The sequence below is a fragment of the Streptomyces sp. NPDC005302 genome (genome assembly GCF_040607345.1).
Taxonomy (GTDB): Bacteria; Actinomycetota; Actinomycetes; order Streptomycetales; family Streptomycetaceae; genus Streptomyces.
This window is the reverse complement of record NZ_JBEXGN010000004.1, coordinates 345,450-402,100: the sequence shown is the minus strand read 5'-3', so window position 1 is coordinate 402,100 and position 56,651 is coordinate 345,450. Positions and strand designations below refer to the sequence as shown.

Sequence of the window (56,651 nt, the reverse complement as noted above, 5' to 3'; positions counted from 1 at the left end):
CGGCCATGCGGGCGCGGTGCACCGCATCCCCGTCGTGGTGCACACCTCGGACCCCATCTCCCGGGCCGGAGCGCTGAGTCAGCTGCGCGGCAACCCGGTGATCGACCTGCGGGACGAGACGGAGGCCGGCCCCGACACCGTGGCCGTGCTGATCAGCGAGACGCCCGACGCCACCACCCTCGCGCGGCTGCGCCGGCTGGTCCGCGCCGAGGGCGCCCGGGCCGTGCTGGTGGTGAACTCCGTCCGGGAGGCCGAACTCCTCGACGTCATCGCCTGCGGCGCCGGCGCGGTCGTCTGGCGCCACGAGGCCACCGCGCAGCGGCTGTCGCAGGCCGTGCTCGCCGCCGCGCGCGGTGACGGGGATCTGCCGGCCGACCTGCTCGGGCGGCTGCTGAGTCAGGTGGGCACGATGCAGCGCTCGGCGGCCGGCGACTCCGGTGCGTCCGTGTCGGGGCTGACACCGCGGGAGATCGACGTGCTGCGCCTGGTGGCGGAGGGGCTCGACACCGCGGAGATCGCGAGCAAGCTCTCCTACTCGGAACGCACCGTCAAGAACGTCATGCACGGGCTGACCACCCGGCTGCGGCTGCGCAACCGGGCGCACGCCGTGGCCCACGCCCTGCGCGAGGGCTACATCTGACCGGTGGGGCAGTCGCGGCTGCCCGATCGGGCAGCCGCCCCTCTCCCGGGCGGCCGATCGGGCACCGGGACGCGTCCGCCGGTCCGCCCGGACACCCGGGTCCGACGCGAGCGCCCCCTCGGCGCCCGCCGACCGGTACGGCGGGACCCGTTGCCCGTCCCACCTCGGAGAACGGCTGATTTCCGTCCCCCGGGGCGAGCAGGTGAAACGACCAGGACCCGTGCCCCGGGTTGCGGGTCACGGGTCCGTGCGGGCCGTGCTCGGGTCCATGCCGGACGCGGGAGCGCGGGCCCCGAGGACCACGCCGTTGCCCGCGCGGTCCTCGGCCCCGGAGCGTGAACCGGCTCCCGTGCGACGTCAGTTGGTGACCGTGAACCAGGTCGCCCGGGACTTCTGCCACTCCGGGTGGTCGAGGTCCTTGGCCTCGGTGCCGTCGCCGTACAGGTCGGCCGAGCCGTCGTCGGTGATCAGCTGGGCGCGGGCGCCGGGCACGGAGAGGTCGGGGACGTCCACGATCGCCTCCCAGCCGCCGGGGTCCGAGGTCGGCAGGTCGAGGCGCTTCACCGGCGCGTGCGCCGCGTCGCCGTCCCAGGAGTAGAGCGCGTACGGGTCGGAGTTGTCGTCCGCGGCCCAGGAACCGGCGACGATCAGGTACTGGTTCGACGCGTTCTTCCGGATGTCACGGATCGCCAGACCGCCGAGGTCGAGTTCGATCGGCGTGCCGAAGACGGCCTTCGAACCGCTGCTGAGCACCTTGTCGAAGTTGGTGACCGGCACGATGAGCGCCTTGCCGCCGGGCACCGCGGGAGCGAGCGGCGCACGGAAGCCGAGGTAGGCGGTGGTCGTCGAGCCCGGCGCGAACTCCAGGCCCTCCACGTTGAACCCGTCGATCTGCTTGGGTGTCTGGCCGTCCTCGGTGCCGTCAGCGAAGCCGTAGCGGTCGCCGTTCGCCTTGTCCCAGGCGACGAGGTCGTCCCTCAGCTTCTTGTACGAACGGCCGTACGTGAGGGCGGTGGAGGCGCCGGAGCCGGTCACCGTCGTGGTGAAGACGGTGTTGCGGTCGGACTTGTACTCGCCGTCCTTGTTGTTGCCGAGCGAGCCCGTCCAGTAGATCGTGTCGCCGACGCGCGTGGCGCCCTCGATGTCGATCTCCTTGGACACGCCCGCCTTGGAGCCGAAGTCCCAGGTCTTGACCGGCGCGCCCGACGCCGAACGGTCGTACAGGCGGAGCGTGTTGGACTCGTCGTCCGCGACGATTGCGTAGCCGCCACCGACGTCGACGGCCGCCGAGGCGTCGCTGGAGCCGGTGAAGTACCGGGTGTCCGTGGGGTGTTGCACGGCGGCCGAGGCGGCGTAGTGCAGTGTCTTGGTGACCTTCTTGCCGTCGACCCCGGTGACCTGCACGGTGAGGTCCGTGTAGCCCCGGCCGCGCGCGGCGACCGCGACCTTGCGGGTGGCGCCCGTCCCCGTGACCGTGGCGTCGGTGGTCGTCGCCACGGCGGTCTTGCTGCTCTTGATGACGGTGACGGCGAGCGCGCCGGCGTCGGCCCCGCTCTGCGCGACGGTCACGTTCACGGTCGGATCGCCGGTCGCGCCCACCGCGCCCGACAGATACGCGGCCGACAGGGAGAGGCTCGGCGTGCCGTAACTCGCCGCGTGCGCCTGGCTTCCCAGCCCCATGGCCGTGAGGGTCAGCACGCCGCCGATCACGGCGGTCGTCCGGCGGCCTCTGGGGAAAACGTTGTCCTGCACGGGGGCCCTTTCGTCGACGCGATGTCGACGAGAAGGCTGTGCCGCGCCCGCCAACTCCCGGCGGCAAGGCGCTGTCCGACAGGTGAACAGCTGCGGTCGCCGCGGGCGCGGTCGAAGACGGACTCCGGAGCGGGCCGCCAACTCCCGTGCCTCGTCGGTGGGGTGGAGGCGTGGCGGGCGGGTCGGCGGATCACGCACTCCGGCGGGGAGGGGCGAGGGGGAGAGCGATGAGTGCCGGTTCGCGGAGCGGTTCAGGGGCCCGCGTCGGACGGGGGCGGCCCGGCGGCCGGGGCGGCGCGCGGGGGCCCGTCCGGGCGCAGTGAGCGGTCCGTGACGGACGTGAGGCGGGCCGCGAAGACCTCGCGCGCGTCGGGCGAGAGCTCCCGCAGCGCCACCATCGCCGTGATCACGACGTCGCACAGCTCCGACCGGACGTCGTCCCAGGTGTGGCTCACGCCCTTGCGCGGGTTCTGGCCCGTCGCTCCGATGACCGCCTGGGCGACCTCGCCGACCTCCTCCGACAGCTTCAGCACCCGCAGCAGCAGGCCCTCCCGGCCGCCGTGCGCCCGGTTGGCGTCGAGCCAGCCGTGCAGCCGGTCGATCGCCTCCCAGGGGTCCGCCCCGGCGGGAGCGGCCGCCGGGTGGGCCGCGTCCGGTGGGCCGGCGGTGGTGCCGGCGGTGCCCGCCGGGCCGTTCGCGTCGGTCGGGTCGTCCAGCTCCTGGTCAGCCATGGGAGCAGCCTCCCCCGGGTGGGGCGGGCCGACTCCTACTCCTCGAACAGGGCTTCCTGCTCCCCCTGCTGCGCCTTGCGGAGCCGGCTGTTGCGGGTGCCGATGACGACCGCGGTGACCGCGGCCGTGACGCCGAGCGCGGTCGGCACCATCCAGCCGCGGTTCACGGCGTGGCCCAGCGCGTGGTCGAGGGACAGCCGCCCGGGGCCCGTCACCGCGAGGCCCGCCGCGGCCAGTCCGAGCGTCGCCGCGTACTCGTAGCCGCCGCCCTGCGCGAAGAAGCCGTTCGGCGCGTGGACCGCCGCCGCGCCGGCCATCGCCCCGGCCGCCGCGGCACCGGCCGCCGGGGTGGCGAGACCGAGGGCGAGCAGGGTGCCGCCGCCCGCCTCGGCGAGGCCGGCCGCCGTCGCGCTGGCCTTTCCGGGGGAGTAGCCCATGGCCTCCATGGCCGCCCCCGTCCCCTCGATGCCGCCGCCGCCGAACCAGCCGAAGAGCTTCTGCGCTCCGTGCGCGGCCAGTGCGCCGCCCGTGCTCAGACGGAGCAGCAGCAGTCCCAGATCACGCCGGTCGAAACAGGTCACGGTGACTCCCAGTGCAGACAGCGGCAACGGTTCCCTCCCGGGTCTCCACCGTCGCACCGATCACCCGCGTCCGGTGTTCCCGCGCGGCCGTTCGGGTGGCGGGCTCCGGGGGCGGGTGTGAGTCTGCTTGCCATGACGATTCAGGTAGCGAAACTCAGCGACCCGGCTGTCCGGGCCTTCGTCTCCGCCGTGAACGCGCACGACCGTGACGCGTTCCAGTCGGTCCTCGCGCCCGGCGCCACCATGTCGGACGACGGCTCCGACCGGGACGTCGCCGACTGGACCGACCGGGAGATCTTCTCCTCGCGCGGTCACATGGACGTCGACAACGAGTCCGCCGGCGGCCGTTCCCTCGTCGTGCGGTACCGCAACGACGCCTGGGGCGAGATGAAGACCAAGTGGACCTTCACCGTGGACGACGGCGGCCGGATCAGCCGCTTCGAGACCGGCCAGGCCTGAGCGCGGGGGACACCGGCCGGGTCCGGGGAAACCCGCCCCGAGGGCTTGTGTTCGCGTGCGCTCCAACTCCTAGCGTCCCCGGGCATGGAGAACTCCGGGAACAGGACACTGGGAAGCAGCGGCATCGAGGTGAGCGCCCTCGGCTTCGGCTGCTGGGCCATCGGCGGTGAGTGGGCGACCCCGGACGGGCAGCCGCTCGGCTGGGGCGCGGTCGACGACGAGGAGTCCGTACGGGCCGTCCGTCGCGCCCTCGACCTCGGCGTGACCTTCTTCGACACGGCGGACGCTTACGGCGCGGGGCACAGCGAACGGGTACTGGCCCGGGCCCTCGGCAAGCGGCGGGCCGACGTGGTCCTCGCCACCAAGTGGGGCAACGTCATCGACGAGGACCACCGGCTCCTCACCGGCGCCGACGACTCCCCGGCGTACGCCCGGCGCGCCCTCACCGCCTCGCTCCGCCGCCTGGACACCGACTGGATCGACCTCTACCAGCTGCACCTCTCCGACGCCGACCCCGAGCGGGCCGCCGAACTCCGGGACACCTGCGAGGAGTTCGTGAGGGAGGGGCTGATCCGCTGCTACGCGTGGAGCACCGACGATCCCGGGCGTGCGGCCGTCTTCGCCGAGGGCGAGCACTGCGCGGCCGTGCAGCACCGGCTGAACGTCCTGCAGGACGCACCCGAACTCGTCGCGCTCTGCGAGGAGTCGGGGCTCGCGAGCATCAACCGGAGTCCCCTGGCGATGGGCTTGCTTACCGGGCGGCACACGCCCGGCCGGACCCTCGCGGCGGGCGACATCCGCAGCGCCCCGCCCGCCTGGCTGCCGGGATTCACCGGCGGGGGCACCGCCGACCCGCGGTGGCTCGACCGCGTGGACGCCCTCAGGGAGATCCTGACCGGTGGCGGGCGCACCCTCACCCAGGGCGCGCTCGGCTGGCTGTGGGCCCGCAGTCCCCGGACCGTGCCGATCCCGGGTTTCCGCTCGGTCGCCCAGGCCGAGGAGAACGCGGGCGCGATCGCCGAAGGGCCGCTCACCGCCGCGCAGATGGCCGAGGTCGACCAGGTACTGGGGCGGTGAACGGCCGCTCGGACGCCCACGGGAGAGTGCGGGCGCCCGAGCGCTCGATTGCCCTGCGCGAACTCGAACTATCGCGCCGTGTAGGGCTCCTGGGGGGTGCCCTGATGCGCGGACGGCACCGGGGCGGCGTCCTGGGCCGCGTACGCCCGTGAGGCGGAGGGCTGGGAGTCGTACGGCTGCCGCGCCGACTGCGGTGTGACGTCGGCCTGTCGGGCGGACTGCCGCTGGTCGGCGCGGTGCGCTCCGCCCTGCTCGGTCAGGGTGATCCGGCCGGCCCGGATGGTGGCGAGGCGCGGGGCGCGGCGGGCGATGGACGAGTCGTGGGTGACGATGACGAACGTCAGCCCGTACTCGTGCCACAGCCCGTCCAGCAGACCCATGATGTCGTCGCGGGTGCCCTCGTCGAGGTTGCCGGTGGGCTCGTCGGCGAGGAGCACCTTCGGCTTCTTGACCAGCGCGCGGGCGATGGCGACGCGCTGCTGCTGGCCGCCGGACAGCTCGGACGGGACGTGCGCCAGCCGCTCGCCGAGCCCGACCGAGCGGAGCGCCTCCGCTGCCCGCTCGCGCCGTTCGGCGGGCTTCACGCCGAGCGGGACGAGGGCGGTCTCGACGTTCTCCTGCGCGGTCAGTGTCGGGATGAGGTTGAAGGACTGGAAGATGATGCCGATCTTCTCGGCGCGCAGCCGGGTCAGCCTGGCCTCGCTGATGGAGGCGAGGTCCACGCCGTCCAGCTCGACACTGCCGGAGCTCGGACGGTCGAGGCCGCCGATCATCTGGAGCAGCGTCGACTTGCCGCCGCCGGTCGGGCCCTGGATGACGAGCTGGTCGCCGTCCTCGATGGCCAGGTCGACGCCGCGCAGCGCCTCGACGGTCTCCTTGCCCCGCGTGTAGCGCTTGGTGACGCCGGTGAGCTTGTACATGAGGTTCTCCGAGGGTGAAGGGTGGGGCGCCGCGGCCCGGGGGAGTGGACACGGCGCCCCGGCTCTGAGGGGTGTGGATCGGGGCAGGTCAGGCGACGCTGCGCAGCGCGTCGGCCGGACGCATCCGGGAGGCACGCCAGCCGCCCATGGCTCCGGCGATCAGACCGCCCGCTATGGCGAGGCCCGCGGCGAGCGCGATCGTGGTGACCGAGACCGGCGCCGAGAGCGCGATGTCGACGGTGTTCTTGGCCGCGGAGGCGGCCTGCCGGCCGGGACCGCCGCCACCGGGGCCGCCCCCCATGCCGCTCCCGCCGGTGGAGCCGAGTTCCGCCGTCAGCTTGGGGCTGATCGCGGTGACGACGGCGGCCGCGCCGAGGCCGAGGGCGATACCGAGGGCGCCGCCTAGCAGTCCGTTCACCATGGACTCGCCGACGACCTGCCGGGTCACCCTGCGGGAGGGCCAGCCGAGTGCCTTCAGGGTGCCGAACTCGCGCACCCTGCGGGAGACGGCGGACGAGGTGAGCAGCGCCGCCACCAGGAACGCGGCGACGAGGACGGCGATCGACAGCCACTTGCCGACGCTGGTCGCGAGGTTCGAGGCCGTCGACAGCGAACCGGAGACGGTGTCGGCGAGGTCCGCGGAGGTGGTGACCGTCGTGCCCGAGATGTTCTTCTGGATGGCCGTCTTGACCGTGTCGATCTGCTTCGAGTCGGTGGCCTTGACGTAGATCGTGGTGACCTTGTTCTTCGCGTCCCCGAGCGTCTGAGCCTGCTTCAGCGGCAGGTAGACATCGGTGGTCGACTCACTGCTGTCGGGCGTCGCGATCCCGATGACCGTGTACTTCTTGCCGGAGATCGTGACGGTCTTGCCGACCGTCTTCTTGTTCTCCTTGGCGTAGGACTTGCTGAGCACCGCGACCTTCGCGTCGCTCTGCGCGGCCGTGAAGGTCTTGCCGGTGGTGATCTTCGAGGTGGCGAGCGGGCCGAGGTCCTGGTCGGTCACGTCGACGCCCGCGACGGAGTACGAGTTCACGTCGAAGGAGGCTCCGCCGCCCTGTACCTGCGGGGCGGCCGTGCCGCCGCTCTGGCCGCCGCCGGGTCCGCCCTGCTGCCCCGAGCCCGAGGTGGAGGACTTCGCCTTGCCCTGGGTGAAGGAGCCGTCGACCTTGGTGACGTTCAGGCTGAGCGCGCCCACCGCGCTCGCGACGCCCTTCTGCGCGGCGACCCGGGTGACGAGAGAGGACTTCAGGGACTGTCCGCCCTGCGTCATCACCCGGTCCGAACTCTGGCTCTTGCTGCTGTCCGACTTGGCGTCGAAATCGAATTTCGGCCGGCCCGAGGAATTCCCCGTCGGTGCCGCCTGGGCCTTGGTGACGGTCATGTCGGTGCCGAGTCCGTACAGCGACTTCAGGACCTTGTCCTGTGCCTGCTGCATACCGGCCGACACCGAGTTGACGGTGATGACCAGCGCGATACCGAGCGCCAGACCCAGGGCGATCACCAGCGCCGCCTTCTTGCGCCGGCTCAGCTCACGCTTGAGATAGATGCCAAACATCCCGTTCCTCAAAGGTTCTTGGCGCCCGCTGTGGGCGCGGCCACACGCTATGGAGGAACCTTTGAGCCGGGCTGAGTGCCAGATGTGCGCGAACTGAGAAATTCGGGCCCCGCATCATTTTTGGGTCAGACAGCCCATTCCTGAGAAGGAAAGGGGTTATTGACAGGAAAGACCTGTTGGATGGCGGACGGTCACGGTCGGCGGGCCCGCCCTCCGCGCTTCTCCCGGTGGGACGGCGGACGGTGCGCGGGCGGGCCCGCGCTTTCCGAGCCGACCCGATCCGGCCGGATCCGGGCCGCCCGCCGCACCTTTCCACGGTGCCTTTGCCGCCCCTTGGCAATCGGCTTCCCTTCCCTTTGTCACCCCGCTGTCGGGGCCCGCGGAGCGGCTTTGTACGGTCCCGGGATGCGTGATTCTTCCGGGCTCTCCCGCCGTGCCGCTCTGGGCCTCGCCGCCGCCGTGCCGCTCGCCGCCGCGACGGCGACCACCGCGTCCGCCGCCACCACGATCGGCGGGGCCCGGCTGGGCCGCACCGGGGTCCAGTCGAGCGGCGGTGCGGCGCTGCCCAAGCACCTCACGGCCCGCGCCTGGCTGATCGCGGACCACACGAGCGGCCGGGTGCTCGCCTCGTACCGTGCGCACCAGCGCCTCGCGCCCGCCTCCACTCTGAAGATGCTGTTCGCGGACACCGTGCTGGCGAAGTTCGACCGGACCGCGACGCACCGGGTGACCGACGTCGAGATCGCCGACGTCCCCGCGGGCTCCAGCCTGGTCGGGATCAAGCCCGGCATCACCTACACCGTCGAGCAGTTGTGGCAGGGCGTCTTCCTGCGCTCCGGCAACGACGCGGTGCACGTGCTCAGCCACATGAACGGCGGTGTCCCGGCGACGGTCGCCGAGATGCAGGCCAAGGCGAAGGACCTGCAGGCCCTGGACACGCACGTGGTCAGCCCGGACGGCTTCGACCACGCGGGCCAGCTGTCGTCCGCCTACGACCTGACGCTGTTCGCCCGGCACGGCCTCGCGAGCGCCGACTTCCGCGGCTACTGCCGAACGAAGACGGCCGACTTCCCGGCAGGCGGCAAGAAGACCTTCCAGATCCAGAACACCGACCGCCTGCTGACGGGTGCGTGGGGCGTGAAGACGTACGACGGCCTGATCGGGGTGAAGAACGGGTACACCAGCCACGCCGGCAACACCTTCACCGGTGCCGCCACGCGCGACGGCCGGACCCTCCTCGTCACGGTGATGCACCCCAAGAGCGGCGGCAGCGGCGTCTATGAGGAGGCGGCCCAATTGCTGGACTGGGGCTTCCGGAACGGCGCGGACGCCGAACCGGTGGGCACGCTCGTCGCTCCGCTCAGCGAGGGCGGCGCGAGCGCGGCCCCCACGCACAAGGCGACGGCGAAGCCGGCGGCGGGCGCTCCGGCCGCGGCCGCCAAGAGCGACGGCCCGCCCTGGGGGCTGGTCGGCGGGGCCGGGGGAGCGGTCGTGCTGCTCGCGGGTGGCGCGCTGGCGCTGCGCAACCGCCGTCGCCGCCCTGCGGAGGGCCCGGCCGAGACGTCCACCGAGGGACGCGGACGTCGGCGTAAGCGCTGACCGCGGGATGGGGATGGCGCCGCAAGCGCTGACCGCGGGATGGGGATGGGCGTTGCGTGACGCGGGTCCGGGCCACCCCGTACGCGGGCACACAGCACGGCACCGCACAGCCCTGACAGCTGTGCGGTGCCGGCTCTGACGGGGACAGCCGCTCCGCGATCCGGTGCTTTCCTCGCGCTTTCGCACGAGGCCCGCCCCCACCCGGACCGCGGAGCGACTGCCACCTCCCCCCTCGGTGCGGACCGATGGCCCTACCGAAGTCTCTTCCTCCGAGTGTGAAGCTCTCGTGGAGGAGGTGTTGAGCATAAGCCCTTCACCGGCCTCTATGGTCCGGAGAGTCAGCTTCCGTTTGTGCAAGTTGAGAACTTGACCAGATGCGGTGAACGCCCGCCCCGTTTCCCGCGTACGCAGAGGGCGGGCCGCCCCGTACCGGACGGCGCGCCCGGCCGCGGGTCAGCCGCGACCGACGTAGGGCATCGCGGACGCCAGCACGGTCGCGAACTGCACGTTCGCCTCCAGCGGCAGCTCGGCCATGTGCCGCACCGTGCGGGCCACGTCGGCCACGTCCATCACCGGCTCGACCGCGAGCTCCCCGTTCGCCTGGAGCGTCCCGGTCCGCATCCGCTCCGTCATGTCGGTGGCGGCGTTGCCGATGTCGATCTGGCCGCAGGCGATCCGGTACGGACGGCCGTCCAGGGACAGCGACTTGGTCAGGCCCGTCAGCGCGTGTTTGGTCGCGGTGTACGCGACCGACTGCGGCCGGGGCGTGTGTGCCGAGATCGAACCGTTGTTGATGATCCGGCCGCCCTGCGGGTCCTGCTCCTTCATCTGCCGGTACGCCGCCTGCGCGCACAGGAACGCGCCGTTCAGGTTGGTGTCCACGACGTGCCGCCAGGCGTCGTAGGGCAGTTCCTCGACCGGCACCCCGCCGGGGCCGAACGTCCCGGCGTTGTTGAACAGCAGGTCCAGCCGCCCGAACCGGTCGCGTACGGCGGTGAACAGGGCGGCCACCTCGTCGGGGCGCGAGACGTCCGTGCGGACGGCGAGCGAGGGTGCCCCGGGCACGAGGGCCGCGGTCTCCTCCAGGGTCTCGGTCCTGCGCCCGGCCAGCGCCACCGACCAGCCGGCGCGCAGCAGTTCGGCGGCCACCGCGCGGCCGATGCCGGAGCCCGCTCCGGTCACCACCGCGGTCTTCGTCGCCGGGGGATTCAGGGGATTCATGGCGTTCATGGGCCCGCAGCGTACGGGAGGGGCTGGTGACGGGGCCGACATCCGGAACTCATCCCCCCGCCATGTCCCTGTTGTGTACGCGCCAAGCCACCGTCGATCCTGACCACTCCAATGCCGTGTACCACCACCGTCAGGGGAGGGCCAGATGACACCCGCAGCCCAGCAGCATCCGTCGCAGCACGCCCCCGAACTCCGCGCCGTGGCGCGTCACATCGGGCGCCGCCGCTTCCTCACCGTCACCGGCGCGGCCGCCGCGCTCGCCTTCGCCGTCGACCTGCCGGCCGCCGGCACGGCGAGCGCCACCGAACTCGACGCGGCGAGAATCACCCAGAACCCGTTCACCCTGGGTGTCGCCTCCGGCGACCCGCTGCCCGGCTCGGTGCTCCTGTGGACCCGGCTCGCGCCCGCCCCGTACCAGCCCGACAGCGGCCTGCCCGCCGAACGCGTCACCGTGCACTGGGAACTGGCGCACGACGACCGCTTCCGCCGGATCGTCCGGCGCGGCACCGCCACCGCACACCCCGAGTACCACCACGCCGTGCACGTCGAGGTCGGCGGCCTCGCCCCCGACCGGGTGTTCCACTACCGCTTCAAGGTCGGCGGCTGGATCAGCGAGACGGGCCGCACCCGCACCGCGCCCGCCCCCGGCGCCCGTGTCTCCGCGCTCACCCTGGCCGCCGTCTCCTGCCAGGCCTACCACGACGGCTACTTCACCGCGTACCGCCACCTCGCCGAGGAGGACGTCGACGTCGTCTTCCACCTCGGCGACTACCTCTACGAGTACGCCGTCAGCTCCGTCGGCGGCGCCCGGAACTACACCGACCGGACGCTCCCGGACCTGTTCAACCACGAGACCACGACGCTGGAGGACTACCGCCTGCGGTACGCCCTCTACAAGTCCGACCCCGACCTGCGGGCCGCGCACGCCGCGCACCCCTTCGCCGTCACCTGGGACGACCACGAGACGGAGAACAACTACGCGGACGACATCGACGAGAACGACGACCCGCCGGAGGAGTTCCTGCTGCGCCGCGCCGCCGCCTACCGCGCGTACTGGGAGAACCAGCCGCTGCGCCGCGCGCAGCTCCCGGTCGGCCCGGACGCCCAGCTCTACCGCAGGCTGGGCTGGGGCAGGCTCGCGCAGTTCGACATCCTCGACACCCGCCAGTACCGCTCCGACCAGGCCTACGGCGACGGTTCGCACGTCCCCGGGCCCGAGTCGGACGACCCGGCGCGCACCATCACCGGCGCGACGCAGGAACGCTGGCTGATCGACGGCTGGCGGGACTCGCGGGCGCTGTGGAACGTCGTACCGCAACAGGTCACCTTCGCCCAGCGCAAGCTGGACCTGAACCCGGTCGCCAAGGTGTCCATGGACGCCTGGGACGGCTACCGGGCCTCGCGGCAGCGGATCCTCGCGGGCGCCCGGGCCACCGGGACCGAGAACCTGATGGTGCTCACCGGGGACGTGCACGTGGGGTACGCCTTCGACATCCTCGACGACTTCGACGACCCCGCGTCGGCGGTCCTCGGCACGGAGATCGTCGCCACCTCGATCACGAGCGGCAAGGACGGCGCCGACCGGCCCGCCAACTGGGCCACCTACACACAGGCCAACCCGCACCTGAAGTTCTACAACGGGCGGCGCGGCTACGTGACCGTCGAGCTGGGCCGCGAAGAGGCGCGGGCCGACTTCAGGACCGTGTCGGCGGTGACGACCCCGGGGGCGCCGGTCACCACGGCCGCGTCCTTCGTGACGGAGGTCGGCGACCAGGGGCTCAAGCCGGCCTGACGTCCGGTCCGCCGGCCTCGCCGGGATAGCGGACGCCGACGCGGTCCCGGATCGTGTCGAGCGTCCGCATCACGGCGAGCGTGCCGTCCAGCGGGACGAGCGGGGACTCCCGCTCGCCGGCCCGCAGCGCGCGCATCACCTCGGCGGCCTCGTGCCGCAGGCTGTTGCGGGGGCCCGCCGCCGGCTCCGCACGGAACGTCTGGGGCTCGCGGCCGTCGCGGTGCACCACGAAGTGGTCCGGGAAGAAGAAACCGTCGGGGACGTCGATGCGGCCCTCGGAACCGGTCACGGACGCGGCCACCGGGGTACCGCCGTTGATGGAGCAGTGCACCGAGGCGAGAGCGCCGCTCTCCCAGGAGAGCAGTGCACCCGTCTGGAGATCGACGCCCTCCTCGGAGAGCACCGCTCGCGCGACGACGTCCGAGGGCTCCCCGAGCAGCAGTTGTGCGAACGACACCGGATAGACGCCGAGATCGAGGAGCGCGCCGCCGCCCTGCGCGGGGTCCCGCAGCCGGTGCGAGGGCGGGAACGGTCCCGCGAGTCCGAAGTCGGCCTGCACGGTGCGCACCTCACCGATCACACCGTCGTCGACGAGCGCCTTCAGCTGCCGGACCAGTGGATTGCAGTACATCCACATGGCCTCCATCAGGAAGCGGTCGTGCCGCCGGGCCAGGGCGACGAGTTCGTCCGCCTCCCGCGCGTTCAGCGTGAACGCCTTCTCGCACAGCACATGGCGCCCCGCCTCCAGACACATCCCGGCGGCCTGCCGGTGTGCCGCGTGCGGGGTGGCGACGTACACGACGTCGACGTCCTCGTCCGCCGCGAGCGACGCCCAGTCCCCGTACGCCCGCGGAATCCCGAACCGCTCCGCGAACGCCTTCGCCGAGGCGTCCGTCCGCGAGGCGACCGCCACGACCTCGGCGTCCGGCATGTCCACCAGGTCCGCCGTGAACGCCGCGGCGATCCCGCCGGTCGCCAGAATCCCCCACCGCACGCGTTCGCGCTCGCCCGTCATGCCCGCACCTCGATCTGTGACCCCGAACACTCTGTTCGAACTGAGAGCATAGGGGGCGCACCACTGGCAGAGGGAGGGGCACATGCCCGAGCGTGGCCGCACCACGCGGGAACAGGGGAGCCCGCACGGGCACATACCGGACGCGACCGCAGCGACCGCAGCGACCGCCCCGGACACCGCGGACACCGTGACGGTGCCCGCCCGCGAACCCCGGCCCGGCCGCGGTCGGAGGGAGCGGATGGCGCGACCGGCCGCGGGCCCGGGCACGACGGGCCGCACCGGACTCCTCGTCACCCTCGTCCTCGGCGGACTCACCGCCACACCCCCGCTCGCGATGGACATGTACCTCCCGTCGCTGCCGGAGGTCACCGGATCCCTGCACGCGCCCGCGGCGACGGTGCAGCTCACGCTCACCGCCTGCCTCGCGGGCATGGCCCTCGGCCAGCTCGTCGTCGGGCCGATGAGCGACCGCTGGGGCCGCCGGCGCCCGCTGCTCTCCGGACTCGCCGTGTACGTCCTCGCCACCGTGCTGTGCGCGTTCGCCCCCACGATCGAACTCCTCGTCGCGTTCCGCCTGGCCCAGGGGCTCGCGGGCGCGGCCGGCATCGTCATCGCCCGGGCCGTCGTCCGCGACCTGTACGACGGCGACGCCATGGCCCGCTTCTTCTCCACCCTCATGCTGATCTCCGGGGTCGCCCCGGTCGTCGCGCCGCTCATCGGCGGACAGATCCTGCGCGTCACCGACTGGCGGGGCGTCTTCGTCGTCCTCACCGCCGTCGGCATCGCGCTCACCGCGGTCGTCTGGGCGAAGCTCCCCGAGACGCTGCGGCCCGAGGACCGGCACGTGGGCGGCGTCGGCGAGGCGCTGCACGCCATGCGCGGACTGCTCGCCGACCGGGTCTTCGCCGGCTACATGCTCGCCGGCGGCTTCACCTTCGCGGCCCTGTTCGCCTACATCTCCGCCTCCCCGTTCGTCATCCAGGAGATCTACGGCGCCTCCCCGCAGACCTTCAGCCTGCTCTTCGGCGTGAACTCCGTCGGCCTCGTGATAGCCGGCCAGATCAACGGCAAGGTGCTGGTCGGCCGGGTCCCGCTGGAGAAGGTCCTCGCCACCGGCCTCGCCCTCGTCGTCCTCGCCGCGACCGCCCTGCTCCTCATGTCCACCGGCGTCCTCGGCGACGTCGGACTCGTACCGGTGTCCGCCGCGCTGTTCGTGCTGATGTCGGCGATGGGCCTCGCCCTGCCCAACACCCAGACACTCGCCCTCATGCGGGTACGGCACGCGGCCGGTTCCGCCTCCGCGCTGCTCGGCACGACCTCCTTCCTCATCGGCGCGGTCGCCTCACCGCTCGTCGGCATCGCGGGCGAGCACACCGCCGTCCCGATGGCCGTGGTCCAACTGGCGGCCGTACTGGTGGCCGTCGCCTGCTTCGTGGGACTGTGCCGTCCCCGGCGCACGGGGCACACACCGGACGGAAAGGCGGCGGACAGCTGAGCGCACCGAGACTGCGGATCGACACACCGGAACGCGCCGGACTCGACGCAGGAGAGCTGCGACAACTCGCCGGCGAGGTCCGCGCCCTCACCACCGGGCCCGACCCGTGGGCGGCGGGCGTCGTGCTGGTCGCCGGGCGCGGCCCGGTCATCGCCGTCGAGGAGGCGGCGGGGTGGGCGGTCCGCTACGCGGCCTACGACGAGAAGACCGACGCCGGGACCGAGCTGACGGCCGGGGCACGTGTGCCGGCGACCGTCTTCACGCCCTTCGACCTGGCCTCGATCACCAAGCTGTTCACGGCGGTCGCCGCGGTGCAGCAGCTGGAGCGCGGCACCCTCGGCATCGACGCGCGGGTCGGCGCCTACCTGCCCGAGTTCCGCGGTGCCCGCGAGCACGGCGTGACCGTACGGCAGCTGCTCACCCACACCTCCGGGCTGCGCCCCGAACTCCCGCTGTACGACTGCCCGGACGACGCGACCCGGCTGGCGATGCTGCGGGCCGAGGGCCCCTCGTCCGAGCCCGGCCTGTACCGGTACTCCGACCTCAACCTGCTGCTGCTGCAGTTCGTGCTGGAGCGGGTCAGCGGGCGGTCCCTCGACGTCCTCGTCCGGGACGGCATCACCCGCCCGCTCGGGATGAACGCGACCGCCTTCGGCCCCTGCCCGGGCGCCGCCGCCACCGAGGACCAGCGCCGCCCCTGGGGCAAGGCGGACCGGGGCATGCTGCGCGGCGTCGTGCACGACGAGAACGCCTGGGCGCTCGGTGGCGTGGCCGGCCACGCGGGCCTCTTCTCCACCGCCCGCGACCTCGCCGTCTTCTGCCGCACCCTGCTCGCGGGCGGCAGTTACGGTCCCGCGCGCATCCTCGGCCCCGACTTCGTCGAACTCCTCCTGACCCCGCCCGGCCTCGGGTTCGCCCTCGACCAGCCCTCGTTCATGGGTGCCCTCGCGGGCGGCGGCGCGGCCGGCCACACCGGCTTCACCGGCACGTCCCTGGTCCTCGACCCGGTGACCGGCACCTTCCTGGTCCTGCTCGCCAACACCGTCCACCCGCGCCGCCGCCCGGCGGACAACGCGCCGCGCGCGGCGGCGGCCACCCGGCTGCGCCGAGCGGTACGCGGCACGTGAGCCCGGCGGGGGCATGACCGGACGCCGAGCCGCTTCCACGCGACGCGGACGGGGGAAGGGCCCATGGGGCCCATGACCGCTTCGCTTCCGCACGCCGCGAACGGCGCGGAGGCCCCACGGGCGAGCCGGACTTGTCGGGTGACAGTCACGGGTGGTGCGTGGGCGGGAGAGGTCCGGGCCGGAGGCCCAAGGACCGCACCCCCCGGGGAAGGAAGACCGCCCGTGCCACGGGCGACACGCCGCACCTGAGAGAATCGGGCCCGTGAACGCCCCCGTACCCACCGCCGACACCCTGCGCAGCGCCCTCGCGGGGCTGCTCGACGGTCTGCCGCCGAAGGCCGCCGCGCAGGCGGTCGAGCGGCTGATCGTGAACTACCGGGGGACCACCCCGACCCACGCGCCGATCCTGCGGGACCGCTCGGACGTGGCGGCGTACGCCGCGTACCGGATGCCCGCGACCTTCGAGGCGGTCTGCGCGGCGCTGGACGCGTTCGCGGACGCGGTGCCCGGCTGGGCACCGGGAAGCCATGTGGACGTCGGCGGCGGAACGGGCGCGGCGACCTGGGCGGTGAACGCCACCTGGGAGGGCTCTCGCCCGGTGACCGTGCTGGACTGGGCCGAGCCCGCGCTCGCCCTCGGCAGGGAGATCGCCGCGGCCAATCCCGAGCTGAGCGGCGCCGCGTGGCAGCGCTCCCGGATCGGAGCAGCGCTCACCATCGAGAGCACCGATCTCGTCACGGTCTCCTACGTGCTCGGCGAACTGACCGAGGGCGACCGCGCCTCGGTCGTGGACGCCGCCGCGAGCGCCGCGCAGGCCGTCGTGATCATCGAGCCCGGCACACCCGACGGCTACACCCGTGTCCTCGCCGCCCGCGACCGGCTGATCGGCGCCGGCTTCCACGTCGCCGCGCCCTGCCCGCACAGCGCCGCCTGCCCGATCGTCCCCGGCGAGGACTGGTGCCACTTCTCCGCCCGGGTCGCCCGCTCCTCCCTGCACCGCCAGGTGAAGGGCGGCTCCCTGCCCTACGAGGACGAGAAGTTCAGCTACGTCGCCGCGACCCGCTTCCCGCCCGAGCCGGCGCCCGCCCGCATCGTGCGCAGGCCGCAGATCCGCAAGGGCCAGGTCCTGCTCGACCTGTGCGAGCCCGACGAGTCCCTGCGCCGCGAGACGGTGACCAAACGCCACGGCCCGCTCTACAAGGCGGCCCGGGACACGGACTGGGGCGCCGCCTGGCCGCCGCCCGAGGGGGTCTAGGACAGCCCGGACCGCTCAGGTCGCGGACCGGGTGACCGGGTGACGGCGTGACCGAGTGACGGGGTGACCGGGTGACGGGGGCGCGGGCGGGTCGCGGGGATCCCGGCTCACCGGGGATCCCGGCTCACCCACGGAGTTCCTGGGTGCAGCACTTCACGCTGCCGCCACCCTTCAGGAGTTCGCCGAGGTCGATGCCGATCGGGGTGAAGCCGCGGTCGCGGAGCGGGCCGAAGAGGCCCGCCGCCTCCTGGGGGAGCAGGACGTTCAGGCCGTCGGAGACCGCGTTCAGGCCCATCGCGGCGGCGTCCTCGTCCGTGGCGGTCAGCGCGTCCGGAAACAGCCGGCGCAGCACCTCGCGGCTGCCGGGGGAGAACGCCCGCGGGTAGTACATGACCTCGTCCGTCGTGTCGTCGAGGACGGCCAGAGCCGTGTCCAGGTGGTAGAAGAGCGGGTCGACGAGGTCCAGGCCGATCACCGGCCGGCCGAAGAACTCCTGCGCCTCGCCGTGCGAGAGCGGGCTCGCCCGGAAGCCGCGGCCCGCGAGGACGTACGAGGCCGTGACCGCGAAGTCGCCCTCGCCCTCGTTCACGTGCACGGGCTCCAGGACCTCCGCGAACTCCCTGGCGCGGAACCACTCCAGATGCGCCGCCGCCTCCGGCTCACGCTCCCGGAAGGCGAACCGGGCGCCGAGCACCCGGCCGTCCACGACCGTCGCGCCGTTCGCCGCGAAGACCATGTCCGGCAGGCCGGGGCGGGGGGCGAGTTCCTCGACGGTGTGGCCGAGGGAGCGGTAGCGGTCGCGGAGGTCCTCCCACTGGGCGAGGGCGAGCGGTACGTCGACCGGCTTGGCGGGATTCATCCACGGGTTGATCGCGTACGTGACGTCGAAGTGCACCGGGGGGCACATGAGGTAGCGCCGGGGCGTGGCACGACGGAGAGGGTGCAAGGAAGGCTCCTTACGCAACCGCAGGGGCAGTTGATGCTCATGGTGCGCCGTGCGCGCCTCCGCCGCCCGCAGACGGACGGGTGGGGTACGCCGTCCGCGTCACAGGGCCCTCGCCCGGCCCACGGAACGCCCGCGAGAACCTCCGCGGGAACCCGGCCGGGACGCCCGCCGCAGCCCCACCGGCACGTGCGCCCACGGGACGCGAGACGTGCCGTATCGCGGTCCTGGTAGGTTCGCCCCATGGCCGAGAAGCCCAGCTCCAGCCCCGATTCCGCCCCGGACCCCGGCCCCGCCGGGCGGCCCGCCCCCGACGCCACCCGGCGCAGTGAGAAGTCCCGCCGCGCGATCTTCGCCGCCGCCCTGGCCCTGGTCGGCGAGAGCGGCTATCCGAAGACCACGATCGAGGGCATCGCGGCTAGGGCCGGGGTCGGCAAGCAGACGATCTACCGGTGGTGGTCGTCCAAGGCGGAGGTGCTGCTGGACGCCTTCATGGACCTCGGCGAACAGGCCGCACGGGCCGCGGGGCAGGAGCCGTACACCCTCCCCGACACCGGGGACCTGGCCGCCGATCTCAAGCTGGTGCTGCGCGCCACCGTCGACGAGCTGCTCGACCCCGCCTTCGAGGTGCCCTCCCGCGCCCTGGCCGCCGAGGGCCTGGTGAACGACCGGCTCGGCGCCGAGTTCGTCGCCAAGCTGCTCGAACCCCAGCTCCAGCTGTACGTCCGGCGACTGCGCTCCGCACAGGACCAGGGCGACGTCCGCCCGGACGTCGACCCCCGGATCGCCCTGGAACTGTTCGTCTCCCCGCTCGCCCAGCGCTGGCTCCAGCGCACGGCCCCGATCACGTACGACTACACGGACACCCTCGTCGACTACGCGCTGCACGGTCTCGCCCCGCGCTGACGGTCCCGTCACTCCCCGAGTGGCCCTTAAATCGCCACACATCATGCAATAACACCTGATCAGGGCCTGGCGAACGCATCGCCCCACCTACCCCGGTTGTCGGCTCCGGCCACCCGGGGCGCAGGATGGTGGGACCATGGGCAAGGACGACGAGTGCACTACGGCTTGGCGAGGGGATAGATGAGCGCAGAGTTCGGAAGCCGCTCCGGCGCGCAGGGCAGGATCTCCCAGTGGCTGCGCGGACGCCGGCCCAAGCCCCCTGCGGAGACGTCCGAAGACCGGCGCGAGGCTCTGCTGCTCGCCGCCGCGGACGCCGGACTGCCGCTCGCGCAGGCCGCGTACCCCGCGGGCTACCGCTGCTCCTGCGACCGCGTCGGCTGTCCCACACCCGCGCGTCACCCCATCTCCTTCGCCTGGCAGACGCAGTCCACCACCGACCGCGCCCAGATCGAGCGCTGGGCCCGGCACCAGCCGAAGGCGAACTTCATCACCGCCACCGGCATGGTGAACGACGTGCTCGACGTGCCGCTGGAGGCCGGCCACGAGGCGCTGGAGCGGATACTGGCGGCGGGTATCGACGTCGGCCCGGTCGCCGAGACCGGCGACGGCCGCATGCTCTTCTTCACCCTCACCCGCGGTACGCCCGAGGACGAGGACGAGTGGTGGCCCTGTGAGCTGGACTGCCACCCCGAGACCATGGACGAGCACCCCGGGTTCCGCTGGCACTGCCGAGGCTCGTACGTCCTCGTGCCGCCGGCCCAGCTGCCCGGCGGTCTGAGCGTCGACTGGGTGCGCGGTCCCGAGCACCCGCTGCCCGACCCGCTCACCCTTCTGGAACACCTCACGGACGCGTGCGCCCGCTACGCCGGTGAGAACGGCGGCGCGGAGCAGCTCGCCGCCTGGCCGCACCGGGGCTGAGGGCAGATCGGTCCGGCCCGTCGGGGCCGGACCGCGGGCTACTCGCCCTTCGCGCCCGTCAGCCCCTCGACCCGTCCGAGGACGGACACCCGCCGGTCGTCCGCGCCCTTCGCCGGGTCCAGCGCCACCTGGTTGGAGACGAACTCCAGCGTCAGGGACTGCTTGATCTCACCGGTGGTCAGAGCCTGGACGTCCGCGCTGGGCGTGGGGATCGCCGTGCCCTCCGCGGCGGTCTGCTTCTCGAAGCGGTGCGTCGCGAAGAACACCAGCGCCCCGCCGTCCGCGGTGCGCAGGCCCACCGGGGCGTAGTCGCCCGCGGTCAGCGGCTCGTCGATGTACTGCCGTGCCAGACCGGGCCGGTTGGCGAACTTCTTGCGCTGGACCCGCCACAGCGAGGTGTGCGTGCCCGCCGCGAACGTGTCGCCGCCGGCCCGCAGATAGGTCGCGTAGGTGCTGCCGAGCTTCTCCGGCTCGACGGCGAGCGCCGCGTCGTCGAGCGTGACGGGCTGCGCCCAGCCGTCCTTGTCCCGCGTGAACTTCGGTACCTCGTCGGCGGTGAGAACCGTCAGGTACGAGGCCTGCCACAGCTCGGCCGCGCTGCCCCGCGTGAAGACCATCAGCCAACGGCTGCCCGGCGCGCCCTTGTTGGCCGCCGTGTTCGCCACGAACCAGCGCGGCCACGCCGCCTTGGCGGGTATGGAGAACTCCGCGTCCCGGAACTCCAGCGGTGAATGCGCGGGATTTCCACCGGGGTTGCTCTTGTGGCCGGCCTTCAGCTTGGCGGCGTCGATGTCCGCGAGCGGGCCGGTCACCCGGTCCGCGTCCTGCGAACGGTCGTACGTCTTGTCCGCCTTGTTGTAGGCGGTGGTGAAGTCCTTGAGCGCCCGGGCGGCTTCGGCGCGGGTGGCCGCCGGGACGACCTCCCGCTCGCCGTGCACCACCACGCAGCCGCTCGCGGCGACGGACAGCGCGGTCACCGCTCCCGTCGCGAGGACGAAACGGCGCAGGCTGCCGGAACTACGAGGCCTTCGTGGGCTGCGACCCGTGTGATCCCTGCTCATCAGGTGCCTTCACCTTCCCCTTCCCGGAGGCGAACCCTACCGGGGCGAGGAAGATCGCGAGTGTCGGGACCAGGTAGAGCGCCCACACCGTGACCTGGAGGACGGTGGGGTCGGGCTGGAAGTTGAAGACGCCCTTGAGGAGGGTGCCGTACCAGCTGGTGGGGTCGATGGTGCTGCTGATGTCGAAGGCGAGGTGGGTGAGGCCGGGGATGAAGTCGGCTTCCTGGAGGTCGTGGACGCCGTAGGCGAGGACGCCGGCGGCGACGACGACGAGCATGCCGCCGGTCCAGGTGAAGAACTTGGCGAGGTTGATCTTCAGGGCGCCTCGGTAGAAGAGCCAGCCGAGGAGGACGGCGGTGGCCAGGCCGAGGGCGACGCCGATGAGGGGGCGGGGGGTGCCGTCGCTGGCGGCGTGGACGGAGGCCCAGACGAACAGGGCGGTTTCCAGGCCTTCGCGGCCGACGGCGAGGAAGGCGGTGGCGACGAGGGCGCCGGTGCCCATGGCGAGGGCGGCGTCGAGTTTGCCGTGCAGTTCGGACTTGAGGTGGCGGGCGGTGCGCCGCATCCAGAAGACCATCCAGGTGACGAGGCCGACGGCGACGATCGACAGGGAGCCGCCGAGGCCTTCCTGGGCCTGGAACGTCATTTCCTGGGAGCCGAATTCGAGGGCGCAGCCGAAGCCGAGGGCGACGACGATCGCGACGGCGATGCCGGTCCAGATCGGCTTGAGGGCGTCCCGGCGGCCCGTTTTGACGAGGTAGGCGATGAGGATGCAGACGACGAGGCTGGCTTCGAGACCCTCGCGCAGGCCGATCAGGTAGTTGGAGAACATGGTCAGGCCTCCTTGGAGAACAGCGTGCGGCCCCACCAGTCGTCCTTGTCGCGGACGCCGGGCGGGACAGCGAAGACCGCCGAACCCACGTGCTGGATGTACTCGTTGAGGGCGTCGGTGCGTGACAGGGCGCGTTGCACGGGGATGAATCCCTTGCGCACGTCGCGCTGGTAGGCGAGGAAGAACAGGCCGGCTTCGAGGCGGCCGAGACCGTCGGTGCCGTCGGTGAAGGAGTAGCCGCGGCGCAGGATCGTCGCGCCGTGGTTGGCGTCGGGATGCGCGAGCCGGACGTGCGCGTCGGGCTTCATCGCCTTGAGGAACGGCTTGTCGTGTTCCTTGGCCTTGCCGACGGGAGCGCCCTCGCCCTTGTCGCGGCCGAAGACGTCCTCCTGCTCCTGGAGGGAGGTGCGGTCCCACGACTCGATGTCCATCCGGATGCGCCGGGCGACGAGATAGGAGCCGCCGGTCATCCAGTCGCCGCCGTCGCCCTCGCCGACCCACACGAACTTCTTGAGACGGTCGGTCTCGGTGCCGGCGATGTTGCGGGTGCCGTCCTTGAAGCCCATCAGGTTGCGCGGGGTCTGCGCGCTCGGGGTCGTGGAGGAGGTTTTGCCGAAGCCGAGCTGCGACCAGCGGATGGCGACCGTGCCGAACCCGATCCGCACGAGGTTGCGGATGGCGTGCACGGCGACCTGCGGGTCGTCCGCGCAGGCCTGCACGCACAGGTCGCCGTTGCTGCGGGTCTTGTCGAGGTTGTCGCCCGGGAACTGCGGCAGGTCGACGAGGGCGTCGGGCCGCCGGTCCGCCAGGCCGAACTTCTCGAACAGCGACGGGCCGAAGCCGATCGTCAGGGTGAGTCGGGAGGGGCTGAGGCCGAGTGCTTCGCCGGTGTCGTCCGGCGGCGCCTCGGGCAGACCGCCGTACGCGCCCTCGCCGACGGTGTGCCCCGCGGTCATCCGGGCGGCCGCCTGTGTCCAGTCCTTGAGGAGCTGGACGAAGGCGGCACGGTCGTCGGTCTTCACGTCGAACGCGGCGAAGTGCAGCCGGTCCTGGACGGCGGTGGCGATGCCGGCCTGGTGGGCGCCGTGGAAGGGCACCGCCCCGCCGGTGTCCGAGCCGGCGGGGTCGACGTCGTTGCCGGTGCGGGTCATGGCGACGGCACCGCCGGCCGCGGCGGCACCGAGCGCGAGCCCGGCACCGCCCCAGCCGATCAGTGAACGCCGGGACGGCGCGGAGCCGTTGTCGGCGGATCCGGTGCGCTCCGTGCTGCCCTGGGTGTCCGTCATGATGCTGTTCCTCCGTCCGTGACTACTTGACGACGGCGGCGGCGAGCTTCGACAGGGGCTCGGCGAGCGCGTTGACAGCGTCCGACAGCTCCTTGGTCTGTGCCTTGGTGACCTTGTCGTAGGAGACGAAGCCGTCCGAGGTCTTGTCCGAGCGGTACTTGTCGAGCTCGGTGTTCAGCGCGGCGAACTGCTTGTCGAGCTCGGTCGTCAGCGTCTGGTCCTTCTCCGAGGCGACCGGCTTGAGCAGCTCGTACGCCTTCTGCGCGCCGTCGACGTTGGCCTTGAAGTCGCTGAGGTCGGTGTGCGAGTAGCGGTCCTCCTCGCCGGAGACCTTGTTCTTCGCGACCTCGTCGAGCAGTTCCTTGGCACCGTTGGCCATGGAGGTCGGGGTGATCTCGGCCTTGCCGACCCGCTTCTGCCAGTCCTTCAGGTCGGAGACGAGCTGGTCGGCGAGCGTCTTCTGCTCGGCGCCGATCTTCTTGTCCTGCCAGAGGGACTTCTCCAGCGCGTGCCAGCCGGTCCACTTCTGGCCCTTCTCCAGGCCGTCCGCGCGGGTGTCCGTCTTGGGGTCGATGTCACCGAAGGACTCGGCGATCGGCTCGGTGGTCTCCCAGCCGACGCGGGAGGGGGCGAAGGCCTTCTTGGCGGCTTCGAGGTCCCCGGCCTTGATGGCGTCGGCGAACGTCTGGACCTTGGGGATCGTCGCGTCGGCCTGCTCCTGCGCGTACTCGCGGTAGGCGGCGACGGCCTTGTCGAGGCGCGGGTCGCGCTTGGCGACCTTGCCGCCGGTCACGGTGAGCTTCTGGCGGACGCCGAGGCCCTTCATGCCCGGGCGGCAGGCGATCTCGTACGCGCCGGCCTTCACCTCGGCGGTGAGCGTGTACTTGGTGCCGGGGCCGATGTTCTCCTTCTCGGAGACGATCCGGTCGTCGGGGAAGAGGATCTCGACCTCGGTCGCCTTCGACCCCTTGTTCTCGATCTTCAGCGTGACCTGGCCGGCCGGCACCGACTTCACCGAGGTGTCGCACGTCGAGTCGGCGGCGGTCACCTGGATCGCGTCGCCGTTCTTGGCGTCGCTCTTCTCGGTGCAACCCGTGACGGCGGCCAGAGCTGCCGCGGTGGCGGCAGCGGTGACAACAGAGAGTCGGACGGCTCGCATTCAGGCTCCAAGAGAAGTCGGACAAACCGCACGGTGATCCCCGCATCGGCATGGTGAGGCTGGCCTAACTTATCTGAGGCTTGCCTTGGTGATACCCGGTCGTTCGGTGATTCAGCTCTCACAGCCGCCTTACAGAAACGGCGAGATCACGGTGACTCAAAACAGACCCCAAGAAAAAGTCAAGGGAGAGTCAAGCGTCGCGTCTCGGGGTGATGAGCGCGGCGCCGGTGCGTGGATGCGGGAGCACCTCGACGGGCTGCCGGTAGACGTCGGTCAGCAGGCGGTCGGTGAACACCTCGGCCGGCGGGCCGTGGGCGGCGACCCGGCCGGCGCACAGCACCGCCGTCCGGTCCGCGTAGGCCGCCGCGAGGCCGAGGTCGTGCAGCACCACGACGACGGCGTCCCCGGCGGCCGCCCGCTCCCGGCACACCCGCAGCACCAACTCCTGGTGCCTCAGGTCGAGTGCGGCCGTCGGTTCGTCGAGGAGGAGCAGGGAGGCGCGCTGCGCGAGCACCCGGGCGAGCGCCACCCGCGCTCGTTCGCCGCCGCTGAGCGCGGCGAACGAACGGGGCGCGAACCCGGTGACCTCGGTGGCCGCCATGGCGGAGGCGACCGCCGCGTCGTCGTCGTGCGGGGTGTGGGCCCAGGGTGCCCGGCCCATCCGGACGACCTCCTCGACCGTGAACGGGAAGGACAGGGCCGCCGCCTGGGGCAGCACGGCCCGGCGCAGGGCGAGTTCGGGCGCCGTCCACTCCGTCGCCGGACGCCCGTGCAGCCGTACGACCCCCTCGGCGGGCGGCAGATCGGCGGCCAGCGCGGACAACAGGGTGGACTTTCCGGCCCCGTTGGGTCCGACCAGGGCGAGCACTTCACCGGCGCGGGCGGCGACGTCGACGCCCCGCAGCACCTCCTGGGCGCCGAGCCGTACGTGCAGGTCCTCGGTCTCGGCCAGGACGTCACCCGGAGCGGGCCGGGGAGGCGGTACGGGCCGGGCCGTTCCCGGCAGCAGCAGGCGGAGCGTCCTGCGCGGGAACCGCGGGGGCGTCGGCCCGGACGTCGTGCGAGCGGTTCTCACGCCCAACCTCCTTGTTTGCGGCGGGTCCTGCGCAGCAGCCACAGGAAGAACGGGCTGCCCAGCAGGGCGGTGAGGACACCGAGGGGGAGTTCCGCGGGCTGGGCGATCGTGCGGGCGGCGAGATCGGCGGCGAGCAGGACCGCGGCGCCGCCGAGCGCGCTGCCCGGGATCAGGAACCGGTGCCCGGGGCCGGCCGCCATCCGCAGCAGGTGCGGGACGACGAGACCGACGAAGCCGATGATTCCGGAGACGCTGACGGCGGCCGCGGTGAGCAGCGCGATGACGAGGACCAGGACGATCCGCAGCCGTTCGACGTCCACGCCCAGATGCCGGGCCGGGCGTTCGCCGAGCGCCAGCAGGTCGAGCCGGCGGGCGTACAGCGGCGCCACCGCCAGACCGGCCACGGCGCAGGGCAGTACCGCGAGGACCTTCGGCCAGGTCGCCTGCGCCAGGGACCCGAGCTGCCAGAAGGTGATCTGGTTGACGGCCGCGGAGTCCGCGAAGAACAGGAAGAGCCCGATCAGCGCGCCTGTGAAGGCGTTGAGGGCGATGCCGGTGAGGATCAGCGTGACGACCTCGGTGCGACCGCCCGAGCGGGACATCGCGTAGACGACCAGCACGGTCGCGAGGCCCGTCACGAAGGCGACGCCGGGGATCGTCCAGCTGCCGATGAAGTCCAGTCCGAGCGCGATGGCGGCGACCGCGCCGACCGCCGCGCCCGACGAGACGCCGATGACGCCGGGTTCGGCCAGCGGGTTGCCGAAAACGCCCTGCATCAGGGCGCCCGCGCAGCCCAGCGAGGCGCCGATGAGCAGGGCGAGCACGATCCGCGGGAACCGCACGTCCCACAGGACCGATTCCGGGACCCGGTCGAGCGCGCCGCCGCCGAGACCGACGCGGTGGGCCACCGAGCCGAGTACGTCGCCGACGGGGATCGGATACGCGCCGATTCCTGCCGCCACGGGTATGAGGACGAGCAGTGCGGCGACCAGCCCGCCGGTCAGGAACCAGGGCACACCCCGGGACCGCTTCCGCGCGGGAGCGTTGGGGGAGGGCTCGGCGATGGGGGCGGGGTCCCGGGGGACGGGCTCGGCGGCCGGTGCGACGGCCGTCTCGGGGACAGGCCGGGCGGCGGTCACGCGGCGTTCCCGTACAGCTGACGCACCATCGACTTCAGCACCTGGTCGGTGCGCGGGCCGTAGTTGAGCAGGACGCCGTCCTCGATGGACACGATCCGGCGTTCCATCCCGGCCGGGGTCTGCGCGACGCCCGGGATCTTGACGAGCCCGTCGACGCCGCCGACGGATTCGAGCCCCTTGGACATCACGAGGATCGCGTCGGGCGCGGCCTGCGCCAGTGCTTCGGTGGTGATGGCGGTGAAGTCCTTCTTCAGGCCCGACGCGGCGCCCGCGTCGACCGCTCCCGCTGCTTCGAGCAGCGAGGTCGCACCCGAGCCCCGGCCGCCGATGAGATAGACGGAGGCGGAGCCGCGGAGGTAGAGGAAGGCGACGCGCGGATGGTCGGCGTGGGCCGGAATCGCCTTGCGCACGGCGGCGATCCGGTCCTCGGACCGCTGTGTCAGGCGCTTCCCGGCCGCGGGTACGCCGAGGGCGTCGGCCACCGCCCGGATGCGCGGGCCGACGTCCTGGAGCCCCTGCGCCGGGTCCACGACGAGGACCGGGACACCGGCGTCACGGATCTGCTCCATGGCCTCGTCCGGACCGGTCGTCCTCTCGGCGAGGACGAGGTCGGGGCGCAGTGAGAGGACGCTCTCGGCGGAGACGTCGTGGTTGCGGGTGACGACCGGGAGCTTCTCGGCCTGGTCGAAGGTGGCGGTGATGTCGCGGGCGACGACGTGGCCGCCGAGGCCGAGCGTGAAGACGATCTCGCTGAGGCTGCCCGACAGCGGCACGATCCGGTCGGCCTTCGCGACGGTGACCTTCCTGCCGCCGGACGAGCGCACGGTGACCGGGAGCCGGGGCTTCTCCGGGGAGGCCAGCGGCTCGACACGGTTGGCTCCTGATGGTCCCTCACCTGCGGCCGCGCCGGTGGCGGCCGCCGGTGCGGTGCCGGCCGGGCCGCCGCACGCGGTCAGGGCGAGGGCGAGCGTGGACAGCAGTGCCCCCGCCAGTCGTCTGCGCAAGCGTTGCACTGTCCCGTCATTCCTCTCGGTACTCTTCCGATCCATCCGGACGGTAGTTTAGGTTAGCCTTACCTAAGCCGCTACCGCCTCTTCAGGCACCGGAATCCGGAGGACATCCATGCCCGCGCGATCGAGGGCTCTGGCCGCCATGGTCTGCGCGGCCGTGCTGGGCGCTCTGCTCACCGCTACGGCCGCCCACGCCGCGAGCCGCACCGTCCAGGGCGGCCGGCTCGACTGGGGCATCAAGTCGTCCTTCCAGAGCTACGTCACCGGTCCGATAGCGAAGGGGAGTTTCTCGCTCACCGGCGGCGCGGCCACGGTCGGCGCGAGCCAGTTCCGTTTCCACTCGGCCACCGGCTCGTACGACGGCGGCACCGGCGCCTTCACCGCCTCCTACTCCGGAGGCGTCCACTTCGTGGGACACCGGCAGAGCGGCGGCGCCTACGAGCTCGACATGACGATCAGCCGCCCCACCGTCCGCCTCTCCGGCGGCGTCGGCACGCTCTCCGTCGACATCACCAGCAAGGCGAAGGGCACCGGGGCGGTCACGACGTCCACACAGGTGCCCTTCGCCACCCTCTCCCTCGGCGGCATCGACATGAAGGGCGGTGGCACCGCAGTCCGGCTCAACAACGTTCCCGCCACGCTCACTTCGCAGGGTGCCAGGTCGTTCGCCGGGTACTACACCGCGGGCACCGCGCTGGACCCGGTGAGCCTGGAGGCAGACGTGCGGGCCGCGCCCTCGGCCGAGCCGTCGAAGACCACCACGCCCAAGCCGACATCGACGCAACCGGCGAAGAAGCCCGCGTCCGGCGCGATCGAGGACGGCGCCGTCGACTGGGGCGTGCGCCGCACCTTCCGCGAGTACGTCACCGGGTCCGTCGCCGACGGAAAGTGGACGCTGACCGACGGCGCCCAGGACGGCGGCGCGCTCTTCCGCTTCCCCAAGGGCGAGGGCGCGTACGACAGGAAGAAGCGCACCCTGACCGCCTCCTTCGACGGGGCCGTGCGCTTCACCGGGCACCAGGGACTCGACCTGCGGCTGAGCGGACTGCGCGTCTCCGTCGCCGACGGCAGGGGCACGCTCTCCGCCGACATCGCGAGCGCCGGCCTCACCGGAAAGAAGGTCCCCCTCGTGACCTTCGCCGCCAAGGACCTGACGCCGAAGGACGGACTGCTCCAACTGGACGAAGTCCCGGCAGAGTTGACCTCGCGGGGCGCGAAGGCCTTCGGCGGGGTGTACCGGGGCGGCACCGCGATGGACCCCCTGACCCTCTCCGTCGCCCTCACCGACGACGCGTCCCTGCCCCCACTGCCGGACCTCGGCACCTCCGCGTCCCCCACGCCGCAGGCGTCGGGGGCGGCCGACGAGAAGAAGACCGTCGCCGCGCCCCGCACGGAGAGGACCGCCGGCGACACCTCGGACGGCGGCTCCGCCCTGCCGCTCGGCATCGCCGCCGCCGTGCTCGCCGCCGCCGTCCTCGCCCTCGCGCTCGTACGCAGGCGCCGGCAGCGTTCCGCACCGGCCGTGACGCCGGCCGCCGAAGCAGCGGGCGACGAGCCGGACTCCGTCCCGGCCGCTCCCACCCGGACCACCCCCACAGCCGACGCCGTCACCGGCGCCGGCAGCAGTCCCGCCACCGCGAAGGACCGGGAGGCCCCGGACGCCGCGGAGGCACCCGCACCGGAATCCGCGTCCGGATCCGCGTCCGGATCCGAACCCGCGTCCGCGGACAAGGACTGACCCACCCATCCGGTACCTCCGCCCCCGGCGGAGGGTGCCCACCCCTGAGGAGACCCACGATCATGGCCGCCATCAGCCGCAGCCGCCGCCCCCTCGCACTCGCCGCCGCCGTCGCGGTCGCGCTGGGGGCCGGTGCCCTCGCCGTGACCAGCGCGTCCGCCGCCGAAGCCCCGCTCAAGGACTACGAGTTGACCTGGGGCATCAAGCAGTCCTACCGCTCGTACGTGACCGGCATGGCGGCCGGTTCCTTCACGCCCGCCGGCGGGGCGACCCAGGCCGCCGACAACGGAGCGTTCACCTTCGTCAGAGGCAGCGGCACCTACGACTCCGACACCCACGCCGTGCGGCTCGGCTTCGAGGGCGGCCTGACGATCGCCTCGAAGCTGCACGGTTTCGAACTCACCCTCTCCGACGTCAAGTTCGACAGCGGCGCCGCCGAGATCACCGCCGACGTGACGAGCGGCGGCAGCACCCGGGACGACGTCCCGCTCGCCGACGTCACGGTGACCCGCACCATGACGGGCATGGAGACCAAGCTGACGGAGGAGGCGGCGACCGTCCTCGGCAGCGCGAGCTACGCGGGTGCCGCGGGCGACCCGCTCACGGTGGTGCAGAAGACGTCCCCGACGCAGTCGCCGTCGCCGACCGCCAGCCCCTCCTCCTCCACGTCCCCGAAGCCGACGACATCGACCTCCCCGAAGCCGACGGCCTCGACCTCCTCCACGGCCTCGCCCTCGGCCTCGCAGCCCGCGAGCCCGAGCGCCTCGGCCTCCGAGACCGGCGCCGCCACCAAGGGCGACATCGCCGACGGCACCCTCGGCTGGGGCGTCAAGCAGTCCTTCCGCACCTACGTCGTCGACGGCCCGGCACAGGGCAGGATCACCGCGTCCGGCGGCGCCACGCAGGCCTCCGGCAACGGCGTCTTCACCTTCGGCGGGGCCGACGGCAGCTACGACACCGACGCCGGAACCCTCACGGCCGCCTTCAAGGGCGCGGTGAACTTCAAGGGCCACGAGGCGAACGGGACGTACGGACTCGACCTCACCCTCAGCGGCCTCGCCGTCGAACTCGACGGCGGCACCGGCGAACTGACCGCCGACGTCGAGAGCCTCGGCAAGGCCAGCGACGACGTCGTCCTCGCGAAGCTCACCGCGGCCACCTCCGACCTGAAGGCCGAGGACGACGTCCTCACCCTCGACGACGTCACCGCCGAACTGACGAAGGCGGGCGCCCAGGCCTTCGGCGGCTTCTACACCGAAGGCACCGTCCTCGACCCGGTCGACCTGTCGGTGGCCCTCAGCGACGACGCCCAACTCCCCGACGGCGACGGCGACTCGGGCAACGGTTCCGGTACGGACTCGGGCACCGGCGGCACCGGCACGACCTCGGGCACCGCCGGCGGGACCGGCACGACCGGCTCCACGACGGGCGGCGTGACCGGCGCGCTCGCCTCCACCGGCTCGGACGTCCCCGCCGGCGCCCTCGGCGCGGCTGCCGCGGTCACGGTGGCGGCAGGCGCGGGCGTGGTGATCGCCGTCCGCAGGCGCCGCCAGGCCTGACCGCCCGGCCACGAGGGCCGCCCGCCCCGCACATCGCTCCCCTCGAGAGGGAACCGACGGGGGCGGGCGGTCCTGTGCCCGGGTGATGTTTGAATGCCGGAGTGACTGACTACGACGTGCTGCGGGTCTTCTGCGGGCCCGATGGCGGGTATGGCAATGAGCTCGGTGTCGTGCGCGAGGGCTCGGTGATGCCGGACCGGGCGGAGCGGCAGGAGTTCGCCGCGAAGCTCGGGTTCAGCGAGACCGTGTTCGTGGACGACCCCGAGCGCGGGGTCATCGACATCTACACGCCGACCCTGCGGCTGCCCTTCGCCGGGCATCCCTGCGTCGGAGTGGGCTGGCTGCTCGACGTGCCCGAACTGGTCACGCCCGCCGGGGTGGTGGGGGTCCGGCTGGACGGCGAGTTCAGCTGGATCGAGGCACGGGCCGAGTGGGCGCCGCCGCGCACCCTGAAGCGGTACGCGTCCGTGGCCGAGGTCGACGAACTGGCGGTTCCCACGCCGGGGGAGTGGATCTACGCCTGGGCCTGGCAGGACGAGGCGGGCGGGCGGGTCCGGGCCCGGGCCTTCCCCGGCCGCGACGACGGCATCGACGAGGACGAGGCCACCGGGGCGGCCGCCATCCTCCTGACCCAGCACCTCGGCCGGGCCCTCAACATCACCCAGGGCAGCGGCTCCCAGATCCTCACGGCCCCCCAGCCGAACGACTGGGTGGAGGTAGGCGGCCGAGTACACCTGGAACTCTGAGACCGATTCACCCCACCCACCGCAAAAGCCACAGCGCCCGAGCCAAGGGGCCCCGCAGGGCTCCCAGGGGCGCGACGGCTTGGAGTCATGGGGCCCCGCAGGGGCTTCCAGAGGCGCGGGGAACGGCGCGATCAACCCCCACGGTCCGGCACGCAGGCGACGGCCTGGAGTCATGGGGCCCCGCAGGGGCTTCCAGGGGCGCGGGGAACGGCGCGATCAGCCCCCACCGGCCGCACGCACGACGGTGAACACCAGGCCCCCGACCCGGAAGCCCCCCGCAGGGGAAACGCGAGCGGGGCCCGGGGGAAGACCCCGGGCCCCGTGGACGACGATCACGCCGAGAGCGGGAACTCCTCGCCGAGATCCCGGAACACCCCGGTGTTCAGGGCGAACGCCCGCTTGCACTCGGCCACGATCCGCTGCTTCTCCAGATCGTCCGCCAGGACCCCGTCCAACAGCTCCCGGTAACTCCGCTTGAACGCGGCCGGGTTGGAGATGTCCTCGAACACGTAGAACCGCACACCGTCACCCTTGCGGCTGAAGCCCCACGTCTGCTCCGCCTTGCCCCGGATGATCTGGCCACCGGAGAGGTCGCCGAGGTAACGGGTGTAGTGATGGGCGACGTAGCCGCCGGGCCACTCGCGGGCGCACTCCGCGACCCGGTCCGCGTACGCCCGGGTCGCGGGCAGCGCGGTGAGCGTGGCCCGCCAGTCCGGGCCCCGGAGATGGGCGAGGTCGCGCTCCAGAGCCGCACGGCGCAGCAGCTCGGGGCGTATGAACGGGCCCGCCACGGGATCGGCGGCCAGCCTCGCGGTGTCCGCCTCCAGCGCCTCGTACACGAACCACAGCTGCTCGGTGTAGCGCGCGTACGCCTCGACCCCCAACCGGCCGCCGAGCAGGTCGCTCATGAACGTCGAGGTCTCCGCCTCGGTGTGCTGCTCGTGCGACGCGGTGCGGATGAGCGTCGAGAAGGGCGTGCTCGCCGGCGTCATCGTGGCCGACGGGTCCGACGCGTTCATGGGGCCTCCGAGGCCGATGAGAAGGGCGGGAACTGGTACGAGGTCCTTCGTATCTTCTATGGTTAGGCTTACCTAAGTCAACAGCCTTCCCGACAGCATGTCGGTAAAACCGTACCCCGATTCCCGCCCCGACCCACAGGGAAAAGCCCGCCCTGTGGACAGGGCGGGCTCAAGAGGGCTCGAAAACCGGACGGCTACGGCAGCGTGAGGATCTCCGCGCCGGTGTCGGTGACCACGAGCGTGTGCTCGAACTGCGCCGTCCGCCTGCGGTCCTTGGTCACGACGGTCCACCCGTCGTCCCACATGTCGTACTCGTGCGTGCCGAGCGTCAGCATGGGCTCGATGGTGAAGGTCATCCCGGGCTGGATGACGGTCGTCGCGTGCGGACTGTCGTAGTGCGGGATGATCAGCCCGGAGTGGAACGACGAGTTGATCCCGTGCCCGGTGAAGTCCCGTACCACCCCGTACCCGAACCGCTTGGCGTACGACTCGATGACGCGCCCGATGATGTTGATCTGCCGCCCCGGACGGACCGCCTTGATCGCGCGGTCGAGGGATTCCCGGGTCCGCTCCACGAGGAGCCGCGACTCCTCGTCCACGTCACCGACGAGGTAGGTCGCGTTGTTGTCGCCGTGCACCCCGCCGATGTACGCCGTCACGTCCAGGTTCACGATGTCGCCGTCGCGCAGCACCGTGGAGTCCGGGATGCCGTGGCAGATGACCTCGTTGACCGAGGTGCACAGCGACTTGGGGAAGGCGCGGTAGCCGAGGGTCGACGGGTAGGCGCCGTGGTCGCACATGTACGCGTGCGCGACCCGGTCCAGCTCGTCCGTCGTGACGCCGGGCGCGATGAGTTTCGCGGCCTCGGCCATCGCCTGCGCGGCGATCCGGCCGGCGATCCGCATCGCCTCGATCGTCTCGGGCGTCTGCACCTCCGGGCCGGTGTACGGCGTGGGGGCGGGCTTCCCCACGTACTCGGGGCGCCTGATGTTTCCCGGCACGGGACGGGTGGGGGAGAGCTCCCCTGGTACGAGCAGCGACTGGCCAGACATGCCAGCGAGTCTAACCAGCGGCCATGGGGGAACATGTCCCTGGCGAAAGGAGCTGGTGATGGCCCTGTTCAAGAAGCGGACGGTCGGTAAGCCCGGCGAGTGGTACTACTGCCTGGAGCACAAGAAGGTCGAGGAGGGCCCCGACTGCCCGGCCAAGGACCGCTTCGGCCCGTACACCTCCCGCGAGGAGGCCCAGCACGCGATGGAGACCGCGCGCGAACGCAACCTCGAATGGGAGACGGACCCGAAGTGGCACGACGCGTCGGAGAAGGCCCCGGGCTCCGAGGACGGCTGAGCGGGACCGGGAACCGGGCGAGCGGCGCCGACCGGCCGCCGGGCGTCGCGGCGTCCGGGCAGGGCCTCGGCCCGCCGCCCCGGTATCCGTCGTCGGCCCGCGCGGCTCATGACCGACCGGCGGTCGGCGGGTCGGCACCACCCGGCTTCCCGCGCGGGTGCGCGTCCTCGTCCGGCAGCGCTCGCGGAGAGGGAGCGCGCTCCGGCCCCGGGCCGCGCGCCCGCCGGCCTCCGGGGACTCAGGAAGCGGCCACCGGCGGCTGCTGCGGCAGCTTCTCCGCCTGGGCGGCGCGGGACTCCCGCATCCGGCACGCGTGCTCGTTCGTGCGCTCGTCGTAGCGCATCAGCTTGGGCAGGCCCACGGCCAGCAGTCCCACCGCCGCGACACACAGCGCGCCACCGGCCCACACCGACGTCCGCACCGTCGTCCACGCGGCCATCCCGCCGGAACGCACCTGCCCCAGCTGGGGGCCGACCGAGTACGACAGCAGCTCGATCCCGGCGAGGCGTCCGCGCAGCTCGTCCGGGATGGTCTGGTTCCAGATGGCGGCCCGGAAGATCCCGCTGACCATGTCGCAGCTCCCCGCGAGGGCGAGGAAGAACAGCACCAGCCAGACGTTGTGCACCAGGCCCGCGCCGATCATCGCGAGGCCCCAGCAGACAGCCGCCAGCGCCACCATCCGGCCGTGCCGGTGGATCCGCGAGGTCCACCCGCTGGTCAGACTGACGACCAGGGCGCCCGCCGGCAGGGCCGCGTACATCAGGCCCAGCGACCAGGCGGCGTCCAGGTCGTCCGCGAGGAACGGCAGCACCGCGAGCGGCATCGCGAAGAACATCGCCGCGAGGTCGATCGCGTACGTGCCGAGGAGTTCCTTGCGGCTCCACGCGTACCGGGCGCCCTCCGCGATGGACCGCAGGGACGGCTTCGCCGCCGCGTGGGAGGCGGGGGACGCGGCGATCCGGGCGATCATGACCACCGACACGGCGAAGGTCACCAGGTCGACGGCGTAGGCCCAGCCCAGCCCGGCGTACGCCACGACGACGCCCGCGAGCGCGGGTCCCGCCACGCCGCCCACCGTCCAGCGCAGCGAGTTGAGCGCGGCGGCGGCCGTCAGGTGTTCGTGGGCGACGATCCGCGGGGTGAGGGCGTCCATCGCCGGGCGCTGTACGGCGCTGAGGGCCGCGGAGAGCGCGGCGATCACGTAGAGGGGCCACACCGCGGGGTGCGGCAGCGCCGCGTTGAGGAGCAGGGCGGCGCTGAGCACCCCCTGGCCCGCCTCCGTGCTGACGATCAGCTTGCGCTTGTCCAGGGCGTCGGCGAGGGCACCGCCGTACAGCCCGAAGACGATCAGCGGGATCAGCTCGGCTGCGCCGATCGCGCCGACGGCGGCCGTGGAGCCGGTGAGTTCCTTCATCTGCACGGGCAGCGCGACGAACGTCAGGAAGCTGCCGAAGCCGGTGACCAGACCCGCCACCCACAGCCGCCGGAAGTCGGCGGAGGTCCGCCAGGGCGCGAGGTCGGGCAGCAGGGCGCGCAGACGGGAGGCGGGGGTGTCATCACTCACGACGGGCCATGCTCGGCGGAAAGGAGGAGTTGAGCAAATCCTTTTCCCCAGCTGACAGCGGTGACCGCCGGGTGACGGCCACCGGCGGCGCGTCGCCCGGCGGCCGTACGACCGGTGCCGGCGGCGCGTCGGCTACCAGCGGTAGGACGGGGGCGCCGTCAACTGGTCGGCCAGGTGGGACAGCCGGTCGCGGAAGCGGCGGCGGCCCCGGGGCGACGGCAGGGCGTTCTCCCCGGCCGCCGCGCTGACCAGGTGCTGCACGGTGTCGAGGTCGAGCTCGGGGTCGGGCGGCACGGCGAGCGACTCGTGGGCCAGCGCGGGCAGCTCGCCGCACCCGGCCGACAGGGCGAGGACCGTCGCCCCGGCCCGGCGGGCGTCGTGCACGCGTTCCAGCAGCGGGGCCCCGGGCGCGTCCGGCGCCACCACCAGCAGCGTCTCCCCGCGTCGCGCGGCCTCGATCCGTCCGAGCCCCACCGCCAGGTGCGCGGGATCGGACTCCCGCGCCCCGTGCCGCACCAGCGTCGGCGCCAGCTCCGGCGTCCCCGACCAGGCCGCCTCGTCGACGAGATGGGCCGCGAGATGCCAGGGCTCGTACCCCTCCGATCCGACCAGCAGCAGTCCGCCGCCGTGCGACACCACGGACCCGCGCAGCGTCCCCCCGAACCGGCGGGTGGCCCCCAGCCACTCGGTCCCGGCAAGCACCTCACGCAGCAATGCGACCCGTACGGCGTCCATGACCGCATCCTCGCGCAACCGGCGCTTCGTGACCCGGAGTTCACCCCGAATTCGCCCGACATGGGGACATGCCCGCACCACCGACCCCACCGGCCACGGCGAAGGAGCCCGACCATGACAGATCCGAGCACCACCGGGCCCGACACCGGGACGGGCACCGATCCGGGCACCGAGCCGGGGCCGCTGCCCGGCGCCGACGGGCCGCCCGCCGCCGCGGACCCGGCGGCGAGCGTTCCCTTCCGGGGCGGCCGGGAGGGCTACGCGAGCTACCGGATCCCCGCCGTCGTCGTGACGGGCGCGGGCACGCTGCTGGCGTTCTGCGAGGGCCGGGTCGGCTCCGCGAGCGACCACGGCCACATCGACATCGTCCTCAAACGGTCCGTGGACGGCGGCCGCACGTGGGGCCCGCCGCAGGCCGTCGCGCGCAACGGCGTCAACCTCGCCGGCAACCCCGCGCCCGTCGTCCTCGACACCGGCCGCGTCCTGCTCGTCCACGTCCGCGCCGCCGCCACCGCCACCGAGGACGCCCTGCTGCGCGGCAAGGTGAAGGCCGCCGACGGGCGGCGGGTGTGGGTGCAGCACAGCGACGACGACGGACTCACCTGGTCCGGGCCCAAGGAGATCACCGCGCAGGTGAAGAAGGCCGGCTGGCGCTGGTACGCCACCACCCCCGGGCACGCCCTCCAGCTCGGCTCCGGCCGGGTGGTCGTCCCCGGCAACCACACGCTGCCGCCCACCGGAACGGACAACGGCACCGAGGCGAAGTACAACAGCGGCCACTGCCTGCTCAGCGACGACCGCGGCGCGACCTGGTACCTCGGCTACCTCGACGAGAACACCAACGGCTACGTGAACGTGAACGAGACCACGGCCGCCGAACTCCCCGACGGGAGGCTGTACTTCAACACCCGCAACGACTCCCCGTCGCCGGGCAACCGCGCCGACGCGTACTCCCGGGACGGCGGCCGCACCCTGGAGAAGCCGTTCCGCCCGCAGGCCGGTCTCGTCACGCCCGTCGTCGAGGGCAGCCTGCTCCAGCTCCGCGACCCCGACCTGCTGCTCTACTCCGGGCCCGCCGACCCGGAGTTCCGCGCCCTGATGACCCTCCGCGCCTCCACCGACGGCGGCACCACCTGGCGCACCGCGCACACGGTGGACGGCCTGCCCGCCGCCTACTCCGACCTCGTCCGCGTGGACGCCGCGACCGTCGGACTCCTCTACGAGACGGGCGACTTCGGGGCCTACGAGACGATCACCTTCCGGCGCGTCCCGGTGAACGCGCTCGGGTGACCGCGCTCACCCGGGGCGCACCGCCACCTGACACGCGAGGCCGCCGTCCGCGCACGTAAGGTCGGCCCATGACCTCTACTGACAGTGCGCAGAAGGCCCCCGCCAAGGACCCCTGGGATCTGCCCGACGTGTCCGGGCTCGTCGTCGGTGTGCTCGGCGGCACCGGTCCGCAGGGCAAGGGCCTCGCCTACCGGCTCGCCCGCGCGGGACAGAAGGTGATCATCGGCTCGCGCGCCGCGGACCGCGCCCGCACCGCCGCCGACGAGCTCGGCAACGGCGTCGAGGGGGCCGACAACGCCGAGACCGCCCGCCGCAGCGACATCGTGATCGTCGCCGTGCCGTGGGAGGGCCACGGCGACACCCTCGCCGCGCTGCGCGAGGAGCTGTCCGGGAAGCTCGTCGTCGACTGCGTCAACCCGCTCGGCTTCGACAAGAAGGGCGCCTACGCGCTGAAGCCGGAGGAGGGCAGCGCCGCCGAACAGGCCGCCGCCCTGCTGCCCGACTCCCGCGTCACCGCGGCCTTCCACCACCTCTCGGCCGTGCTGCTCGCGGACCCGGAGATCGAGCAGATCGACACCGACGTGATGGTCCTCGGCGAGGAGCGGGCCGACGTCGAGATCGTCCAGGCGCTCGCCGGCCGCATCCCCGGCATGCGCGGCGTCTTCGCGGGCCGGCTGCGCAACGCCCACCAGGTCGAGTCCCTGGTCGCCAACCTGATCTCGGTGAACCGGCGCTACAAGGCCCACGCGGGCCTGCGGGTCACGGACGTCTAGAAGGGCGCGGATCCGTACCGGGACGCGGACGGGGGCGCGGACGGTGCGAGGCGGGTCGCCCGGGGCGGGTGGGGGACACTGGTGACAAGCAGTGTCCCCCCGACAGGAGCCGACCCCATGCCCCGCCTCGCTCTCTACGCCCTCGCCGTCTGTGTCCTCTCCGTGGCCGCGGCCGTCGTCTCGTTCGTCCAGGGCAGCTTGCTGGGCATCGTCTGGGTGCTGCTCGCGGGCCTGTCCTCGAACATGACCTGGTACTACGCGCGCCGCGGCCGGGTGCGTGAGGAGTCCGGTCCGGTCAGCGGCTGACGGTGCAGAAGTCGTCGACGCCGTCCCAGAACCGGTAGAGGTCCTGGCCGCAGTAGCGCTGCACGTCGTCGATGCCGAGGCCGCCCAGGATCGAGTAGATCGCGTCGAAGAACGCGGTGTTCACCGACGGGATCCACAGCACGGCGAACACCGCGAGCAGACCGAACGGCGCGAAGGGCTCGACCTGGCGCCTGACGCCGTACGACAGCCAGGGCTCGATCACGCCGTAGCCGTCGAGGCCGGGGACCGGCAGGAAGTTCAGGATCGCGGCCGTCACCTGGAGCAGCGCGAGGAACGCCAGCGCGTAGCGGAAGGCGTCCGGGACGCCGTCCAGGGCGCCGAGCCAGAACGGCGACGTGCACACGACGGCGAACAGCACGTTCGTCAGCGGACCGGCCGCGGAGATCAGGCTGTGCTTCCAGCGGCCCTGGATGCGGTTCCGTTCGATGAAGACCGCGCCGCCGGGCAGGCCGATCCCGCCCATGATCACGAAGATCACCGGCAGGACGATGCTGAGCAACGCGTGCGTGTACTTCAGCGGGTTCAGCGTCAGATAGCCCTTGGCGCCGATCGAGATGTCGCCGCTGTGCAGGGCGGTGCGCGCGTGCGCGTACTCGTGCAGGCACAGGGAGACGATCCAGGCGGCCGTCACGAACAGGAACACGGCCAGGCCCGGCTGCTCGGCGAACCCCGTCCAGGTCGCCCAGGCGGTCACCGCCATGACGGCCACGATCCCGACGAAGACGGGGCTGATCCTCCGGTCGCTGTGGCGGGTCGCGGCGGTGGTCATGGGGCTCCCTGTACTGGCTGGACTGATGGCACGTGTGCTCGGGCCTGCCCGACCGTACCGGGCTCACGCGGAAAACGTCTCGCCATCGGGCATTGGTTCCGGGGAGGGTGGGGGCGGACGCCCGCGCCCGCGTCACCGGCCTGGGCAGGACGGAACAGCCGCTCCGCCCGCGCGGCCGGGCAGCGCGGACGGGGGACGGAGGGCCGAAGCGGCCCGGGCGGCGGAGCGTGTCCGGCGGCCCGGACAGGAACGGAGCGGCACGACCGGGGCGGCCCGCGTCGAACCCGCCGGTGCCGAACCGCCCCTGCCGAACCTTCCGTGCCGAACCTTCCGTGCCGAACTCGACGGCCCCGACCCCGCACCCCACGTCACCGGAGACAATGGACCCCGTGCGCTACCGCATCCTCGGAACCACCCAGGCACTCCGCCCCGACGGCACGGCCGTCCCGGTCGGCGGGGCGCGGCTGCGTGCCCTGCTGACCGTCCTCGCGCTGCGGCCCGGACGGACCGTCTCCGCGGCCGTGCTGGTCGACGAGGTGTGGGACGGCGATCCGCCCGCGGACGCCTCCGGCGCGCTCCAGGCACTGGTGGGGCGGCTGCGCCGGGCCCTCGGAGCCGGCGTGGTCGAGTCGGTGGACGGCGGCTACCGGCTGGCCGCCGCGGCCGACGACATCGACCTGAACCGCTTCGAGCGGCTCGCGGGGGAGGGCACCCGCGCCCTCGCCGACGGCGACCCCGCCAAGGCCGCCGCCGTCCTGGACGACGCCCTCGCCCTGTGGCACGGACCGGCCCTCGCCGACCTCCCGGACCGCACCGCCGAGTCCGCCCGCTGGGAGACCCGGCGGATCGACGTCCACCGGGCCCGCCTGGCCGCGGCCCTCGCGCTCGGCCAGGCCGAGCAGGTGCTGCCCGAACTGAGCGCGCTGTGCGATCTGCATCCGCTCGACGAGCCGCTGCACGTCCTGCGGCTGCGCGCCCTGCGGGACGCCGGCCGGCCCGCCGCCGCCCTCGCCGCCTACGAGTCCGTCCGCGCGCTCCTCGCCGACCGGCTGGGCTCGGACCCGGGCCCGGAACTGCGCGCCCTGCACGCCGAACTCCTGGCCTGGGACACGGCTCCCGGGCCTGCCGGAGCCCGGGGACGGACCCGGTCGGCCACCGTGGACCCGGCGGCACCCGGTGACGCCCGGGACGCTCACGCCACCGGCCCGGCGCGCGGCACCACGGACACGCGGGCCACGGCGGACGGGCGGCCGGGCCCGGCCGCCGGGTTCCTCCCCTTCCCCCCGCTCCCCCCGGGCAGCGCCACGACGGCCGCCCCGGGCCCGGGCACCACCGGCCCGGGCACCACCGGCCCGGGGGCCACCGCGGTCTCGCGGAACGGCGCGGGACCGGGCACGGACGGGGCCGTCCGTGAGCCGGGCGCGAACGGCCCGATCCCCCTCGCGGCGCTGCCGCCCGGCAACCTGCGGGCCCGGCTCACCTCCTTCGTCGGCCGCGAGTCGGACATCGATGCCATCCGCGGCGACCTCGCGGGCGCCCGGCTCGTGACGTTGCTCGGGCCCGGCGGAGCCGGCAAGACGCGGCTCTCGCAGGAGGTCGCCGAAGCCATGGCGCCCGCACTGCCGGACGGCGTGTGGCTGGCCGAACTCGCCCCCGTCGACGACCCGAAGGCCGTGCCCGAGGCCGTCCTGACCGCCGTCGGCGCCCGCGAGACCGTGCTGCGCGGCGCCGGCGCCGAGGAGATGCGGGCCGTGGCCGACCGGCACGACGACCCGCTCACCCGTCTCGCCGAACACTGCGGCAGGCGCCGCCTGCTGATCGTCCTCGACAACTGCGAGCACGTCGTGGACGCCGCCGCGCACCTCGCCGAGGCACTCCTGGAGCGCTGTCCCGGACTGACCGTGCTGGCCACCAGCCGTGAACCCCTGGGCGTACCGGGGGAGTTGGTGCGCCCCGTGGAACCGCTGCCGGAGCCCGTCGCGCTGCGGCTGCTAGCCGACCGGGGCGCCGCGGCCCGCGCCGGCTTCCGCGTCGAGGACGATCCGGAGGCGGCCGCGGAGATCTGCCGCCGCCTCGACGGCCTCCCGCTCGCCATCGAACTCGCCGCCGCCCGGCTGCGGATGCTCAGCCCGCGGCAGATCGCCGACCGGCTCGACGACCGGTTCCGCCTGCTCACCTCGGGCAGCCGCACCGTACTGCCCCGTCAGCAGACGCTGCGCGCCGTCGTCGACTGGTCCTGGGACCTGCTCGACGAGACCGAACGGGACGCCGTGCGGCGGCTGTCCGTCTTCGCCGGCGGCTGCGACCTGGCCGGGGCCGAGGCCGTCTGCGGTCCGGCCGCACTGGACGTCCTCGGCTCCCTCGTCGACAAGTCCCTGGTCGTCGCCGCCCCTTCGGGCGACGGCGGGATGCGCTACCGGCTCCTGGAGACCGTCGCCGAGTACGCGGCGGAACGCCTGGACGAGTCCGGTGGCCGCGAGGCGACCGAGCGTGCCCACCTCACGTACTACCGCGAACTCGCGCGCACCACCGACCCGTTGCTGCGCGGCCCCGAGCAGCGGGCCGCCATCGAGCTCATCGAGCGGGAGTACGAGAACCTGCGCACCGCCCTGCGGCGGGCGGTCGCCGGACGGGACGAGCAGGAGGCCCTGTGCATGGTCCTCTCGCTGGGCTGGTACTGGCAGATCCGCGACCAGCGCGTCGACGCCCGGGCCTGGTCCCGTGAGGTGATGGAGCTCGGCCCCGACCCCTTCCTGCCGCCCGCCACCCTGGTCGCCCCGCTGTACGAGCGGTCCACGGACGCGCCGCCGCCGATGCGCGCGGAGATCCTCGACGAGGCCCGGCGCGGGGTCCACCTGTTCCATCTCGCCTACATGGACATGGACATGGACGCCTGGCAGACCCCAGAGGCCCAGGAGAAGCTCCGCACGATCGCCGGGTCCTACGAGCCGGGGACGCCGCAGACCTGCCGCAGCCCCGGCAACCTCTGGTTCTACGCGGTGCTCCTCACCGGCACCCTGGACCAGGTCACGGCGGTCATCGACGCGTCGGTGCGCACCTGCCGCGAACTGGGCTACGAGTGGGAGCTGGCCGCCGCCCTCCAGATGCGGGCCAACATCCTGGCCAACCGCGCCGATCTGGCCGGCGACGCCACCGCGGACGCCGACGACGCCCTGGAGATCTTCGTCCGGATCGGCGACGCCTGGGGTGCCGCCGAGTCGCTCTCCGCCCGCGGTGAGGCCCACGAACGCACCGGTGACTACGCCGCCGCCGCGGCGGACTACGCGGAGGCCGCCCGGTACGCCGAACAGCTCGGCGCCCGCGCGCAGAAGGCGGTCCTGACCGTCAGGCTCGGCAGCATGCACATCGAGCTGGGGGACGCCGAGCGTGGCGAGCGGATGCTGCGCGACGTGCTGGAGGACCGGGGCGGCGGCCACAACGAGGCCATGCCCGCCGCCCGCCTCTTCCTCACGACCTGGCTCGGCCGCAGCGACCGCGTCGCCGAGGCGCGCGAGCAACTGCAGCTGCTGCGTGAGCAGTTCGGGGCCAGCACCTTCATGGTCTTCGACGGGTTCGTGGTGGGCCTGGAGGCCTGGCTCGACACGATCGAGGGGAACGACGAGGGCGCTCTGGAGAAGGCCCGCCGTGCCGTGGCGCAGTCCATGGACCCGCTCGCGCAGATGATCGCGCCGCACATGATCTCCGCGCACCTGACCACCGCGGCCATAGCGCTCGGCGGTCTGGACGGCGGCCGGCGCGTCCGCGACGCGGCGCGGCTCCTCGGCGCCGCCGACGGGCTGCTGCCGCAGGGCCACTTCGCGGGTCCGATGGAGGAGGAGGTGCGCGCACGGGCCGAGACACGGGTGCGCGCGCTGCTGGACGACGGGGACTTCGAGGCCGCGTACGCGGAGGGCGGCGGCCTCTCCGCGAAGGAGGCCGCCGCCCTCATCTGAGACGCGGACGCGAACCGGCGGGCCATGGTTCCGGTGGCCGTGGCCCGCAGCGAACATCAGCTCTTGGTGCGGAACTTGTGGATCGCGATCGGCGCCATCACCACCGTGAGTCCGGCGGTCCAGGCCAGCGTCACCCACAGGTCGTGGGCGACCGGGCCTCCGACCATCAGGCCGCGGGCGCTGTCCGCGAGTGCGGACAGCGGGTTGTAGTCGGTGAAGTTCTGCAGCCAGCCCGGCATGGTCCCGGTCGGCGAGAAGATCGACGAACCGAACTGGAGCGGCATCAGGACCAGGAAGCCCATGGCCTGGACGGACTGGGCGTTCTTCATCGTCACGCCGAGGACCAGGAAGATCCACATCAGGGCGGAGCCGAACAGCGTCGCGAGTCCGACCGCGGCGAACAGGCCCGTCCAGCTCTCGATGTCGAAGCCGACGAGCACGCCCACGATCAGGAGGACCGTCGTGGCGACGAGCATCCGCATCAGCTCCACCACGATCTTGGCGAAGAGCACGGACCCCTGTCCGATCGGCAGGGTCCTGAAGCGGTCCATGACGCCGGTGTGGAAGTCCTGGTTGAAGCCGGTGCCGACAGCTGTGGCGATGTTCATGCCCATCATGGCGAGCAGACCGGGCACGACGTACTGCACGTACTGCTGCTGTCCGCCGCCCAGCGACTGGCCGATGGAGCCGCCGAAGACGTACACGAAGAGCAGGGTGAAGACGACCGGCATCAGCACGGCGTCGAACATCGACTCGGGGTCCTGGCGGATCCACAGCAGGTTGCGGCGGACCAGGGCGCCGATGTGGCGGGCGTGCGCGCGGGGCGAGATGCGGGAGTCGCCCTCGGCGGCGAGGGGGGCTTCGAGAACGGCGGTACTCACGCGGAGACCTCCTCGTAGGCGCGGGCGGGGGTCTCGTCCTGCGGAGCACTGGCCTTGTGGCCGGTGAGGGACAGGAACACCTCGTCCAGACTGGGCAGTTCGGTGGAGATGGCGGCGATGGTGATGCCGCGCGCGGTGACCGCGCCGACGACGGCGGTGAGCTGCTCGTCGCTGAGGATCGGCACCAGCACGCTGCCGGTCTCGCTGTCCACGGTCGTCGTGGCGAGGCCGGTGAGCCCCATCTCGTCGAACATGGCGGCCAGCGGGCGCAGTTGCAGCGGGTCCAGCGGGCGGATCCGCAGTGTGCGGCCGCCGACGCGGGCCTTCAGCTCGTCGACCCGGCCGTTCGCGATGACCTTGCCGCGGTCGATGACCGTCAGCTCGGAGGCCAACTGCTCGGCCTCCTCCATGTACTGGGTGGTGAGCAGCACGGTGACGCCGTCGGCGACCATGCGCTTGACCTCCTGCCACACCTCGTTGCGGGTGCGCGGGTCGAGGCCGGTCGTCGGCTCGTCCAGGTACAGCACGGCCGGGCTGCCGATCATCGAGGCGGCCAGGTCGAGCCGGCGGCGCATACCGCCGGAGTACGTGGACGCCGGGCGCTTGGCGGCGTCGGTGAGGGAGAAGCGCTCCAGGAGCTCGTCGGCCCGCCTGCGGGCGTCCTTGCGCGGCAGGTCGAGCAGCCGCCCGATCATGTAGAGGTTCTCCCAGCCGGGGAGCTTCTCGTCGACCGAGGCGTACTGGCCGGTCAGGCCTATCACCCGGCGCAGCTGCCGGGGCTGCTTCAGCACGTCGTACCCGGCGACCGTGGCCTGCCCGGCGTCGGGGGTGACCAGCGTGGACAGGCAGCGGACGAGGGTGGTCTTGCCGGCGCCGTTGGGGCCCAGTACGCCGAGGACCGTTCCCTCGCGTACGTCCAGGTCGACACCGTCCAGCGCCTTGGTCGCGCCGTAGTGCTTGACCAGACCCCGTACGGTGACGGCGCTGCGGCCGGTCGCAGCTTGTCGGGGCGTGTTGTCGATTCGCGTCATGTCCATAAGGTGTCAGGCGCCACCGACAAACGACCGACAGGATGCCTACAGCTCCCCGACCGCCACCGATAGGTCGCCGACACTCGTCCGACAGGGCGGGGAACCCGGAAAGGCGACAACCCGCCGACGGGGGAAGATCGGCGGGTTGCCTTGGTGCCGCAGTGGCTCAGCAGCCCCGGAGGGCTTCGGTGGGTCAGTGGACGGAGTGCTCGTCCAGCGGGAACGTCCCGCCGACCACGTCCTCGGCGAACGAACGGGCCGCGTCGCCCATGACCTGGCGCAGGTCGGCGTACTTCTTGACGAACTTCGGCACCTTGCCGCCGGTCAGACCGAGCATGTCGGTCCACACCAGGACCTGCGCGTCGGTCTCCGCGCCCGCGCCGATACCGACCGTCGGGATCTGCAGCGTGCGCGTGACCTCGGCCGCCAGCTCCGCCGGGACCAGTTCGAGGACGACGGCGAAGGCGCCCGCGTCCTGGACGGCCTTGGCGTCGCGCAGCAGCTGCTGAGCGGCTTCCTCGCCCCGGCCCTGCACGCGGTAGCCCATGGAGTTCACGGACTGCGGGGTGAGGCCGATGTGCGCCATCACCGGGATGCCGGACTCGACCAGCAGCTCGATCTGGCGGTGTGAGCGCTCGCCGCCCTCCAGCTTGACCGCGCCGACCCCGGCCTCCTTGACCAGCCGGGTCGCCGAGCGCAGCGCCTGCACCGGGCCCTCCTGGTAGGAGCCGAAGGGCAGGTCGCCGACGATCAGGGCACGGCTGGTGCCCCGGACGACCGCGGCGGACAGCATGGTCATCTCGTCCATGGTGACGGGGACGGTGGTCTCGTACCCCAGGTGGCAGTTGCCGGCCGAGTCGCCGACGAGCATGACCGGGATGCCGGCCTCGTCGAAGACGGACGCGGTCATCGCGTCGTAGGCCGTCAGCATGGGCCACTTCTCGCCGCGTTCCTTGGCGGCGGTGATGTCGCGCACCGTGATACGGCGGGTGCTCTTTCCTCCGTACAGCGCCTTGCTGCTGTCGGTGGCCTTGAGGGCACCTTCCGCAGGCTGCTTCTGGGCAGCCGAAAGCTGCGTCATCGCAACGGCTCCTTCTGTCATCTCGAGGCACCCTGACGGCGTCCCCGGATCACCTCCATGGTGGCATCTCGTGCCACGCGCGGCTAGACCGGGCCCGCCGCCCCCGGTGTCTGCCTCGCCACTACCGCTATCCGGGTGACCGCGGCCCCGTCCGGAACCCGGTCACCCGGGGGTCCCGGACGGAGCTGTTCGTAAGTTCTGTGTAAAGCCTTTCCGATACGAGACGGTGCCGTATCGAATATCCCCTAGGGTGGTCGGCATGACAACTTCCGCTCCTCCGTCCGAACGGCGTGTGCCCGAGGCGGTGCACCGGCGCCGCTGGGCGATCCTCGGCGTGCTGATGCTCAGCCTGCTGATCGTGGTTCTGGACAACTCGATCCTGAACGTCGCGATCAAGACGATCTCGACCCCCGCGCCCACCGGTCTCGGCGCCACCCAGGGCGAGCTGGAGTGGGCCATCAACGCCTACACGCTCGTCTTCGCCGGACTGCTGTTCACCGCGGGCCTCCTCGGCGACCGGCTCGGGCGCAAGAAGGTCCTGCTCGCCGGTCTCGCCGTGTTCGGCATCGGATCCGCGCTCGCCGCCGAGTCCGGCTCGCCGGTCCAGCTGATCGTGTTCCGCGCGGTCATGGGCTTCGGCGCCGCCTTCGTCATGCCCGCGACCCTCGCCGTCCTGATGAACGTCTTCGAGCGCGACGAGCAGCCCAAGGCCATCGGCATCTGGGCCGGCGGTGTCGGCCTCGCCATCGCGATCGGCCCGATCACCGGCGGCGTCCTGCTCGACCACTTCTGGTGGGGCTCGGTCTTCCTGATCAACGTGCCGATCGTGATCCTCGCGATCGGCCTGATGGTCTGGCTGGTCCCCGACTCCCGCGACCCGAACCCCGGACGCCTCGACCCGGTCGGCGTCGTGCTCTCGGTCGTCGGCCTCGTCCTGCTCGTCTACGGCATCATCAAGGGCGGCCAGCTCGCCGACTTCACCGACCCGCAGGTCCTCGCGACCATCGGCGCCGGCCTCGTGGTCCTCATCGGCTTCGTCATCTTCGAGAAGCGCAGCGACCACCCGTCGATCGACGTCTCGTACTTCCAGAACAAGGTCTTCTCGGCGGCCATCTCCGCCATCGCGCTGGTCTTCTTCGCGCTCATGGGCGTGACCTTCTTCTCGGTCTTCTACACCCAGAGCGTGCGGGGCTACTCGCCCCTGCAGACCGGCCTGCTGATGCTCCCGCTGGCCGCCGCCCAGATCATCTTCGCGCCCCGCGCCCGGCTGGTCGTCGACCGCTTCGGCAACCGCGCCACCTGCACCGCCGGCCTCGTGATCATCGCCGCGATGCTCGCCGCGTTCGCCACGCTGGAGGCCGACACGCCGATCTGGATCCTGGAGGTCATCTTCTTCCTGATGGGCACCGGCATGGCGCACATCATGACCCCCACCAGCGTCGTCATCATGCAGGCGCTCCCCCGTGAGAAGGCGGGCTCCGCGTCCGCGCTCAGCAACACCTTCCGCCAGGTCGGCGGCGCCCTCGGCATCGCCGTCCTCGGCTCGGTCCTCTCCACGGCCTACCGCAACGGCATCGAGGACAAGCTCTCCCTCGTCCCGGCGCCGCTGCGGCACACCGCGGGCGAGTCCATCGAGGCCACCCTCGGCGTCGCCGCCAAGCTCGGACCGCAGGGCAAGGCCCTCGTCACCCCGGCGAACGACGCCTTCCTGCACGCCATGCACGTGACCGCCCTGTGCGGTGCGGGTGTCGCGGTCATCGGCGCGGTGGTCGTCGCCCTGTTCCTCCCGGGCCGCCCGCCGGCGCAGCAAACCGGCAAGGAGGAGGCCGAGTTGGTGACGGCCACCCCCGCACAGGCCGGACAGGACTGATCACGGCGTACGCGACCGCGGGCACCCCCACAGGGCGGGTGCCCGCCGTCGCGTGCACGGGGAGACAATGGCAGCAGGTCGGCGATGGGAACGGAGTTCGACGTGAGTCTCGCGGAAGGCCGTGACAGGCAGGGGTGCCCCAACCGGGGAAGGCCCCGCAGCGAGGCCGTGGAGCGGGCCATCATCGAGGGCGTGATGAAACTCCTGGAAGAGGGAGTTCCGCTCGCGGACATCTCCATCGAGCGGCTCGCCCGCACCGTCGGCGTCGGCAAGGCGACCATCTACCGCCGCTGGAGCGGCAAGGACGAGCTGTTCGTCGACGTGATGCGCGCCGCCGAACCCCAGGACCCCGAGCTGCCCGGCGTCTCCATGCGCGACGACCTCGTCGTCCTGCTGGAGTCGCTGCGCCGCCGCGGCCTGGTCAGCCGCTCCTCGGCGATCCTGCACAACGTGCACGCCCAGATGAAGAGCAGCCCCAAACTCTGGGCCGCGTACGACGCCACGGTCATCGCCCCCCGCCGCCAGATCGGCTACGAGGTGCTGCGCCGCGGCCAGGAGAACGGCGAACTCCGCGCCGACGTCGACATCGAACTCCTCAACGACATGTTCGTCGGCCCGCTGCTCGTGCGGACCGTGCTGCGCCCCGACACCGATCTGCCCGAGGGCCTCGCCGAACGGGTCGTCGACACGCTGTTGGAGGGGCTGCGCCCCGCCCGGCCGTGAACCGGACTGTTCCTGACGGTGTGAATGTGCGCGTTTCGTCACAGAGGGGGTGCCACGGGCCTCCGAACGGAACTCCGGACGCGAAGTTGTACGTCCCCTTGCCTGTACGGCCGTCCTGGACGGCGAGAACGACACCGAACATCCCCTAGGGTCGTAGTCGAGGGGCAGACGGTGCGCACGGCAGTTTGTGAGGCGACGGTATGGCGCAGGCGTATATGACGGAGACGGGCAGCGGCGGCCAAGGGCCGGACCGCAGAGGTTCCCGGTTCCGGCGCCTGTTCGACGGCTGGCGCGGGGACCGCGGCATCTGGCGGCGCGGCCTGGTCCTCGCCGCGATCGCGGTCCTCCTCGCCCTGGTGATGCTCACGCACGCGCAGATCCCCAACCGGATCGGCAACCTCGGCAGCCTCACCGAGACCTTCCTGCCCTGGGCCGGGCTCCTCATCCCGGTCCTGCTGGTCCTCGCCCTGGTACGCAAGTCCGTCACGGCCCTGATCGCCGTGCTGCTGCCCGCCGTCGTCTGGCTGAACGTCTTCGGCGGGCTGCTCACCGACAAGACCGGCAGCGGCGGCGACCTCACCGTCGCCACCCACAACGTCAACGCCGACAACCCGGACCCGTCCGGCACCGCCCGCGACGTGGCCGCCTCCGGCGCCGACGTGCTGGCCCTGGAGGAGCTGACCGCGTCCGCCGTGCCGGTGTACGAGCGGGCGCTCGCCCCGACGTACAAGTACCACTCGGTGCAGGGCACCGTCGGGCTGTGGAGCAAGTACCCGCTCAGCGGCACCCGGCCCGTGGACATCAAGCTGGGCTGGACACGCGCGATGCGGGCCACCGTGACCGCGCCGGCCGGCCAGGTCGCCGTGTACGTCGCCCACCTGCCGTCGGTGCGCGTGAAGATGGAGGCCGGGTTCACCGCCCGGCAGCGCGACAAGAGCGCCGACGCGCTGGGCGAGGCCATCGCCGACGAGCGGCTGAAGCAGGTCGTCCTGCTCGGTGACCTCAACGGCACGATGAACGACCGCGCCCTGAACGCCGTCACCGCGCAGATGCGCTCCACCCAGGGCGCGGCGGGCAGCGGCTTCGGGTTCAGCTGGCCGGCGTCGTTCCCGATGGCCCGGATCGACCAGATCATGGTCAAGGGCATCGAGCCGGTGACCTCGTGGACCCTGCCCGAGACAGGCAGCGACCACCTCCCGGTCGCCGCCCGCGTCAAGATGGACGCAACCGCTTCTTAACCTCCTGGAATACTGGGCCCGGCAGACTTTGTTCACCGGCTGAACTTAACGTTCGATCGCGACCCGCACACATGGCCGTGTGCGGGTCGAGCCGTGCGCCCGCGATCCCGTACGCCCCCGCGTGCGCACGCGACCCGCCCGTCCCCGCTTTCTTCGAAAGGCCTCTCATGCCCCTGGCCCTGCTCGCCCTCGCCGTGGGCGCCTTCGGCATCGGCACCACCGAGTTCGTCATGATGGGGCTGCTGCCCGACGTCGCCGACGACCTGCACATATCCATACCGACCGCGGGACACCTCGTCTCGGCGTACGCGCTCGGTGTCGTGATCGGTGCCCCGCTGCTCGCCGCGGCCACCGCCCGGATGTCCCGCCGCACGGTCCTCATCTCCCTGATGGGCCTCTTCGTGGTGGGCAACGCGCTCTCCGCGTTCGCCCCCGACCACCACTGGCTGCTCGCCGCCCGCTTCCTGAGCGGTCTGCCGCACGGCGCCTTCTTCGGCGTCGGCGCCGTCGTCGCCACCGGCCTGGTCGGCCCCGAGCGCAAGGCCCGCTCCGTCTCGCTGATGTTCCTCGGCCTCACCGTCGCGAACATCGTCGGCGTCCCGGTCGCCACCGCGATGGGCCAGCACCTGGGCTGGCGCGCCACCTTCCTCGGCGTGAGCGTGATCGGCGTCGCCGCCATCGCCTCGCTGTTCCTGCTGATCCCGCACGACCGCGCGCACGCCTCCGAGGGCGGCCTGCGCGGCGAGCTGGCCGCGCTGCGCTCGCTGCCCGTCTGGCTCGCGCTCGGGACGACCGTCGCGGGCTTCGGCGCGCTCTTCTCCGCGTACAGCTACATCACGCCGATGCTCACGGACTCCGCCGGATACACCGAGGGCAGCGTCACGCTGCTGCTGGCGCTCTTCGGGGTCGGCGCGACCGCGGGCAACCTGCTCGGCGGCCGGCTCGCGGACCACTCGCTGCGCGGCACCCTGTTCGGCGGCCTGGTCTCCCTGGTCGTGGTCCTCGCGCTCTTCCCGGTCCTCATGGGCGCCCAGTGGAGTGCCGCCGTCGGTGTCACCCTGCTCGGCACGGCGGCCTTCGTCACCGGCTCGCCGCTCCAGCTCATGGTCATGGAGAAGGCCGCGGCGGCACCGTCCCTCGCGTCCTCCGCGAACCAGGCCGCGTTCAACCTCGCGAACGCCGGCGGCGCCTGGATCGGCGGGCTCGCCCTGGCCGCGGGCTTCGGCGCCACCTCGCCGGCCGTCGCCGGGGCGGGGCTCGCGGTCCTGGGCCTCGCGGTGGCGGGCACGGCGTACGCGGTGGACCGGAGCCGCACGACGCGGCCGGTCCAGCACGCGCGCGTGGTCGCCACGGGCGTGCCCGAGCGGCCGGAGGCACTGCGCCGCTGAGCGGGGCCCGGGGGGCCGCGCCGCCGGTCCGAGGCGCCGCGCCGCCCGACGGCGGGCCCGCGGTCCCCGGGAGAGGCCGGCCGGACGTCCCCGGGACTGTCCGGCCCGCAGTCTCCGGGAGGGTCAGTCCTTGGTCTCCGGGGGGTCGAAACGGGCCAGGTCGCGCAGCCAGGTGCGGGCCGAACCGTCGGACGGCGCACGCCAGTCACCGCGCGGCGAGAGCGAACCGCCGGCCGAGACCTTCGGCCCGTTCGGCATGGCCGAGCGCTTGAACTGGGCGAACCCGAAGAAGCGGCGGCAGAACACGTCCAGCCAGCGCCGGATCTCCGGCAGGTCGTACGCGCTCCTCTTGGCCGCCGGGAAGTTGGGCGGCCAGGCACCCGCGTCCGGGTCGTGCCACGCGTGCCAGGCCAGGAAGGCGATCTTCGACGGCCGGAAGCCGTAGCGCAGCACGTAGAACAGGGTGAAGTCGTGCAGCGCGTACGGGCCGATCCTCGACTCGGTGGACTGCATCTCCTCGCCCGGTACGAGCTCCGGGCTGATCTCCGTGTCGAGGATCGCGGCGAGCGTCCGGTCGGTGTCCTCGCCGAACTGGCCGCTGCCGATGACCCACCGGATCAGATGCTGGATCAGCGTCTTCGGCACACCCGAGTTGACGTTGTAGTGACTCATCTGGTCACCCACGCCGTACGTGGACCAGCCGAGCGCCAGCTCCGACAGGTCACCGGTCCCGAGCACGATGCCGCCACGCTGGTTGGCGAGCCGGAAGAGGTAGTCGGTGCGCAGTCCGGCCTGCACGTTCTCGAACGTGACGTCGTACACGGGCTCGCCGGAGGCGAAGGGGTGACCCATCTCGTCCAGCATCAGCCGGGCGGTCGGCGTGATGTCCAGCTCGGCCGCGGTGACACCGAGGGAGCGCATCAGCTCGTGCGCGTTGCCCTTGGTGTGGTCGCTGGTGGCGAAGCCGGGCAGGGTGAAGGCGAGGATGTCGCTGCGCGGGCGGCCCGCCCGGTCCATCGCGCGGGCCGCGACGATCAGCGCGTGCGTGGAGTCGAGACCGCCGGACACCCCGATGACCACCTTCGGGCCACCGATCGCCGCGAGCCGCTGCTGGAGGCCCGCGACCTGGATGTTGTACGCCTCGTAGCAGTCCTGGGCCAGCCGGTCGGGATCCGCGGGCACGAACGGGAAACGCTCGATCCGGCGCCGCAGGCCCAGATCGCCGGTCGGCGCGTCGAGCCGGAACGGCAGCGTCCGGAACTCGGCGGTGCGGGTGGCGTGGGTGCGCCGGTTGTCGTCGAAGCTGCCGGTCCGCAGCCGCTCCTGGCGCAGCAGGTCGAGGTCGACGTCGGCCACGGCGAACTGGTCGTCGAGCGGGAAGCGGTCGGACTCGGCCAGCAGCGCCCCGTTCTCGTAGATCATCGTCTGGCCGTCCCAGGACAGGTCGGTGGTCGACTCGCCGAGACCGGCCGCCGCGTACACGTACGCGGCGATGCAGCGCGAGGACGCGGAGCGGCACATCAGCTTGCGGTCCTCGGCCCTGCCGACGGTGATCGGGCTGCCGGAGAGGTTGGCGAGGACGGTGGCGCCCGCCAGGGCCGCCTCGGCGCTCGGCGGCACCGGCACCCACATGTCCTCGCAGATCTCCGCGTGCAGCACCAGGCCCGGCACGTCGTCGGCGGCGAACAGGAGGTCCACGCCGAACGGCACGGTCTCGCCGTCGAGCCGGATGGAGCCGCCGCGTTCGTCGTCACCCGCGGCGATCTGCCGGCGTTCGTAGAACTCCCGATAGTTCGGCGGGTACGACTTGGGCACGACACCGAGGACCCGTCCCCGGTGCACGACCACCGCGCAGTTGTAGACCCGGTTGCGATGACGCAGCGGGGCGCCCACGACCAGGACCGGCAGGAGCTCCGCCGACCCCGCCACCACCGTACGGAGCGCTTCCTCGACCTGGTCGAGCAGCGCGTCCTGGAGCAGCAGGTCCTCGATCGAGTAGCCGCACAGCCCCATCTCGGGGAAGACGGCGACGGCCACACCCTCGTCGGCGCACCTGCGCGCCTGGCGCAGCACCGCCTCGGCGTTGGCGGGCGGGTCCGCGATGACGGTGTGGCCCGTGCAGGCGGCGACGCGCGCGAAGCCGTGCTGATAGAGCGACCGGAAGTTCAGAGAAGACACCCGGCCAGTGTAATCGTCAGAGCGACGCGATGGGCCGGTGGTCCCGGACCCGCCGACTCCGTTTTCCGTACGCGGACGGTGGAGTACGGCGTGGCACCGGGGAGTTCTTTCGCTCCCTTTCCAGGCGGGCTCAGATTCTCCTCAAGAATCCGCGCAATGGCTGACGGGCGCAGGTGCGCACCGGATTGTTTCTCCTGAGCCTTTCCGCGGCGGAGAGGGGGACGGGGAGAGGCCATGAACACCACGGCGACGTCGAACGGCGCGGCGGGAACGACACCCGGGCCGGAACGGCGACCGACCTTGGCGAGGCGACCGATCGCCCTCCTGCTCTGCGGGGTCGTTCCGGTCGCCCTGCTCGCGGGCTGTTCCGGTGGCCGCCCCTCATCGGGGCATCATGTCGCGCGGCCGTCCGCCGCCGTGTCCGCCGACGCGACGACGGCACCCGCCTCGCCCGCTGCCGCCGATCCCCACGCGCCCAGCGCGGCCAGGACCCCCGACCTGTCGGACCTGGGTGTCGATGTGGTGGTCGGCGGAAAGGCCCTCACAGGGCAACGCGCCTACGCCATTCCGAGGCGCGGCACGGCGGCCGCCACACTGGCTGTCGCCGTCGACTGCCAGGGCCCGGGGAAGGTGCTCGTCAAACTGCGGCCCAGGAACATCTCGATACCGCTGAGCTGCGAGAAACACATCGTGCCGACCCTGAACGACATCGCGTTGGCGGAGAACCGCCATTCCGCGTCCATCGCCTTCGTTCCCACCGGGAACGTCACGTGGTCGTTCGCCGCGGGCTGGGACGCGAATCCACCGGACCGCGGGTAAGGCGAAGTGGCCGCCGTCTCCCGGCGGTCGCGTGTGCGGAACGCGCGATGCGCCCGCCTCCCGGGGGAGGCGGGCGCATCGTGGGTGAATGCCGGTCAGTGACGGCTGTACGAGTTGACGTAGCCCGGGGCGGGGGAGCCCACGCCGGTCACGTCGTCGTAGCCCTTCACGGCCTTCAGCGAGCTGTCCGCGCCGAGCGTGCGCACCGAGGTGAGCAGACCGTCCGTCGCGTCGATGCCGTTCGCGAAGTCGACGCGCGCCACGGCGAGTCCGGTCCCCGAGGTGGGGTGGTCCGTGACGTCGTGGTACGACTTCGAGCCGGCCTTGGAGTAGATCGACGGGTTGGCGAAACCGATCGCCTTGCCGCCGCGCGCCTCCTGGGCGAGCGCCTGGACGGCCGCGATCACCGGAGCGGCGAGCGAGGTGCCGCCGATGCGGTACTCGCTGTACTGCTCCGTCCCGTCCGGGAAGGTCTGCGTCTGGCCGACCTTGAAACCGGTGTTGGGGTCGGCGATCGCCGAGATGTCCGGGACGACCCGGTTACCCGCGGCGTTGTTTGCCTTGGCCAGCGCGTTCGGGACGACACCCTTCTGGTAGAAGGGCTCCGCCACGGTCTTGCTGGTGCCGCCGCCGGCGCCCGAGGTGAACGCGCCCGGGAACCCGGTCCAGCTCTTGCCGTCCTCGGACAGCGAGGCCTTCTTGGTGCCCCAGCCGGTCTCCCACAGGTACTTGTCGCCTTTGCCGACCGCCAGCGAGGTACCGCCGACCGCCGTCACCCACGCCGAGTTGGCCGGGGTGTCGACCTGCTTCGTGCCGGTGTTGGCGACCTCGTCGCCGTTGTCACCGGAGGAGAAGTAGAAGCCGATGCCCTCGACCGCGCCGAACTGGAAGACCTGGTCGTAGGCCGCCGCGAGGTCCGGGGTCTGGTTGGCCTCGATGTCGCCCCACGAGTTGGAGACGATGTCGGCCAGGTGCCCGTCGACGATCTTGCTCAGCGAGTCGAGCAGGTCGTCGTCGTAGCAGGACGCGGCACCCACGTACGTGATGCTCGCGCCCGGCGCGACGGCGTGCACGGCCTCGACGTCGAGGGTCTCCTCGCCGTACCAGCCGGCCGCCCCGCACTCCTCGGTCTTCGTGTAACCCGCCGGCAGCACCTGACGGAGCTGGCTGGTGGAGTACTTCACGTCACCGTGCTTCGCGGCGTAGGTGGCCGCGTCGTAGGCGATGGTCGGCGAGGCGTACGCGTCCGTGATGGCGACGCGGACGTTCTTGCCGGTGCGGCTGCCCGCGCCGTACGCGGCACGCAGCTGCTTGCCCGTGTACCCCTGCACGGCGTACGGGATCTTCTTCCCGTAGGCGGACGGCAGGGCGCTCGCGGTGTTCGAGCCGTAGTACGAGGAGAACGGCCCGGCGTTCTTGAACACCGCGTCCGGCGGCGGCAGTTGATCCGCGTGCTGCGCCTTGTGCGGGGCGTTGTCCAGGCCGGTGACGGTCAGGACGGCGCCGTTGAGGGCGGCCGGCGCGGAGGCCGTCTTCGACGGCGCGCGGTAGGTCTTCTTGCCCTTGGTGAAGTTGTGCAGCTGCGTGCCGAACGCCTTCTCGGCGGCGGCCACGTCACCGCTGACGGAGACGTAGTGCTGCGTGGTTCCGGTGACCTTCAGGCCCGCGGACCGCAGCCACGAGGTCACCGCGGCGACCTGCGCCTTGGTGGCGCCGAAACGTGCCTGCGTCTTCTTGGCGCTCAGGTACTTGCCGTACGAGGCCGAGTTCGGGTCGGACACGGACCTGGCGTACGCGGCCAGACCCTTGGCGTCCCGGCCGGCGAGGTAGACCCGGGCCGAGACCTGGGAGCTGTCCGAAGCAGCACCCTTGTCGGCCGTGGCGGTGGCCCACGCGGGCTTGGTGCCCGAGAGGGTGTCCCGGCTCGGACCGTCCGCGGCGTGGGCCGCGGGTATGCCGAACGCCAGCGCACCGGCGAGCAGCGGCAGTGTCGCTGCCATGCTCACTCCGGCACGCCTGGTGGCGCGATTGGATCTCATAGAACCCCCTGCGATGCGGTTCGTCG

Annotated in this window: 47 protein-coding genes and 1 pseudogene; 23 read left to right on the top strand and 25 right to left on the bottom strand. The window is 72.5% G+C overall.

The window, feature by feature from the left end:
- Positions 1–16: 16 nt before the first annotated feature.
- Complete coding sequence (locus tag ABZT74_RS08485) at positions 17–640, top strand: response regulator transcription factor (RefSeq protein ID WP_356433829.1); 624 nt, start codon at positions 17–19, stop codon at positions 638–640.
- Positions 641–997: 357 nt separating this feature from the next.
- Here ABZT74_RS08485 and ABZT74_RS08480 read toward each other — a convergent pair whose 3' ends face one another.
- The 3 genes from ABZT74_RS08480 to ABZT74_RS08470 all read right to left on the bottom strand — a co-directional run bounded on the left by ABZT74_RS08480 (position 998) and on the right by ABZT74_RS08470 (position 3,704).
- Complete coding sequence (locus tag ABZT74_RS08480) at positions 998–2,320, bottom strand: hypothetical protein (RefSeq protein ID WP_356166180.1); 1,323 nt, start codon at positions 2,318–2,320, stop codon at positions 998–1,000.
- Positions 2,321–2,643: 323 nt separating this feature from the next.
- Complete coding sequence (locus tag ABZT74_RS08475; RefSeq protein ID WP_356433790.1) at positions 2,644–3,123, bottom strand: MazG-like family protein; 480 nt, start codon at positions 3,121–3,123, stop codon at positions 2,644–2,646.
- A 35-nt stretch (positions 3,124–3,158) separates the two neighbouring features.
- Positions 3,159–3,704 (bottom strand): DoxX family membrane protein, encoded by a 546-nt coding sequence (locus tag ABZT74_RS08470; RefSeq protein ID WP_355877416.1) that lies wholly within the window; start codon positions 3,702–3,704, stop codon positions 3,159–3,161.
- 132 nt (positions 3,705–3,836) lie between these two features.
- Between ABZT74_RS08470 and ABZT74_RS08465 the strand changes: the two genes are divergently transcribed.
- On the top strand, positions 3,837–4,163 hold the full coding sequence (locus tag ABZT74_RS08465) for a nuclear transport factor 2 family protein (RefSeq protein ID WP_355877377.1): 327 nt from the start codon (positions 3,837–3,839) through the stop codon (positions 4,161–4,163).
- An 84-nt stretch (positions 4,164–4,247) separates the two neighbouring features.
- Entirely contained in the window at positions 4,248–5,240 is a 993-nt protein-coding gene (locus ABZT74_RS08460) for an aldo/keto reductase (protein WP_356433789.1), read from the top strand.
- Positions 5,241–5,488: 248 nt separating this feature from the next.
- On the opposite strand, the pseudogene ABZT74_RS08455 reads toward ABZT74_RS08460, so the two are convergent.
- Both ABZT74_RS08455 and ABZT74_RS08450 read right to left on the bottom strand, forming a co-directional pair.
- Positions 5,489–6,160, bottom strand: a pseudogene (locus tag ABZT74_RS08455) (ABC transporter ATP-binding protein); the annotation flags it as partial.
- Positions 6,161–6,248: 88 nt separating this feature from the next.
- Positions 6,249–7,715: an ABC transporter permease gene (locus tag ABZT74_RS08450; protein ID WP_355877383.1), complete on the bottom strand. Its 1,467-nt coding sequence runs from the start codon at positions 7,713–7,715 to the stop codon at positions 6,249–6,251.
- A 405-nt stretch (positions 7,716–8,120) separates the two neighbouring features.
- Between ABZT74_RS08450 and ABZT74_RS08445 the strand changes: the two genes are divergently transcribed.
- Entirely contained in the window at positions 8,121–9,314 is a 1,194-nt protein-coding gene (locus ABZT74_RS08445; RefSeq protein WP_356433788.1) for a D-alanyl-D-alanine carboxypeptidase, read from the top strand.
- Positions 9,315–9,767: 453 nt separating this feature from the next.
- On the opposite strand, the gene ABZT74_RS08440 is transcribed toward ABZT74_RS08445, so the two are convergent.
- Complete coding sequence (locus ABZT74_RS08440; protein WP_355877389.1) at positions 9,768–10,544, bottom strand: SDR family oxidoreductase; 777 nt, start codon at positions 10,542–10,544, stop codon at positions 9,768–9,770.
- Between the two features lie 145 nt (positions 10,545–10,689).
- Between ABZT74_RS08440 and ABZT74_RS08435 the strand changes: the two genes are divergently transcribed.
- Entirely contained in the window at positions 10,690–12,336 is a 1,647-nt protein-coding gene (locus ABZT74_RS08435) for an alkaline phosphatase D family protein (protein WP_356433787.1), read from the top strand.
- On the opposite strand, the gene ABZT74_RS08430 is transcribed toward ABZT74_RS08435, so the two are convergent.
- Positions 12,323–13,351 carry a Gfo/Idh/MocA family oxidoreductase gene (locus ABZT74_RS08430; protein ID WP_356165968.1) on the bottom strand — a complete coding sequence of 343 codons (1,029 nt, stop codon included), beginning with the start codon at positions 13,349–13,351 and terminating at the stop codon, positions 12,323–12,325. The genes ABZT74_RS08435 and ABZT74_RS08430 overlap by 14 nt on opposite strands.
- Positions 13,352–13,589: 238 nt before the next feature.
- Between ABZT74_RS08430 and ABZT74_RS08425 the strand changes: the two genes are divergently transcribed.
- From ABZT74_RS08425 to ABZT74_RS08415, 3 genes are all read left to right on the top strand, one after another.
- Positions 13,590–14,846, top strand: a complete 1,257-nt coding sequence (locus ABZT74_RS08425) for a multidrug effflux MFS transporter (RefSeq protein WP_356433828.1) — start codon at positions 13,590–13,592, stop codon at positions 14,844–14,846.
- Positions 14,792–15,973 carry a serine hydrolase domain-containing protein gene (locus tag ABZT74_RS08420; protein WP_356165965.1) on the top strand — a complete coding sequence of 394 codons (1,182 nt, stop codon included), beginning with the start codon at positions 14,792–14,794 and terminating at the stop codon, positions 15,971–15,973. Before ABZT74_RS08425 ends, ABZT74_RS08420 begins: the two co-directional genes overlap by 55 nt.
- Before the next feature lie 262 nt (positions 15,974–16,235).
- Complete coding sequence (locus tag ABZT74_RS08415; protein WP_356433786.1) at positions 16,236–17,228, top strand: small ribosomal subunit Rsm22 family protein; 993 nt, start codon at positions 16,236–16,238, stop codon at positions 17,226–17,228.
- A gap of 124 nt (positions 17,229–17,352) precedes the next feature.
- On the opposite strand, the gene ddaH is transcribed toward ABZT74_RS08415, so the two are convergent.
- Complete coding sequence (gene ddaH, locus ABZT74_RS08410; protein WP_356433785.1) at positions 17,353–18,174, bottom strand: dimethylargininase; 822 nt, start codon at positions 18,172–18,174, stop codon at positions 17,353–17,355.
- Between the two features lie 240 nt (positions 18,175–18,414).
- Between ddaH and ABZT74_RS08405 the strand changes: the two genes are divergently transcribed.
- Positions 18,415–19,077, top strand: coding sequence for a TetR/AcrR family transcriptional regulator (locus tag ABZT74_RS08405; protein WP_356165961.1), 663 nt, complete (start codon positions 18,415–18,417; stop codon positions 19,075–19,077).
- Positions 19,078–19,257: 180 nt separating this feature from the next.
- On the top strand, positions 19,258–19,995 hold the full coding sequence (locus ABZT74_RS08400) for a bifunctional DNA primase/polymerase (protein ID WP_355870261.1): 738 nt from the start codon (positions 19,258–19,260) through the stop codon (positions 19,993–19,995).
- Between the two features lie 38 nt (positions 19,996–20,033).
- Here the strand turns inward: ABZT74_RS08400 and ABZT74_RS08395 are convergent, their stop codons facing one another.
- The 7 genes from ABZT74_RS08395 to ABZT74_RS08365 form a co-directional block, all read right to left on the bottom strand.
- Positions 20,034–21,056 (bottom strand): hypothetical protein, encoded by a 1,023-nt coding sequence (locus ABZT74_RS08395; RefSeq protein WP_356433784.1) that lies wholly within the window; start codon positions 21,054–21,056, stop codon positions 20,034–20,036.
- On the bottom strand, positions 21,013–21,888 hold the full coding sequence (gene efeU / locus ABZT74_RS08390) for an iron uptake transporter permease EfeU (RefSeq protein ID WP_356433783.1): 876 nt from the start codon (positions 21,886–21,888) through the stop codon (positions 21,013–21,015). The genes ABZT74_RS08395 and efeU overlap by 44 nt, the downstream gene beginning before the upstream one ends.
- Positions 21,889–21,890: 2 nt before the next feature.
- The gene (efeB, locus tag ABZT74_RS08385; RefSeq protein WP_356433782.1) at positions 21,891–23,174 is read right to left on the bottom strand and encodes an iron uptake transporter deferrochelatase/peroxidase subunit; all 1,284 of its coding nucleotides are present in this window, start codon (positions 23,172–23,174) and stop codon (positions 21,891–21,893) included.
- Positions 23,175–23,196: 22 nt separating this feature from the next.
- The gene (gene efeO / locus ABZT74_RS08380; RefSeq protein WP_356165951.1) at positions 23,197–24,333 is read right to left on the bottom strand and encodes an iron uptake system protein EfeO; all 1,137 of its coding nucleotides are present in this window, start codon (positions 24,331–24,333) and stop codon (positions 23,197–23,199) included.
- Positions 24,334–24,523: 190 nt separating this feature from the next.
- Positions 24,524–25,345: a heme ABC transporter ATP-binding protein gene (locus tag ABZT74_RS08375; RefSeq protein WP_356433827.1), complete on the bottom strand. Its 822-nt coding sequence runs from the start codon at positions 25,343–25,345 to the stop codon at positions 24,524–24,526.
- A gap of 59 nt (positions 25,346–25,404) precedes the next feature.
- Positions 25,405–26,472, bottom strand: coding sequence for an iron ABC transporter permease (locus ABZT74_RS08370; protein ID WP_356166168.1), 1,068 nt, complete (start codon positions 26,470–26,472; stop codon positions 25,405–25,407).
- Between the two features lie 71 nt (positions 26,473–26,543).
- Positions 26,544–27,596, bottom strand: coding sequence for an ABC transporter substrate-binding protein (locus ABZT74_RS08365; protein ID WP_356433781.1), 1,053 nt, complete (start codon positions 27,594–27,596; stop codon positions 26,544–26,546).
- Positions 27,597–27,669: 73 nt separating this feature from the next.
- On the opposite strand from ABZT74_RS08365, the gene ABZT74_RS08360 reads away from it, so the two are divergent.
- The 3 genes from ABZT74_RS08360 to ABZT74_RS08350 all read left to right on the top strand — a co-directional run bounded on the left by ABZT74_RS08360 (position 27,670) and on the right by ABZT74_RS08350 (position 31,600).
- A complete protein-coding gene (locus ABZT74_RS08360; protein WP_356433780.1) occupies positions 27,670–29,295 on the top strand; it encodes an HtaA domain-containing protein in 1,626 nt (541 codons plus the stop codon).
- A gap of 62 nt (positions 29,296–29,357) precedes the next feature.
- The gene (locus ABZT74_RS08355; protein ID WP_356433779.1) at positions 29,358–30,854 is read left to right on the top strand and encodes an HtaA domain-containing protein; all 1,497 of its coding nucleotides are present in this window, start codon (positions 29,358–29,360) and stop codon (positions 30,852–30,854) included.
- 101 nt (positions 30,855–30,955) lie between these two features.
- Complete coding sequence (locus tag ABZT74_RS08350) at positions 30,956–31,600, top strand: PhzF family phenazine biosynthesis protein (RefSeq protein WP_356433778.1); 645 nt, start codon at positions 30,956–30,958, stop codon at positions 31,598–31,600.
- Between the two features lie 332 nt (positions 31,601–31,932).
- Here ABZT74_RS08350 and ABZT74_RS08345 read toward each other — a convergent pair whose 3' ends face one another.
- Positions 31,933–32,619, bottom strand: a complete 687-nt coding sequence (locus ABZT74_RS08345; RefSeq protein WP_356433777.1) for a biliverdin-producing heme oxygenase — start codon at positions 32,617–32,619, stop codon at positions 31,933–31,935.
- 194 nt (positions 32,620–32,813) lie between these two features.
- Positions 32,814–33,671, bottom strand: coding sequence for a type I methionyl aminopeptidase (gene map / locus ABZT74_RS08340; RefSeq protein WP_355870288.1), 858 nt, complete (start codon positions 33,669–33,671; stop codon positions 32,814–32,816).
- A gap of 58 nt (positions 33,672–33,729) precedes the next feature.
- On the opposite strand from map, the gene ABZT74_RS08335 reads away from it, so the two are divergent.
- Positions 33,730–33,966, top strand: coding sequence for a hypothetical protein (locus ABZT74_RS08335; RefSeq protein ID WP_355870291.1), 237 nt, complete (start codon positions 33,730–33,732; stop codon positions 33,964–33,966).
- A gap of 238 nt (positions 33,967–34,204) precedes the next feature.
- Here the strand turns inward: ABZT74_RS08335 and ABZT74_RS08330 are convergent, their stop codons facing one another.
- A complete protein-coding gene (locus ABZT74_RS08330) occupies positions 34,205–35,530 on the bottom strand; it encodes an MFS transporter (protein ID WP_356433776.1) in 1,326 nt (441 codons plus the stop codon).
- A 132-nt stretch (positions 35,531–35,662) separates the two neighbouring features.
- On the bottom strand, positions 35,663–36,265 hold the full coding sequence (locus ABZT74_RS08325; RefSeq protein ID WP_355870297.1) for a hypothetical protein: 603 nt from the start codon (positions 36,263–36,265) through the stop codon (positions 35,663–35,665).
- A gap of 114 nt (positions 36,266–36,379) precedes the next feature.
- On the opposite strand from ABZT74_RS08325, the gene ABZT74_RS08320 reads away from it, so the two are divergent.
- The 3 genes from ABZT74_RS08320 (at position 36,380) to ABZT74_RS08310 (ending at position 38,634) form a co-directional block, all read left to right on the top strand.
- Positions 36,380–37,555 (top strand): sialidase family protein, encoded by a 1,176-nt coding sequence (locus ABZT74_RS08320; protein WP_356433775.1) that lies wholly within the window; start codon positions 36,380–36,382, stop codon positions 37,553–37,555.
- A gap of 68 nt (positions 37,556–37,623) precedes the next feature.
- Positions 37,624–38,328: an NADPH-dependent F420 reductase gene (gene npdG / locus ABZT74_RS08315; protein ID WP_355870303.1), complete on the top strand. Its 705-nt coding sequence runs from the start codon at positions 37,624–37,626 to the stop codon at positions 38,326–38,328.
- A 117-nt stretch (positions 38,329–38,445) separates the two neighbouring features.
- On the top strand, positions 38,446–38,634 hold the full coding sequence (locus ABZT74_RS08310; RefSeq protein WP_355870305.1) for a hypothetical protein: 189 nt from the start codon (positions 38,446–38,448) through the stop codon (positions 38,632–38,634).
- Here ABZT74_RS08310 and ABZT74_RS08305 read toward each other — a convergent pair.
- Positions 38,624–39,424 carry a site-2 protease family protein gene (locus ABZT74_RS08305; protein WP_355870308.1) on the bottom strand — a complete coding sequence of 267 codons (801 nt, stop codon included), beginning with the start codon at positions 39,422–39,424 and terminating at the stop codon, positions 38,624–38,626. The two genes, ABZT74_RS08310 and ABZT74_RS08305, sit on opposite strands and share 11 nt — an antisense overlap.
- A gap of 380 nt (positions 39,425–39,804) precedes the next feature.
- Between ABZT74_RS08305 and ABZT74_RS08300 the strand changes: the two genes are divergently transcribed.
- Positions 39,805–43,377: a BTAD domain-containing putative transcriptional regulator gene (locus ABZT74_RS08300; RefSeq protein WP_356433774.1), complete on the top strand. Its 3,573-nt coding sequence runs from the start codon at positions 39,805–39,807 to the stop codon at positions 43,375–43,377.
- A gap of 56 nt (positions 43,378–43,433) precedes the next feature.
- Here the strand turns inward: ABZT74_RS08300 and ABZT74_RS08295 are convergent, their stop codons facing one another.
- The 3 genes from ABZT74_RS08295 to panB all read right to left on the bottom strand — a co-directional run bounded on the left by ABZT74_RS08295 (position 43,434) and on the right by panB (position 46,370).
- A complete protein-coding gene (locus ABZT74_RS08295) occupies positions 43,434–44,258 on the bottom strand; it encodes an ABC transporter permease (RefSeq protein ID WP_355870314.1) in 825 nt (274 codons plus the stop codon).
- Positions 44,255–45,289 carry an ATP-binding cassette domain-containing protein gene (locus ABZT74_RS08290; protein ID WP_356165932.1) on the bottom strand — a complete coding sequence of 345 codons (1,035 nt, stop codon included), beginning with the start codon at positions 45,287–45,289 and terminating at the stop codon, positions 44,255–44,257. Before ABZT74_RS08290 ends, ABZT74_RS08295 begins: the two co-directional genes overlap by 4 nt.
- A gap of 193 nt (positions 45,290–45,482) precedes the next feature.
- Complete coding sequence (panB, locus tag ABZT74_RS08285) at positions 45,483–46,370, bottom strand: 3-methyl-2-oxobutanoate hydroxymethyltransferase (protein WP_355870320.1); 888 nt, start codon at positions 46,368–46,370, stop codon at positions 45,483–45,485.
- A 259-nt stretch (positions 46,371–46,629) separates the two neighbouring features.
- Here panB and ABZT74_RS08280 point away from each other — a divergent pair, with 259 nt between their 5' ends.
- The 4 genes from ABZT74_RS08280 (at position 46,630) to ABZT74_RS08265 (ending at position 51,589) form a co-directional block, all read left to right on the top strand.
- Complete coding sequence (locus ABZT74_RS08280) at positions 46,630–48,240, top strand: MFS transporter (protein ID WP_356165929.1); 1,611 nt, start codon at positions 46,630–46,632, stop codon at positions 48,238–48,240.
- A gap of 102 nt (positions 48,241–48,342) precedes the next feature.
- The gene (locus tag ABZT74_RS08275; protein WP_356165926.1) at positions 48,343–48,963 is read left to right on the top strand and encodes a TetR/AcrR family transcriptional regulator; all 621 of its coding nucleotides are present in this window, start codon (positions 48,343–48,345) and stop codon (positions 48,961–48,963) included.
- A gap of 200 nt (positions 48,964–49,163) precedes the next feature.
- Positions 49,164–50,201: an endonuclease/exonuclease/phosphatase family protein gene (locus ABZT74_RS08270; protein ID WP_356165923.1), complete on the top strand. Its 1,038-nt coding sequence runs from the start codon at positions 49,164–49,166 to the stop codon at positions 50,199–50,201.
- A gap of 167 nt (positions 50,202–50,368) precedes the next feature.
- Positions 50,369–51,589, top strand: a complete 1,221-nt coding sequence (locus tag ABZT74_RS08265; protein WP_355870332.1) for an MFS transporter — start codon at positions 50,369–50,371, stop codon at positions 51,587–51,589.
- A gap of 123 nt (positions 51,590–51,712) precedes the next feature.
- Here the strand turns inward: ABZT74_RS08265 and ABZT74_RS08260 are convergent, their stop codons facing one another.
- Complete coding sequence (locus ABZT74_RS08260; protein WP_356433826.1) at positions 51,713–53,758, bottom strand: NAD(+) synthase; 2,046 nt, start codon at positions 53,756–53,758, stop codon at positions 51,713–51,715.
- A 243-nt stretch (positions 53,759–54,001) separates the two neighbouring features.
- Here ABZT74_RS08260 and ABZT74_RS08255 point away from each other — a divergent pair, with 243 nt between their 5' ends.
- Positions 54,002–54,586 carry a hypothetical protein gene (locus ABZT74_RS08255; protein ID WP_356433773.1) on the top strand — a complete coding sequence of 195 codons (585 nt, stop codon included), beginning with the start codon at positions 54,002–54,004 and terminating at the stop codon, positions 54,584–54,586.
- Between the two features lie 95 nt (positions 54,587–54,681).
- Here the strand turns inward: ABZT74_RS08255 and ABZT74_RS08250 are convergent, their stop codons facing one another.
- Positions 54,682–56,586, bottom strand: a complete 1,905-nt coding sequence (locus ABZT74_RS08250) for a S53 family peptidase (protein WP_356433772.1) — start codon at positions 56,584–56,586, stop codon at positions 54,682–54,684.
- Positions 56,587–56,651 lie beyond the last annotated feature (65 nt).

What these genes read in the sequence shown, in the direction of transcription:
- ABZT74_RS08480 (WP_356166180.1), bottom strand. Translation starts at nt 2,320, where the DNA reads ATGGGGCTGGGAAGCCAGGCGCACGCGGCGAGTTACGGCACGCCGAGC.
- ABZT74_RS08475 (WP_356433790.1), bottom strand. Translation starts at nt 3,123, where the DNA reads ATGGCTGACCAGGAGCTGGACGACCCGACCGACGCGAACGGCCCGGCG.
- ABZT74_RS08465 (WP_355877377.1), top strand. Translation starts at nt 3,837, where the DNA reads ATGACGATTCAGGTAGCGAAACTCAGCGACCCGGCTGTCCGGGCCTTC.
- ABZT74_RS08460 (WP_356433789.1), top strand. Translation starts at nt 4,248, where the DNA reads ATGGAGAACTCCGGGAACAGGACACTGGGAAGCAGCGGCATCGAGGTG.
- ABZT74_RS08450 (WP_355877383.1), bottom strand. Translation starts at nt 7,715, where the DNA reads ATGTTTGGCATCTATCTCAAGCGTGAGCTGAGCCGGCGCAAGAAGGCG.
- ABZT74_RS08445 (WP_356433788.1), top strand. Translation starts at nt 8,121, where the DNA reads ATGCGTGATTCTTCCGGGCTCTCCCGCCGTGCCGCTCTGGGCCTCGCC.
- ABZT74_RS08440 (WP_355877389.1), bottom strand. Translation starts at nt 10,544, where the DNA reads ATGAACGCCATGAATCCCCTGAATCCCCCGGCGACGAAGACCGCGGTG.
- ABZT74_RS08435 (WP_356433787.1), top strand. Translation starts at nt 10,690, where the DNA reads ATGACACCCGCAGCCCAGCAGCATCCGTCGCAGCACGCCCCCGAACTC.
- ABZT74_RS08430 (WP_356165968.1), bottom strand. Translation starts at nt 13,351, where the DNA reads ATGACGGGCGAGCGCGAACGCGTGCGGTGGGGGATTCTGGCGACCGGC.
- ABZT74_RS08425 (WP_356433828.1), top strand. Translation starts at nt 13,590, where the DNA reads ATGGCGCGACCGGCCGCGGGCCCGGGCACGACGGGCCGCACCGGACTC.
- ABZT74_RS08405 (WP_356165961.1), top strand. Translation starts at nt 18,415, where the DNA reads ATGGCCGAGAAGCCCAGCTCCAGCCCCGATTCCGCCCCGGACCCCGGC.
- ABZT74_RS08400 (WP_355870261.1), top strand. Translation starts at nt 19,258, where the DNA reads ATGAGCGCAGAGTTCGGAAGCCGCTCCGGCGCGCAGGGCAGGATCTCC.
- ABZT74_RS08395 (WP_356433784.1), bottom strand. Translation starts at nt 21,056, where the DNA reads ATGAGCAGGGATCACACGGGTCGCAGCCCACGAAGGCCTCGTAGTTCC.
- efeU (WP_356433783.1), bottom strand. Translation starts at nt 21,888, where the DNA reads ATGTTCTCCAACTACCTGATCGGCCTGCGCGAGGGTCTCGAAGCCAGC.
- efeB (WP_356433782.1), bottom strand. Translation starts at nt 23,174, where the DNA reads ATGACGGACACCCAGGGCAGCACGGAGCGCACCGGATCCGCCGACAAC.
- efeO (WP_356165951.1), bottom strand. Translation starts at nt 24,333, where the DNA reads ATGCGAGCCGTCCGACTCTCTGTTGTCACCGCTGCCGCCACCGCGGCA.
- ABZT74_RS08365 (WP_356433781.1), bottom strand. Translation starts at nt 27,596, where the DNA reads ATGGATCGGAAGAGTACCGAGAGGAATGACGGGACAGTGCAACGCTTG.
- ABZT74_RS08360 (WP_356433780.1), top strand. Translation starts at nt 27,670, where the DNA reads ATGCCCGCGCGATCGAGGGCTCTGGCCGCCATGGTCTGCGCGGCCGTG.
- ABZT74_RS08355 (WP_356433779.1), top strand. Translation starts at nt 29,358, where the DNA reads ATGGCCGCCATCAGCCGCAGCCGCCGCCCCCTCGCACTCGCCGCCGCC.
- ABZT74_RS08345 (WP_356433777.1), bottom strand. Translation starts at nt 32,619, where the DNA reads ATGAACGCGTCGGACCCGTCGGCCACGATGACGCCGGCGAGCACGCCC.
- map (WP_355870288.1), bottom strand. Translation starts at nt 33,671, where the DNA reads ATGTCTGGCCAGTCGCTGCTCGTACCAGGGGAGCTCTCCCCCACCCGT.
- ABZT74_RS08335 (WP_355870291.1), top strand. Translation starts at nt 33,730, where the DNA reads ATGGCCCTGTTCAAGAAGCGGACGGTCGGTAAGCCCGGCGAGTGGTAC.
- ABZT74_RS08325 (WP_355870297.1), bottom strand. Translation starts at nt 36,265, where the DNA reads ATGGACGCCGTACGGGTCGCATTGCTGCGTGAGGTGCTTGCCGGGACC.
- ABZT74_RS08320 (WP_356433775.1), top strand. Translation starts at nt 36,380, where the DNA reads ATGACAGATCCGAGCACCACCGGGCCCGACACCGGGACGGGCACCGAT.
- npdG (WP_355870303.1), top strand. Translation starts at nt 37,624, where the DNA reads ATGACCTCTACTGACAGTGCGCAGAAGGCCCCCGCCAAGGACCCCTGG.
- ABZT74_RS08310 (WP_355870305.1), top strand. Translation starts at nt 38,446, where the DNA reads ATGCCCCGCCTCGCTCTCTACGCCCTCGCCGTCTGTGTCCTCTCCGTG.
- ABZT74_RS08305 (WP_355870308.1), bottom strand. Translation starts at nt 39,424, where the DNA reads ATGACCACCGCCGCGACCCGCCACAGCGACCGGAGGATCAGCCCCGTC.
- ABZT74_RS08300 (WP_356433774.1), top strand. Translation starts at nt 39,805, where the DNA reads ATGGACCCCGTGCGCTACCGCATCCTCGGAACCACCCAGGCACTCCGC.
- ABZT74_RS08290 (WP_356165932.1), bottom strand. Translation starts at nt 45,289, where the DNA reads ATGACGCGAATCGACAACACGCCCCGACAAGCTGCGACCGGCCGCAGC.
- panB (WP_355870320.1), bottom strand. Translation starts at nt 46,370, where the DNA reads ATGACGCAGCTTTCGGCTGCCCAGAAGCAGCCTGCGGAAGGTGCCCTC.
- ABZT74_RS08280 (WP_356165929.1), top strand. Translation starts at nt 46,630, where the DNA reads ATGACAACTTCCGCTCCTCCGTCCGAACGGCGTGTGCCCGAGGCGGTG.
- ABZT74_RS08270 (WP_356165923.1), top strand. Translation starts at nt 49,164, where the DNA reads ATGGCGCAGGCGTATATGACGGAGACGGGCAGCGGCGGCCAAGGGCCG.
- ABZT74_RS08265 (WP_355870332.1), top strand. Translation starts at nt 50,369, where the DNA reads ATGCCCCTGGCCCTGCTCGCCCTCGCCGTGGGCGCCTTCGGCATCGGC.
- ABZT74_RS08255 (WP_356433773.1), top strand. Translation starts at nt 54,002, where the DNA reads ATGAACACCACGGCGACGTCGAACGGCGCGGCGGGAACGACACCCGGG.
- ABZT74_RS08250 (WP_356433772.1), bottom strand. Translation starts at nt 56,586, where the DNA reads ATGGCAGCGACACTGCCGCTGCTCGCCGGTGCGCTGGCGTTCGGCATA.